Source organism: Streptomyces sp. 12E, assembly GCF_055633275.1.
This window is the reverse complement of record NZ_JBVNCJ010000001.1, coordinates 7,351,283-7,408,404: the sequence shown is the minus strand read 5'-3', so window position 1 is coordinate 7,408,404 and position 57,122 is coordinate 7,351,283. Positions and strand designations below refer to the sequence as shown.

The following is a 57,122-nucleotide window of genomic DNA, read 5'->3' as shown; positions in this document are numbered from 1 at the left end:
CGCACAGTTCCTTGTCGGAGGTTTCCATGCCACTGCTCTTTTTCACAGAACGGTTTTTGCGAGTGAGCGGGAGCGAGAGTAACGATTCCCGCGAAGCATCGGCAATGTTCGGTCCGGTGAACACCGGAAAGCTGTTCACGGAACGGCCTTGTCGGCCCGGAACATCCGGCCGGAATGGTTCTCGGGGGTTCCGGGGAAAGCCGCGCACACGGACGGTGTTACGCGTCCGACGGCCGACAGGAAATACGGCCGTCCGGTGGAAGGGGGGCTACGGCCGTGAAGCTTCCCCTTGATCGTGGACACCTGGAGACTGGGATCTTGAGGTTCCAGAGGAAGTAGCACCAGGTGGGAAGCAAGTACACAAAGCGGTACACCGAGGAGTTCAAGCGGGACGCGATCGCGCTCGTCGACTCCTCGGGCAAGACGGTCACCGCCGTCGCCCGGGAACTCGGCATCAGCTCGGAGTCCCTGCGCGGCTGGTACCGCAAGGCCAAGGCCGACCGGGGCGAGGGCGAGTCCGGTGAGCTGACCAGTGCCGAGCGCGAGGAGCTCAAGCGGCTGCGCAAGGAGGTCCGCGAACAGCAGCAGACGATCGAGATCCTGAAAAAAGCGACGGCCTTCTTCGTGAAGGAGAACGACCGGTGAGCGAGCTGTACCGGTTGATCCATGCGGAGAAGGCGACGTACCCGATCGGCCTGCTGTGCCGGGTGCTGAAAGTCGCCCGCTCCTCCTACTACGCATGGTGCGAGGGCGAGGCGGCCCGCCGTGCCCGGCAAGCCGCCGACGATGCGCTCGCGCACGAGATCACCGTGGTGCACATCGCCTCTCGCCACACCTACGGTGTCCCGCGCATCCACGCCGAACTACGCCGCCTGGGACGGCAGGTGAACCGCAAGCGCATCGCCCGTGTGATGCGTGAGCGCGACATCCGTGGTGTCACCCGGCGCAGACGGCGTTCGCTGACCCGGCCCGACAAGAAGGCGACGCCGGCCCCGGACCTGATCGGCCGCGACTTCCACGCCGAGCGGCCCGGCATCAAGCTGGTCGGCGACATCACCTACCTGCCCACCGCCGAAGGCTGGCTCTACCTCGCCTGCTGGCTGGACCTGGCCATCCGCGAGGTCGTCGGCTACGCCATGGCCGACCACCACCGCGCCGAGCTCGTCGTCGACGCTCTCAACATGGCCCACGGCCGCGGCGGCCTGGAGCCGGGCTGCGTGGTCCACAGCGATCGCGGCAGCGAATACACATCGGCCCAATTCCGCGACCGAATACGTGAGTTGGGACTGCGAGGCAGCTGCGGGCGGACCGGATCGTGCTTCGGCAACGCCGCCGCGGAGAGTTTCTGGGCCCTACTCAAAGAGGAGATCGGCACCCGCACCTGGCCCGACCGGGCCACTGCCCGAGCCGAGGTCTTCTCCTTCATCGAGACCTTCTACAACCGCCGCCGCCTGCGCAAGCACCGGACTTTCGGCTATCTCACCCCGGCCGAGACCAGGCAGCGGCAGCAGCACACCCTCGCGGCATAACGATCACGTGTCCGGAATCACGGGGAAACTTCAGTTGTCTACGTCGCCTTCGTCGTGGACACCTTCTCCCGCCGGATCGTCGGCTGGTCCGCGGCCACCGTGAAGGAGACGGTCTTCGTGCTGGACGCCCTGGAGATGTCGATCTGGCAACGCGATCGCGACCAACACCCAATTCAACCGGGTGAATTGATACATCATTCGGATGCCGGGTCGCAGTACACGAGTTTCCGGCTCGCCGGCCACCTGGAGGCCGCCGGCATCGCCGCCTCTATCGGATCGGTGGGCGACGCTTGCGACAACGCCCTGATGGAGAGCACGATCGGCCTGTTCAAGACCGAGTTGATCAAGCCCAGGCGGCCGTGGAAGACGCTGTCCGACGTCGAGCTCGCCACCGCCGAGCACCTGGAGATCTTCCATAACCGCCAGCGCAGGCACTCGGCCCTGGAGATGCTCACTCCGGTCGAGTACGAACTACGTGCAGCACCTGTAGCGTAAAACCAAGCGACACGACTCCATCAAACTCAGGACACTCCGAGATCTCTACCGAACCCGGAACAGTTCAGTCGGTGTCGTACTGGCAGCGGTAGCCGGTGACCGGGGGAAGCCAGGTGGCGGGACCTGGTCCGCCTTCGACCGGTTCGACGCCGCCGACACCGCGATCAGCGCCCGCGCGTCCCCGAGGTCGTTGATGTAGGCCTTGTGCTCAGCTGCGGTCCAGTTGTAGGCGCCGGAGTCCCAGGCCTCGGCAAGCGGGGCCAGATGGTGGTCGATGTCCAGGCTGCGGATGCCGTTGAGGTAGCGGTCGTCGTAGGGCGAGTCCCGCTCCCCGCCGGCCAGTGTGCACCGCGCCTCCTGGAGCTGTGCGACGACCGCTTCGGCCTTCAAGACCTCCTGTCGGGTGTTGCAGCCGTCTTTGTCGGCGTCGGTTCAGTGCCGGCACTTGGAGCGCTCATAGCCGGTGCGGTCCTCGACCCACACCGGCAGCTGGTCGAGCGCGTCGCGCACGGGCAACGTCACCATCTCCCCGGTGCGGGTCGCCGCGGGGCTGCCGCCAGCCGGAGCACCCGGACGATAAAATATCCTTTACTGGGATGAAATGGGTGAAAATGGCACTACAGGACAACGGCGCTGAGGGTCGGCCCGAGGGCACGCCCGAGCCGTACACCACGACGACCATCGCCGTCGCCATCGCCGACGAGCGGGGTGTGATCACGGGGTGGAGCGAGGAAGCCCGGAGCCTGCTCGGTTACGCACCTGGGGAGGCCGTCTCACGCCCCGCGACCGATCTTCTCGTCTCGCACCTTCCCCCGTCAGCCCTGCGTCGTCTGGCGGAACAGGAGCCGTGGTACGGCGTCCTCCCGGCTCGGCACCGGGACGGCCGGACGGTGGACATGACGGTCAGGGCCTGTCCGTGCCCGGACGGGAACGGACAGGCCCAATGGGTCCTCACGGCCTCGGTTCCGAATGCCCCGAGCCTGCCTGAGGACAAGGGCCCCCTGCTGGGGGAACTCGCCCTGTCCCAGCTCCCAGTCGCCGTGGCGTTCTACGACCAGGACAACCGGGCGGTGGGAGCCAACGACGTGATAGCCCGGATAGTGGGCCTGCCCGAGGAGCAGATACGAGGGCGCCGCCTCAGGGACTTCCTGCCCAGTCCGGCATACGACGAATTCACAGAGCTCCAAGATCGGGTGGTGCGCACCGGGGAGCCCGTGCACGTGGTCCGGCACCTCCGAGCACCCGGCGAGTCACGGGGGCGTTTCTGGTCGGTGTTCCTCTCTCCGTTGAAGAACCACCTCGGCCAGGTGCAGGGATCGTCCGTCGTGCTTCTCGACATCACCGAGCAGTACCTGGCCCGCCAGCGGCTGCTGCTGGTCAATGAGGCCGGCAACCGCATCGGCAGCACCCTGGACGTCACTCGTACCGCGCAGGAACTGACCGACGTGGTCGTCCCCCGGCTCGCGGACTACGCATCCGTCGATCTGCTGGAGTTCATCCATCGCGGCGAGGAGCCGCCCGACGGTCCGCCGCGTGGCCCGGTCACCATGCGCCGGACCGCACGGCAGGCAGGCACCGATGCCCTCCTCGACATCATGCTCCGGCTGGGGAGCACGGTGGCGTACCCAGCGTCCGCGCCCACGGCCGAGTGTCTGGCCACCGGCCGTTCCGCGGTGTACGAGGTGAACGACGCCTCCATGGCCCGATGGACGGCCCAGGACCCCGAGCGGGCCACCCGGCTCCTCCGGTCCGGGGCGCTCTCGGTGATGGTGGTGCCGATGCGCGCTCGTGGTGTCACTCTCGGCTCGGTCTTCCTGGGCCGCACCCGACACCCGGAGGCGTTCGCGCAGGACGACGTCCTGCTGGCCGAGGAGATCACGGCCAGGGCCGCGGTGTGCATCGACAACGCCCGTCGCTACACCCGTGAGCGCATTACGGCCATGACCCTGCAGCGCAGTCTGCTGCCCATGACACTGCCCTGCCAGCCGGCAGTCGAGGCCGCCTCCCGCTACCTGCCCGCCGGAGGCCGGGCCGGCGTGGGCGGTGACTGGTTCGACGTCATCCCGCTCTCCGGCGCCCGGGTCGCCCTGGTGGTCGGCGATGTCGTCGGCCACGGGGTCCAGGCCTCCGCCACCATGGGGCGGCTGCGTACGGCCGTGCGGACCCTGGCCGACATCGACCTGCCGCCCGACGAGCTGCTCACCCACCTCGACGACGTCGTCATCCGCCTGTCCTGCGAGGCCGCGGCCGACGCCGACATCGCCGGAGACATCGGCGCCACCTGTCTCTACGCGGTCTACGACCCCGTCTCCTGCCGCTGCTGCCTGGCCCGTGCCGGCCACCCGCCGCCCGTCGTGGTGACCCCGGACGGCGAAGCGGTCTTCCTCGACCTCCCCGCGAGCCCACCACTCGGCTTGGGAGGCCTGCCCTTCGAGGCATGCGAGGTCGAGCTGCCCGAGGGCAGCCTCCTCGCCCTGTACACCGACGGCCTCATCGAAGCCCGCGGCCATGAGATCGACGAGAGGCTCGGTGTGCTGCGCCAAACCCTCACCCGGCCCACGCAGGTGTTGGACACGCTCTGCGACGACGTGCTCGCAACGCTGCTGCCCGTCCCTCCCGATGACGACATCGCCCTGCTCCTCGCCCGCACCCGCGCCCTGGGAGCCGGCCAGGTCGCCACCTGGAGTCTGCCCCCGGAGCCCGTCGTCGTCGCCCAGGCACGCAAACAGGCCACCGACCAGCTGACGGCCTGGGGGCTGGACGAGTCCGCCTTCGTCACCGAGCTGGTGGTCAGCGAGCTGGTCACCAACGCCATCCGCTACGGCCGGCCCCCCATCCAGCTGCGGCTGATCCACGACGGCAGCCTCATCTGCGAGGTCTCCGACGCCAGCAGCACCTCCCCGCACCTGCGCCGCGCCCGCACCTTCGACGAGGGCGGACGCGGACTGCTCCTCGTCGCCCAGTTCGCCTGGCACTGGGGCACCCGCCACGCCACACAGGGCAAGACGATCTGGGCCGAGATACCTCTGACAGCCTGACACGAGATCCCCGCAACCAAAACCGGCGCCTGCAAAGCGCCCACCGCCACCACGTCAAGTACCTGCACCCAGGCCGGGACGGGCACCGCCCAGCGCCACGCCCCGCAGCCGGCGGACACCCAGCAGGCCCTGTCACCAGGGCGCGGGACCGTACCCGCCACCTCACACGTCCCTCCCCGCGGCATCCGGGGCTGACGCATCCGCTCACGCTCGGCCTCGCACGCAATGACAGCTCGCCGGTCTCACTGCGCTGCTCGGTGCACCTTCACCACCGCGCCTACCCCCGGCCGCTCCCCTGCCGACGCGTCAGACGGCATGCCTGCAACCTTGCCTGACTTCACAACAACTTCACCATCCCGCCATACAGTGATCACAGGTTCGGTGTGCTCCGGCACGCGCCATCCGCACCACTGAGGGGGGATTCCTCATGCGCATCCGCAGCACCCTGACCGCCGCCGCGGCCGTGGCCGCCGTCGCCGCACTCGGCCTCGTCGCGGCCGTGCCGGCCCAGGCCGCCGAGTACTCCTCGGCGCTGAAGATCAAGGGTGTCCAGTACGACGCCCCGGGCCGGGACTCCAACAAGTGCTCCGGTGGCAACACCAAGGACGAGTACCTGACGATCAAGAACTACTCGAAGACGGCGAACGTGAACCTGAAGGGCTACAAGGTTAAGGACGCCGCCGGCAACACCTTCACCAAGAGCCACACCCTGCAGCCCGGCGACTACATCAAGCTGCGCGGCGGCCGCGGCACCGACTCCGACGCCAAGAACGTCGTCTACCGCCAGAACTGCAACTTCATCTGGAACAACGACAAGGACACCATCTACTTCTACAAGCCGGGCGGCGCCCGCGCGGACGTGCACTCCTACACCAAGAAGGCCAACGACCGCGACGGCAACGGCTACATCACCTACCACGGCTGACCCGTCCCTCCCCGGTACGAGCAGGCCGGCCAGCACAGACCGCACCGCCCCATGTTTCTGCCCCAACGGCGCGGGTCAGGCCGCACACCACCGGAGAACGGGCACCTGACTGCCGGTCACCGGCGGCCCTACGGCCGTCAGACGCCAGGATCGTCCCCTTCCCAGGGCAGCGATCCGATACCGAACTGCGAGGAGCCCCGCCCCTGCAGCAGGGACGGGGCTCCTTATGTGGAGCGCCAGGCAGGCCTTGCACCTGCATCTCCTCACGGGAAGCGAGGCATCTTTCCTTAGTGGGTGGTTCGTAAGTCTTTGGGTGGATCTGTTGTCACCTCATGGTGTGGCTGCGGGGCGGAATCTGCCGGTCCGCGCTTGTTGATCTGGTGATGTGGGCGGGTGAGTGAACGCAAGCCGTACCCGAGTGACTTATCGGACGAGCAGTGGTCGTTGATCGAGCCGGTGATCACGGCGTGGAAGGACCGGCACCGTTCGGTCAGCGGCCACCAGGGCGCCTACGACATGCGGGAGATCGTGAACGCGATCCTCTACCAGGGGCGGACCGGCTGCCAGTGGGCCTATCTCCCGCACGATCTGCCGCAGAAGAGTGCGACGTACTACTACTTCGCCGCCTGGCGGGACGACGGGACCGACCAGGTCATTCATGAACTCCTGCGCTGCCAGGTGCGCGAACGCGCCCGGCGATTAGAGGACCCGACCCTGGTGGTCCTGGACACCCAGAGTGTCCATGTGGCCGCCGGGGTCCCCGCCGCCACGAGCGGCCACGATCCGGCCAAGCGGGTGTCCGGCCGCAAGCGCGGCCTTGCCGTGGACGTTCTCGGCCTGGTCATCGCGGTCGTCGTCCTCGCCGCGAACACCCACGACAACGCCGCGGGCATCGTCCTGCTGAACCAGGTCGCCGAGCACGTCGGCGGAAGCGTCCGCAAAGCCCTGGTCGACCAGGGCTTCAAGAACCAGGTCGTCATGCACGGCGCCGGCCTGGGAATCGATGTCGAGATCGTCCAACGCGACCCGCAGGTCAAGGGGTTCGTGCCGCAGCCGAAGCGGTGGAGGGTCGAGCAGACCTACGGGATCTTGATACTGCACCGGCGCCTGGTCCGCGACTACGAGCACCGCTCATCCTCCTCCGTCTCCCGCGTCTACTGGGCGATGACCCATGTGATGACCCGCCGCCTCACCGGCGCGAACACCCCCACCTGGCGCGATGCGCAGGCGATGGCAGCGTGAACCTCCAGCCCCTGCTCGACGCCCTGGACCTCCAGGAAGACGCCGCCCGGGCCCTGGCCGACGACCTCCGCGCACAGATCGACGACCTTCAGACCCGGCTGCGGGAGGCCGAGACGCACCTGGAGCACCTCGCGATCACCCGCAAGACCATCACCAGCCTCGCCGACCGGCTCCCCGCATCCCCACCGGACCTGCCCGAGCATCCGGACTACCCGCGCATCCTCGCCCTCTTCAACGGGGCGACCGGACCGCTGCGGGCCAAGGACGTCTGCGAAGCCCTCGGCCACGCACTGCTGCCGAAGAACGTCGAAGGCACCCGCGCAAAGCTGAAACGCCTGGTCAAGCTCGGCATCCTCACCGAGGTAGACGTCGGCAGCTTCACCAGGAAGCAGTAGCGGCCGAGCACCGCGGCCAGCGACCCTGCTCCTGATCAGCTGGAAATGGACACCAACGCACGCTTCCCTCTCACGCGCCACCGATAGCCTGCGTCATCATGACGCGCGCATGGATCTTGCCGATACTGTTCCTGGTCTGCGGCTCGCTCGTTGCGACCGCGTGGGCGGTCAGGGGGTTTCCCGGCGCCGCCGTTCCCCTGCTACTGCTGATGTTTGTCCTGCTCGCGGGGCTGAACTCACCGTTGGCGTTCCCCCGGTCGATCAGCGCGATGGAGGCCCAGCGCCGCAGCGCGGTCGACGGCCGACCGATCGTCTACTGGAGGGCCGGCTGCAAGTACTGCCTGCGCCTGCGGATCCGGTTGGGCCGCAGCGCCAACCGGCTGCACTGGGTCGACATCTGGCGCGACCCGGCTGGGGCGACGGCGGTGAGGGCAGCCAATGACGACGCCGAGACTGTGCCGACCGTCATGGTGGCGGGCCAGCCGCATGTCAACCCCGATCCCGAATGGGTGCGTGCACAACTCTCTCCCACCACATGAGCGGCCCCGCCCCTGCCTCACACAGAAACGGACATCAGCTCACGAACCGCTCTCTCAGAAGCCGTATCTCAACCGATCTTGGAACGTATGGATCGAACGGAGTTCCTGGTCGGGTGATCTTCCGGCGGTACGCGCATGAAGGCAGGGCCTCCTGGTAGCTCGGGGGTGCGATCCCATTCCGAGCGGTTCCCGGAGGCCCTGTTGTCGTTGTTGTACGCGCCCGAGCCCGTTGACTTCAACTCACTCGCCGTAGCGTGCGATTGCCTCGCGCATGTGTACGGCAACGCGGCCGATCATCCCGATCGGGTTCGCCGGTATCCGTCGGACATGACGGACGCGGAGTGGGCGGCCATCCGGCCGTTGTTGCCGGTGCCGGCCTGGCTTCAGGGGCGGGGAGGACGGCCCGAGGGCTACTGCCACCGGCAGCTGCTGGACGCGATCCGTTACCTGGTCGCGGGCGGGATCTCCTGGCGGGCGATGCCCGCGGACTTCCCCGGCTGGGCCCGGGTCTACGCCTTCTTCCGCCGCTGGCGCGAGCACGGGCTGATCGCCGAGTTCCACGACCGGCTGCGCGGGAAGGTCCGTGAGCGCGAGGGCCGTGAGGCCGAGCCCACGGCGGGGATCATCGTCGCGCAGTCGGTGCGGGCCGCCGCGACGGTGCCGGCCGCCTCCCGCGGCTACGACGGCGGGAAGAAGGTGCCGGGCCGCAAGCGGCACATCGTGACCGATACCCTCGGTCTGCTCCTGGCCGTCGCGGTCACGGCCGCGAACATCGGCGTCCGGGACGCTGCCGCGGGCCTGCTGACCCGGCTGTGCCGCCTGCACCGCGACATCACCCTTGTCTGGGCCGACGGCGGCTACACCGGCTCCCTCGTCGGCTGGTGCCGGGACAAGCTCGCTCTGACCTTGGAGATCGTCAAGCGCACCGACGACATGACAGGGTTCGTGGTGCTGCCGAGGCGGTGGGTGGCCGAGCGCACGTTCGCATGGCTGATGAACTCCCGCCGTCTGGCCCGGGACTACGAGACCCTGCCCGCCACCAGCGAGGCGATGATCCGGTGGTCGATGGTCACACGGATGAGCCGGCGTCTGGCCCGGCCCCGGGCCGCCGGCCGGCACTGAATGCCCCCGACGCCTCCAGGCGGAGCCACCCGCGCTCCGCCAGGCGGCGGGCTTTCGACCGCAGCCCCTCGACCTTCGCCGGCGTCGCTCCGAGGCCCAGCTCCACCGCGCTCTCCTTGGCCCGAAGCGGCCCGTGGCCCATGGACCGCTGCTGTTCCAGCACGCCCACAATCCGCTGATAGTCCGGTGCCAAAGCCGTCACCGGCAGCCCTTCCCGCCAGGGCGGCACCGTCGAGCCCGGCACCGGGGCGAACGCCGGCGCCGCTTCCTCCTCCGCCCCGGTCGTGGTCACGGCAGTGGTCTCGGCCGCGGAGACTGCCAGGGCCTCAACCAGTTCCTCCCGTGCGATGACCCGCCGGTCCAGCTCGATCTCCGCGGCCTCCAACACCTCAGCCAACCGCGCGACTTCCTCCCGCAAGCCCTCCACCCGCACGCGGGCAGCCGCCTCTCGCTCCCCCAGCATTCCCAGCACCGACGCCACCGCGCACCCCTCGACCATGAAACGGACACAAGACATCGCGATGCCTCCCTCAACCCGAGCGAAACCATGCCTGACCAGCAGGAATCAAGGGATCACGTTCGGTTGAGATACGGCTTCTGACGCCTTCACGCTGCCGGTGCATGGGCTGGCTGCGCAGGCCGCTTATCTGTTGGCTGGGTCGCGCCCGGATCAACTCCCCTTCTGCCGGCCATCGGTAGTTTGACCCACGGCTGGAAGGCGCGCCTGTCAGGTCAGCTCCGAGCGGTTCTCACTCAGGAACTCTCGGGCGCCGCGGAGGCGGGTGTTCAGCTTCTGCTGGGTGGCGCGGCTGTCGAGTCGTACGTCGAGCCCGCCGGGCAGTCCCGTACCGGAGCGGCGTGCGGAGGGCAGCCGGGCGGGGTCGAGTCCGTCGCGACGGGCGATGAGCTCGCCCAGCTCGTAGCGGCTGAGGGCGTCCGGGCCGGCGAGGTGGAAGATGCCGGCGGCGTCAGAGCGGATGATCTCCCACAGGGCGGCGGCCAGGTCTATGACGTGGACTGGACAGCGGATGTCGTCGGTGAACAAGGCGCCCTGCCGGGTGCCGTCGGCCAGCGCATGTACCAGCTGCTCGTGCTCGGACCGCCCGTTGCCGATGATCAGCGAGGTACGGGCGACGGCCGCATCGGGGCACAGGAGACGTACGGCGGTCTCTGCAGCGGCCTTCGCGGCCCCGTACGGGGTGAGCGGGTCCGGAAGGCAGGACTCCTCGTACCGGACGCGGCTTGTGCCGGAGAAGACGGCGTCGCTGGAGACGTGCACCAAACGGATGCCGCGTCCGGCCGTGGCCTGGGCGAGTCGGACGCCGCCTTCGGCGGTGACCGCCCAGTCCGCTCCGCCGCTCGTCGCGTTGATCACCACGGCCGGAGCCACCGTGTTGAAGACCTCCTCCAGACGGAGGGGGTCGCGGAGGTCGAGGTGATGCCATGCTGCTCCGTCGTAGTTACCGGGGCAGGAGTGGAACGTGGCGGCCGGGCGGCGACCCGCGGATACCGCCTGGCGTACCAGCTCGGCCCCCAGAAAACCGCTGCCGCCGATGATCAGCACAGTCATGCCGCCTCACGCTACGGGCGACTGATGCCGCCCGGAGCCACTTCTGCAGAGTCCATTGATCCCCCTTGGTCGGCCAGCCCGGCCGAGGCGGGAGACGGGGGCAATCCATGGCCCAGGGGTGCAAGTAGAGGTCTGGAAGACCGCACACGAACGGGTTTCCGTCCGACTGATCGGCCGGCCTGTCGACAGCGCGTTCAACCAGTCTCCCGACGTGCTGCGGGTGACACTGACGGGTATGCCCGACCGATCGACGCTCCACCAGGTCCCCTATTACTCACAGTGGGAATCACCCGGTCCCGTCGGAGTTCATCGCCGGGACGAGACCGGTCCGTGACAACCCCCTGTGGCAGAAGTCCGGCTCCGCCGACCCTGACGAGTACGCGTCCTGGGCCGACCGCACCTGCGGCATCGCCTGGCTGCGCACGGCCTCGATGAGCGGGAGAACGCGGGGTATCCGGGAGGCGACGACGCTGTCCCGACTCACCTTTGAGGAGGTCTGCGCTGTGCTCTCGCTCAAGCGCTTACTCGACCGCAGTCTGACCGCGCAGGCGACCCTGGTCTTCCTGCTGGGACTGGGCATCACGGCCCTGTTCCGCAGGGGCGAGCACCCTGCTGTCTGGGTGTTCCAGAGCACTCTCTACACCGGGGTCGCCGTCGTGGTCCTGGCCGTCCAGCGCCGCCGGGCCGCCCGAGCCGTGGGCACCGATGTGGGCGGACTCGCCGATCTGAGCCGGAAGATCCGGCACCATGAGGTGCCGCAGGCCCCCGAGGAGCAGGCGGCCATGCGCCGGCTGGTCGCCGAGCAGCTCGGTCAGATGGAGCGGGCGGGCAAGTGGCTGCCGTACTGGCTCGGCGCCATGGGCCTCGTCGCGGTCGGCATGTTCGTCCTGGGGGCCGTCAGCGGGTCCCAGGTCTTCTCCCTTCTCTTCGCGGCCGGCGTGGTCGCGCTGTGCTCCTGGGTCCTGTGGATGCGCCGCCGCTCCCTGGACCGCCTCCGCTGGATGCGCCAGGCCCTGCGACGGGAGTGAGCGGCCAGGGAGGGCAGGGACGGTGGGCAGGTACCCAAAATCGGCGGTCTTCTGAAGCGGTGAACTCGCGTGGCGGGGAGATCGGCGGGGCAACGCGTGAGGACACGGCCCAAAAGGGTGACGATGGGTTCGGTCGGTCAGTTGCGACAGCTCAGGGCCGTGTATGCGGGCGGTGTGGTGGCCTGGGCCTTCTGCCTGTTACTGGATCTGGTCCAGGGCGAGGGATCGACGCGGCAGACGGCGCTGCTGGAACGCGACCACCACCTCGTCCGCAGCGGGCAGGTGATCCTCGCGGGCCAAGGCTTTGCCGGGCGGGAGTTCGAGGCGTTCCTCACCGAGCGCCTGGGCGTCCATCTGGTGCGGCCGGACCGCAAGGACGAGCCGGTCCGGCACGGCCGGCCGGCACGTGTCCGCCAGTGGATCGAGGCCGTGTTCGAGACCCTCAAAGGCCAGCTCAGCCTGGAACAACACGGTGGCAGAACCCCGGCCGGAGTCTTCGCCCGCACCGGACAAAGACTCCTCGCCCTCGCCGCCGGCATCGGGCACAACTGGACCACCGGCGCCAAGATCAAATGGTCCCTGATCGCCTATGACCACTGAGAACATCGGACTCATTCATCCGGAGGCTGGTCAGGATCTGCGGGCCAAGGTTCTTGATCATGGTGTTGGTCCAGCGCATCTGCCGCAGGGTCTGCGGGTGGCAGTGCGCGGTGAGGGTGAAAAGCCGGTCGTCCCGGGTGGCTTGGGCGGCCTGGGCGAGCATCTCCCAGTACAGGGAGTTCTCGGTGGCTCCCAAGTGCAGGTCACGCAGATCGCGCAGCAGGAGCAGACCGGGCTCGGGCCGGCGTCCCACGGCCTGAGCCGCCTTCTCACGGAGCATCGTCAGGACGCCCGTGCCGGAGGTGTCGGGAGCCTCGTCGAGGTTCAGGCCATAGTGGCGGCCCGTGTCGGCCAGTCGTTGGACGTGTTCACGGGACCAGAGGGCCAGATCGGTGGCGACGTGGTGGATCTCGTGCTCGGTGCGGTGGCGCTCCGCCACCGCGGTCAGGTGCTCGGCGAGGTGCTTCTCGCCGTGGTGCAGCGCGCGCAGGACCAGCGTGACGCCGTTCACCGGGTGCCCTCCTCACGGCCGTGCCACGTGGCCTCGTCGGACTGCGTGACCTGCGCGGTAGGGCCGCCCTGCGTCGGGGGGACGCCGGCCTTGCCGGTCCCGGACGGTGCGGAGGCGGTGGTGGTCGGCGCGGGGGCGGCCCGGCCGTCGCCGCGTTCGACGAGGGTGAGGGCCGCAGCGGCGGTCTTGAACAGCGGCTGCTTGGAGGCCGGATCCCAGTCGGTGATGGTCGTCTCGTTGGCGGCGCGCCCGGGTGTGTTCTCGTCCGGACCGTGGCCGGCCGGGGTGTCCCAGTAGCCGTAGTGGAACGGCACGAACAGCAGTCCCGGCCGGATGTCCGTGACACGGACCCGTCCTCGCAGAGAACCGCGCGGGGTGGAAACCTCCACCAGGTCGCCCTCGTTCAGACCCCGCCCGGCCGCGTCGGCCACGGACACCTCCACCCAGACGTCGGGGGCGGCGGTGTTCAGCTGCGGGGCGCGCCCGGTTTTGGTGCGGGTGTGGAAGTGGTAGATCGTCCGGCCGGTGGTCAGCTGGAACGGATGCTTCTCGTCGGGCATCTCGTGGAGCGGCAGGTAGTCGGCCGCCTTGATCATGGCCTTGCCGTCCGGGTTGAGGGAGCGGTACTCCACCACGCTGTCCGAGGCGCCGGTGACGAGGTCCTTGCCGTAGTTCTCGCACACGTCGGGGTGGGCCCAGCTGACGCCGTCGGTGTAGAGGCGTTCCGTCCCCTGCGGAGCGTGCTCGTTGCACGGCCACTGGATGCCGGAAGGGCCGCGCAGCTTGCCGTAGGTGAGGCCGGTGTAGTCACATGGCCGGCCCGCGCTGCACCGCTTCCACGCCTCGAAGGCCGACTCCGGGTCGTGCCAGTGGACCAGCGGGCCGCCGTCCTTGTCGCGGAAGTCCATGCGGGCGGCGTAGTCGAGGAAGATGTCCAGGTCCGGCTTCGCCCCACCCGGTGGGTCGACGGCCTTCTCGGACAGGTGCACGGTGCGGTCGGCGTTGGTGAACGTGCCGGTCTTCTCGCCCCATGTCGCGGCGGGCAGCACCACGTCGGCCAGTTGGGCGGTCTCGGTCAGGAACAGGTCCTGCACCACGACGAACAGCCGCTCCTGGGACAGGATCGAGCGGATGCGGGACAGCTCCGGCAGGGAGACGGCGGGGTTGGTGCCACTGATCCACAGCATGCGGATCGAGCCCTGCTCGGCGTAGCGGAACATCTGCATCGCGTGGGTGGGCGGCGCGTAGTGCGGGATCCGCTCCGGCTCGACGTTCCACACCTTCGCCAGGTCCGTCACGTGCTGGTCGTTCTGCCAGTTCCGGAAGCCCGGCAGGTCACCGTTGGCGCCGCACTCACGGGTGTTCTGGGCGGTGGGCTGCCCGTTCATCTGCAGGATGCCCGCTCCCGGCCGGCCCAGCATCCCGAGGATCAGGTGGATGTTGTTGACCTGCACGGCGGCGGCGGTGGCTTGGTGGGACTGGTAGACGCCCTGCAGCACCGTCGACAGCAGACGGTCGGCCGAACCGAGGATCTCCGCCGCCTCCTCGATGCGTGCGGCCGGCACGTCACAGATTTCAGCGGCCCACGCTGGTGTGCACTCCTTGACCCGGGCCTCCAGCTCCTCGAAGCCGACGGTGTGAGCCGCGACGTAGTCGTGGTCGACCCGACCGGTGCGGATGGTCTCGTGCAGCAGCGCGTTGAGCAGCGCCACGTTCGTCCCGACGCGCGGGGCCAGGTGCACGGCGGCCCGGCGCGCCACCTGCGTCGGCCGGGGATCCACACAGACCAGGCGGGGCGGGTCGCCCCCTTCGAGCCGGTCGAGGATGCGCATCCACTGCACCGGCTGGGTCTCGGCCAGATTGTGTCCGAAGAGGGCGATGACGTCCGCGTGGTCGATGTCGTCGTAGCTGCCGGGCTGGCCGTCGCAGCCGAAGGACTCCTTGAGCGCCTCCGCGGCCGTCGAGGTGCACAACCTGGTGTTGCCGTCCAGGTGGTTCGTCCCGATTCCCGCCCGGGCCAGCACCGCCAGTGTGTAGTACTCCTCGAGGAACAGCTGACCGGATGTGTAGAAACCGATCGAGCCCGGGCCCCTTTCGTCCAGGAGTTCCCGGGACTGGGACACGATCCTGTCCATCGCGGTCGCCCAGTCGGTCTCGACCAGACGGCCGTCCTGGCGGACGAGGGGCCGACGCAGCCGGTCCGCGGAGGCGTTGGCCTGCCAGCCGAAGAGGTCCTTCGGCCCGAGACGGCCGTGGTTCACCCGGTCCTGCGCGCGGCCCCGGACGCCCACCATGCGGCCGTCCAGGACCGCGATGTCCATCGCGTCACCGTCGGAGTGCAGGATCGAGGCGGCCCGCACCCACTGCTGCACGTCGCCCGGTGTGACGCCCTCCGCGAGGCACGTGTCCACCCGCGCGGACCACGCCTCGTGCCGCCCGTACGGAGTACGACTGCCCCAGGGTCGCGCGATACGGTCCACCGAAACGTCCATGCTCCAGCTCCTCCCTCGCATCCGGCGCCGACCCTCCAGCCGCATCATCGGTACCCGGCACCATCCGTGTGTAACGCTGCACCACGGGGCTCTCGGCATTCCCTCCGGCTGCAACCGGAGGGGCGTCGGCCGCCGACCGGGGCCATCGCGGGGCGACCTTCCTGTCACCTGCCGGCCGAGATGTCGAGTGTCGCCATACCGAGTTGAGGCGTCTCCTGCTCCGGTGACATGTCGTCTGCGCCTCCGCGGTGCTGGGCAGTGCCACGGACATCAGCGCATCAGTCTGCCTCTGGACGCGGTGAGTTGCGGACGTCACGGTCAGCGGCACCCGCGACCAGGGAGCGGCGAACTCGGAACCTCGGACCCGGTTGTCCGAGCACGTCTTCGAGCAACCGTCGTCAGTCTCGCGCCACCACACGGAGCGTCCTGACCGAAGGGTCGGCCGCGTCCGGGATCAGGACCCCGTGCTCGACACCGCTGCGCAGGTAGTCCAACACCTCGTCGGTGATGACTTCACCGGGAGCGACGACAGGCACCCCCGGCGGGTAAGGGCTGATCGTCTCCGCGGCGATCCGTCCCGCCGCGCGCTCGACGGACACGTGCTCCACCGGGGCGAAGAACGCCTTCCGCGGCAGCATCGCCTGCTCCAGTTCCAGGGTCGAGGGCTCGGGCAGGCGCACCGGCGGCTGCTTCTCGATGGAGTCGGCCCCCTCGACGAGCGCGCGCAGGGCGTCCAGCAGGACCTTCTCGGTCTCGTCGTCGTCGGCGTGCGTGATGGACGCGCTGATCCGGCAGGTGTCGGAGCCGCCGACGTCCACCTGACGGTTCGCCCGCAGCCACTCGGCCGCCTGCATGCCGCTGATGCCCAGTTCCCGTACGTCGATCACCATCTTCAGCGGGTCGAACGCGGCGGCGAACCCTTCCTCGACGACCTCCCCGCCCATGGGCCGCAGGCCGGGCAGATCGCCGACGGCCGACCGGATGCGCTCCGCACGGTGCAGCGCGGCCTCCAGAAGATCGTGTCCGTGTTCGACCATCTGACGGCGCCAGCCGTCGAGGGTCGCGTAGACCAGGGAGGAGGCGCTGGTGGTGCCCAGCAGGTCCTCCCGCTGCTTGAGGACCTCCGGCGACACCCGGTCGTACTGGAGGTGGAAGACGGAGCTCTGCTCGATGGCCCCGCCCATCTTGTGGACGCTGGTGACCACCAGGTCGGCCTCGGCGTCCATGCCCCAGGCCGGCAGCCCGGGATGGAACGGAAGGTGGGCCCCCCACGCCTCGTCGACGATCAGCGGGACGTCGAACTCGTGGCAGACCCGGGCCACGCCCGCCACGTCCGCACAGGTGCCCCAGTCGGTGGGAGTGATGAGCAGCATGCCCTTGGCGTCCGGGTGCTCCTCAAGGCGGCGCCGGACGTCCTCGGGCTCCGGTGGGTGCGCCAGGTGTCGTTCGGTGTCGAACTTCGGGTGCACCCAGATCGGCTCCACACCGTTGACGACGACGGCCGCGATCACCGACTTGTGCGCGTTGCGGGACAGCAGCAGTTTCTCGCCGGGACCGGCCACGGCCAGCATGGCGGTCTTGACCGACAGGGAGCTGCCACAGGTGGAGAAGAACGCCTGTTCGGCCCCTACGGCGTCGGCCATCAGTTCCTGGGCCTGGCCGAGCACGCCCTGGGACTGGCGGCGGTCGTCCAGTCCGTTGAGGGACAGTACGTCCGACCGGAACACGTCGAGCCCGACGATGTCCGCCACCCGCGGGTCCACGCCTCGGCCCTGCTTGTGCCCCGGCGGGCCGAAGACCACGTCCCCACGAAGCCGGAACTCCTCGAGCGCCTCCAGCACGGGTACCCGCGAGTGATCCATCGTTCCTCCCAGTAGTCGTCCTCCGCCCGGCCGTTTCCGGCACGGCGACGTCGCTCTGCGTCGTCCGAGAGCGCACCGGACGTGTTGCACCGGTTCCCCGGTCGAAACCCGGAGGTGTTACGACGCCCGGTTGACGGCACCCGGTGGTGCACGACGCGAAGAGCGACGACCGCACCTTGATCCGAGGAGGCCAGGTGACCCGTACGCCTTCCGGCGGCGATGTGCATGCCGACGTCCACGACAGGCTGCGCGCGGAGGTAGCGAAACGGGCGGATCAGTTGTGGGAGGCCGCCCGCGAGTTGCACGCCCACCCCGAGCACGCCTTCTCCGAGCACCGGGCCGCGGCGCTGCTGACGGGCGCGCTGGAGAGCGCCGGTTTCGAGGTCGAGCGCGGGACGGCCGGAATGCCCACCGCGTTCACCGCCCGTTCGGGCCACGGGCGTCCCGCCGTGGCCCTGCTGCTGGAGTACGACGCCCTGCCGGGTCTCGGCCACGCCTGCGGGCACAACCTCATCGCGGCCGCCGGTCTGGGAGCGGCGCTCGCGCTGGACACGGTGCTGGACGCCTCGGCCGGACGCGTCATGGCGGTCGGGACGCCGGCCGAGGAGGGCGGGGGCGGAAAGGTCCTGGAGGTGGAGGCCGGCGTGTTCGACGACGTCGACGCCGCGCTGATGTTCCACCCGGGCGTGTACGACTGGACGCGGGCCCCGCTGACCGCGCAGGTGCAGTACCGGGTGGCCTTCCACGGCCGCGCCGCACACCCCACCGGCAACCCGACCGAGGGCGTCGACGCCCTCCTGGCGCTGGTCGAGCTGTTCAACGTCCTGACCGCCCTGGGCAGGCGTCTGCCGGCGGCCTCCCACATCCAGGGGATCGTCACCGACGGGGGCAAGGCCACCAACATCGTCCCGGAGTACGCGGAAGGACTGTTCGGCCTGCGCGCGGCGACGACCGAGGCGTTGGAGGACCTGACCGGGCGGTTGCGCGCCGCCGCCGAGGGCGTCGCCCACGCCACGGGCACCCGGGCCGAGGTGGAACGGGCCACGCTCCGCTACGAGCACTTCCGTGACAGCGGCCCGCTGTCCGAGACGTTCGCCGAGCACCTGTCCGGGGCGGGGATCGAGCTGACGCCGCCCGCACCGGGCGTCTACCTGGGATCGTCGGACATCGGCAACGTCAGTACACGCGTGCCCGCCATCCATCCCTTCGTCGCCATCATGGACGACGGGTCCGACCACACCCCCGAGTTCGCCGCGGCAGCCGCCTCCCCGCGGGCCCGCGACGTGCTCGTCGCCGTCACCGGCGCGCTGGCCTGCACGGCCGCGGACCTGCTCTTCAATGCGGACTTGCGCGAGGAGGCGTGGAGACTGCACCGGGAGGCGGGATGCTGAGCCGTGTCCGGGCGCGGCCATCGTCGGCGCCGGAGGCTGCGTCCGCCGGTGGTCTTGCCGCGGTGCGTTCACGGAACCACTTGCCGTTGCCGGGACCCGGCTGGTGGCTCCGCCGGGAAAAGCCGTGCCAGTGCCGACAGCGACTCATGGGCGGGGACAGGTCGGGCCGGGTTCTCCATTCACTGCCTTGCTGTCACGCTCAGACACCCTCCACGAGCCCGTCCCGCTCACTGCGGAGGCAAGCTCGCGCATCATGCCCCTTACCGCTCCCCTGCAGCCATGACGGAGGCGTGCCCTCCATCCCACAGCGCCCCGTGCCCACGTCGAGCGGCCTCTCGGACGCGGCCGCCAAGGATCTCGCGTCGTACCGGGAGGAATTCCGGCGACGTCTGCCGGAGTCGCTGGACGAGTTGCACGGCCCCACGCAGGGGTCGTGGAGCTGCCGCTGCACATGGCCTGGTCCGGGATGACGTCGTACGACCTGGGCAAGCCGCGCCAGCGCATGGGGCTGTACCGCACCGTCCTGCACGAGGGCCTGCGTGATGACCTGCCCCGCTATCTCGACCGGGACCTGCTCCTCCAACTGTGGCCGGTACTGCGCACCCTCGTCGGTCGCACCGTGCGCACCGTGTGGGAAGACGCCTTCCCTCAGCTCGCCTCCCGCACCCGAGCTGCCGCGTGACGGACGTGCCGGAGCTGCACACGCGGCTCCTGGCGGATGTGATCGCCCTCGGCTCCCCGTATCCCTGGTCCTCACCGGCGGGTACGCCGTGCGAGCACACCACCTCGTCAACCGCCCCAGCCAGGACCTCGACGTCGCCACCGAGAACCCGGCGCCCATGGCCGACATCGCCGCCACGCTCCGCGCCGGCCTGGAGGCCCGCGGCTGGAAGGGGCACGCGCTGGAGACCGCCCCGCTGTCCGCCCGCTTCACCGTGACCGACCCGGCCACGGGGCAGGAATGCGAAGTCGACATCCTCAAGGGGATCTTCTGGCGGCCGGTCGCCCAGAGCCCGTACGGGCCCGTCCTCGCGGAGGAGGACGTGATCGGCACCAAGGTCCGCGCCCTCGCCGACCGCGGGGCGCCCCGCGGCCTGATCGACGTGTTCGCGGCCTCACGCCGCTGGCCCAATGCCGAGCTCGAGGAGTTCGGCCGCCGCCACGCCCGCGGCCGCTTCGAGCACGAGGACCTGCAGGCGAACCTCACGGGCGCCGAGTGGACCGACGACGAAGCCTTCGCCGCCTACGGGCTCGATGACACCACCATCACCGCTCCCCGCACTTGGGCCGTGGAGAGGGCCGACGACCTCGCGGCCCGTCTCCTCGAAGAGGCCGATGATACGGACATCGACTGATCACGTCTGGACTTCAACCGCACCCTGCTCGAGGAGTGGACCCTGCGCTTGCCGGCAACCTCATCCGCCCTGGTCGGATCTGGTGCGTAAGGCCGTCGCGCGGTTGTCGATCAACGCGGCACGATGACCAGCCGTGCTGCTGCGGCTGACCTGCTCGAGCATGGCGAACGCGTTCGTCATGCTGCGTCTGCTGCCGATGAGCGATCGGGACAAGGACATGGAGATCTTCGCTCCGCGCCACCGACTGTCGGTGCTGGAGCACCAACTCGATGAGGACAAGGTGCGTTTCAGTCCGAGTGACCGAGCTTTCCCGGCGGCGCTGCTGTAGAGGCTGCCGCGGGACGTGCTGTGCAGGCTGCGGCTGCTGGGGCGGCAGGGCACGATGCTCCGTTGGCACCGCGACCTGGTCGCCCGCCGCCACGCCGCCGAATCCAGGCCGAAGCGCCCGGGGCCGGCCCCGCATCGTGCGCGCCTTGGTGCTGCGCCTGGCACGGGAGAATCCCGCGTGGCAGCGAGGTGCTGCCCCTGCTCTACCTGCACGGCCTGTCCTCCGGCGACTTCGTACCCGCCCTGGAGCAGTTCCTCGGCTCCTCCGCCGGGCTCTCCCCAGCGACGGTCACCCGGCTGACGGCACAGTGACAGGCCGACCACGCCGCCTTCATGGACCGCGACCACGCCGAGCAGGCGATCAAAACGTTCGCCAAGCTCTACGGCGCGAAGTTCCGCAAGGCGGTCAAGAAGATCACCGACGACCAGGACCAGTTGCTGGCGTTCTACGACTTCCCAGCCGAGCACTGGATCCACCTGCGGACCACCAACCCCATCGAGTCGACGTTGGCCACCGTCCGCCTGCAGACCAAGGTCACCAAGGGCGCCGGCTCCCGCGCCGCCGCCCTCGCGATGGTCTTCAAGCTGGTCGAGTCCGCCCAGAACCGGTGGCGCGCGGTGAACGCACCCCACCTCGTTGCACTCGTCCGGGCCGGCGCCCGCTTCGAACGCGGCCGACTCGTCGAACGCCCGGAGCCCCTCGCAACATGACCAGCCTCGACTGATCCACGGGGCCTGTCCGACAATCGCTCCCTGCCGGCTTCCTCGACAGACAGGTGGGCAATCGCGGGCGAATCGCGCCCACTCCTGACGCTCTTCATGGCCGCCGCCGACGGTTGCTTCCCGCCGGCCGACGGCCAGGTGACGGTGTTACCCCCTCTGCCCGGAGGACTCGAGTGCTCGGTCGCCTTCACCGGCCACGCCGTCATCACCACCGCCATGACCAGCCAGGCCGTACATGCCCAAGGAACGGATGGCTTCGGTGCGTCGCTCTCGCCGGACTTCCTGCGGCACCTGGCCGGCCCGAAGGGCTGGATCGGTGTCACCGACGCGACACTCACGGCGCGCGGCACAGGCGGCCCGCCGCGTCTGGCAGAGCTGACCGATGCAGATGCTCACTCACGTGTCCGCCATGCCCGGGAGCTGCGGACGAACGTCAAGGCCTACGGTGACGAACGCGGCCTCATCACCCTGGCCGACGGCCTCGCCGGTCGGCGCGAGCTGAGTATCGAGCTCCACAACGTCCAGGACGGCAGCCAAGGACACGGGCGGTCGCTCCTCGCCGATGCCCTTTCCCTGGTTCCGGAAGCCTCCCCGGTCTTCGCCGCCGTCTCCCCCGGCAACGCCCGCTCCCTGCGCGCCTTCCTCGCCTGCGGGTTCACACCCGTAGGCAGCGAGGTCCTGCTGCGTCCCGAGCGGGGATAGCCAGGCGTACCGCCATGGACAGAACCCCAAACCGCTCGTCTCTCCCAGCGATCCACAAGTATTGGCAATTGCTCCCGCGTGCGGCGGGGCGTCCCCGGGCTCCCCGAATCGGCGGGACCGCGTCGAGCAGGAGCAGGAGCTGGGTGACGTCGTGCCGGTTGCCGCCGGTGAGCGTGACGGCGAGCGGGGTTCCGTGCCGGTCGACGATCAGGTGGTGCTTGGAGCCGGGGCGGGCGCGGTCGACGGGTGAGGGTCCAGCGTGGTCCCCCCTTTTGAGGGCCCGGACGTGCGATCCGTCCACGGCACAGTCGTCCAGGTCCAAGCCGTTCGGCGCGGCGCAGCTCGGTCAGCAGGGCGGCGTGCAGGCGTGGCCAGACGCCGGCCTCGGTCCGATCCCGCAGTCGGCGCCAGGCCGTCATGCCGGAACAGCCCACAGTCTCCGCCGGGACGTCCCGCCAGGCGACACCCGTCCGCAGCACGAACAGGACGCCGGCGAGTGCTGTTCGGTCAGGAACACGCAACCGCCCCGGATACCGGTGGCGCCGCTCGGGAGCGGGCGGAAGCAACGGGGCCACCCGCTCCCACAGGCCGTCAGGAACAAGATCGGCACGCACCTCGGACACCCTGCCGACCAAGATCGCCGAGCACAAGACCCGCAGCTCAAGTCATTCTGAAACGATCAGTAAGTCAGTACCGGGGCAGTGCTGGGACCCGACCGGTGGCTCTCACAGCCGGGTGGCCGAAGGCTCGGGAGGCAGCGCCTCCAGAGCGTCGCGGAGCCCGGCCCGCGACGTGATCCCCAGCTTCGGGAACACATGGTAGAGATGCGACGACACGGTCCGCGGCGAAAGGAACAGACGCGACGCGATCTGCGGGTTCGACAGCCCCGTCGCCGCCAGCCTGGCGACCTCCAGCTCCTGCGGGGTGAGGGCCTCACCGGCCTTGCCCCGGCCGGTCCGCGTCATGCCGGTGGCGCGGAGCTCCGCCGCGGCCCGGGCCTCCCACGAACGGGCCCCGAGTTCCTCGAAGCGGCCGCGGGCGGCGGCCAGCCGCACCCGGGCCTCGCGGTTGAGCCCCTGACGGCGCAGCCTCTCGCCGTACGCCAGATGAGCACGGCCGACCTCGAAGGGCCACTGCTCGACGCCCGGCAGTGCGAGTGCCTCCTCGAAGCACCGGACCATGTCCTCGGCAGCCGATGTCATCGCCGTGACCGTGGCCGTGCTCAGCGCGAGCCGCGACGAGAGGTGGCCGACACCGGCGTCGCGCAGCGCGTCCGCGTGCCGTCGCGCCTCCGCGTGCCGCCCGGTGCGCACGGCGGCCTCGACGAGGTCCGGCGCGGACCACACGGCCTCGGGGTTGAACGGCGGCAGCACACCCGGGGCGCAGATCGCCGTGGCGTGCCGGAACGCCGTCTCGAAGTCGGCGGCGCCGAGGGCCGCCCGGGCCGCCGCCTGGTGAGCGCAGTTCTCCAGCCGCCGCAAGCCCCTGGGGCCCGACCACCCCCAGATGTCCTCGCAGTGCTCCCGGCACGCGTCGAGGGCGCCGCGCTGGGCCGCGGCCATCGCAGCGACGTAGTGCCCCACCTGGGCGAACAGGTGGTACCCCATCTCCTCGGACAGTGCGATGAGCTCGTCCGCGGCGCCGGCCGACGCCTGCCACCGGCCGGCGTGCAAGTCGTCCAGGGCGACGAACATCAGGGCCGGCATGCTCGATCCCACCGCGCCGCCGTCGCGTATGACCCGGGACACGGCCTCGCGACAGCCCGGAAGCCGGTCGAGGTACGAGGCGGTCAGGGCGGTGCGGATGACCACGTCGGCGTCGCTCTGGTCCCTCAGCCGCGCGATCTCCTCGTCCAGGCGGCGCAGCATGCCGTCGGTGACGGAGCCGAGGTCGTGGTGGACGCGCCCCAGCGACGCCGCGGCGGCGGGCGCCGCCTCGGGGAACCGGGCGAGCACGTCGGCCAGAGGCTGCCAGTGCTCGGGCCGGCCCGAGTACTGGCTGGCGAGGGTGAGGGTGAACAGCGCGGTCTCCAGCTCCTCATGCGGCGGTCCGGGCATCACCGGGGCCTGCTCGACCGCCTCCATCAGGAGTGCATGGGCCGTATCGGCGTCGCCTTCCGTGACGAGCACCAGGAAGCCGGCCGTCGCGGCCGCCGAGAGCGACCGGGCCGCGGGATTGCCCTCGACCTCGCGCATGATCTCGTGGCTGATCTCCAGATGGCCTGCGACCCAGGCGGCGGCATAGGCGGCCTGCGACAGGCGGCGCCTGCGGTCCGCTCGGTCGGGGCTCAGCTCGGCCGCGCGCCGCAATCTCGTTATCGCGCCGTCGGCGTCACCGCGCCGCAGGCTGCTCCGGGCCGCCGACTCCACGACGGCGGCGACCGCCTCGTCGGGCGCCGTCGTGGCTCTGGCGAGGTGATCACCGCGCCGCTCGGGCTGGTCGGCCAGCGCGTCGGCCAGCCGGCGGTGGGCGCCGCGCCGCTGTTCACCGGTGGAACCGTCGACCACCGCGGACCTGACCAGCGGATGCCTGAAGCGCACCGCGCGGCCGTTCTCCGTGACCATGACCAGGTGGTCACGCTCCGCGGGAGCGAGTTCCTCGAGACTGCCCGGCCCGCCGGCCGCCTCGAGGACGCCGATGTCGCCGGAGCCCTCGAGAGCCGCGAGCAGCAGTACCTCACGCGTTCCCCGCGGCAGTCGTCCGACGCGGGCGCCGTACAGAGCGCGGACATCCCGTCCCGGGCCGCTCGCCCGCCCCGTCCCTTGGCCGTGTCGATCGCCGGACACCCCGGTGGACCCGGCGAACTCGAGCAGAGCCAGGGGGTTTCCCTGCGCCTCGTGGGCCACGGTCGAAAGAACCCGGCGGGGGAGGTGGGCGAAGCGTCGGGACAGCAGTCGCAGGGCGTCCGCGTCACCCAGCGGTGCGACCTCGAGTTCCGGCAGACCGGTGGACCGGAAGGATTCGCCGGACTCCGCCCGCTGTGCTCCGAGCAGCCCGATGCGGTGGCCCCCCAGTCTTCTGGCGACGAAACCCACCGCGGCCCGGCTCGCCTGGTCGATGGCATGAAGGTCATCGACCACGAGGAGCAACGGCCGCTCCTTCGCGGCCTCGTCGAACAGGGACAGTGCCGCGTTCAGGACGGCGATCCGGCTCGGCGCGGGACCGGCGCCGAGACCGAGGGCGACCTCGAGGGCCTCCCGCATGGAACGCGGCAGACGACCGAGCTCGTCCGGCAGCGAGCCGACGAGCTGATGGAGCCCCGCGTAGCTGATGTCCGTCTCGTACTCGACACCGCTCCCGCGGACGACCCGCACTCCTTTCGCCACCGCCAGCTCGGCGGTCGCGTCCAGGAGTGCCGTCTTCCCCACGCCCGGATCACCGGTGAGCAGCAGGACGGCTCCGTCCGTCCCGGCCATGTCCAGGAACGCCGCAAGCTCGGCGAGCTCGCCCTCCCGGCCGACCAGCCCGGTCGGGCCGACGCCCGTGCCTGTCCCTGACTTCGCCCACATTCGCCGCGTCCCTCGTCCAGTCTCGCGAAGCAGTCGAAACACTAGCCACGCACTTGACCAGGAAGTATCGCACCCACCGGCAAACGGAGCCTGAAGCCGTCTGCTTCGCCGACACCCGCAGCTCCCAGACGAAGATCATGCAGAACACCCGTCGGGCGCCGCAGCCCCACCGCAACGCCAGCACCAAGGGCACGCGGATCTCTGTGCCGGTCTTCCTCCCGCCCGGCGAAGACCGGCCGGCACGGTCGCCTCCGCCAGCTACCGCCCCCTCGTCGCCGTCCTCCGAGGCCTGCGCAGTCATGATGAACGACTCGTCGAGCAGCTCGCCTCCCACGCCCACGCCAGCGGACAGCGCAAGATCCACGTCCGACGCGACGAAGACGGACGGATCATCGGCGGCGAGGACGACGGCGAAGACCAGGAACACGACGACGCCGACGCCGCTGCCGAGTCCGCCCTGCTCCACTTCTCCACCCCGCGCGGCCACAGCGAACAGACCACGGCCGACGACGAGACAGAACCGGTGGGCGTGCGGTCGCGTGGGTCACCGCGCCCCGCCGTGGGGACGTCGTCCAGGGCCAGCGGGTTCGCGGTGCCGAGCGGGTGCGTCCCCGTCGTCGGCGTGAACAACGTGTCGCCGTCATTGAGCAGGTGCACCGGGCGCACGGCGCGGGCGCCGCCGTACGCCGTGCCGGCCAGGTTCCCGCGGCGGCGAGGGTTTCCTCACAGAACTGGCACCGCGGCGCTTTCCTCGCCCATCCCGCGCTCCGGACTCGCCCCGAGCGCCGTCAGCGTCACTCCGGCTGCCACCGCCAGCGCCGCCACCAGACCCGCCGCGAGCACCGCCCAGTGCCCCAGGAACGTACAGACGACCACCAGCAGCGCTGTGGCCGGCAGCACCGACTGCTGAGCGATCCCCACCTTGTAGAAGCGCGAGTGCAGCGCCCACACCGTGAGCAGGAACAGCGCTGTCGGCAGCGTCACCGCCGCCGACGCCGACAGCGCCGAAAGGTGCGCCTTGCCCACCGCCTGCTCCACCGCCACCTCCAAGCCGGCCCCGATCGCGGCACCCGAGACGAAGATCAGGTAATGGCCGTAGCCCCAGAGGAAGGACTGCCGGTTGGACCGGAGGTGCCCGTGGATGGGGACCGCGAAGTAGACCCACCAGGCGGCGAAGATGATCAGTAGTCCGCCGGCGGCGATGGGCAGCAACTCACCCAGGGCCTCGTGCTCGTCGATCCCCGACTTCACGGCGACGGTGGCCGCCGCGATGGTCTCGCCGAGCACGATGAGCGTGAGCAGCCCGTACCGTTCGGCGATGTGGTGGGGGTGCCACGGCGTGGGGTGGGCCCGCTCCGCATACAGCGGTACGGCCATCTCCAGCAGCGTCATCACCAGGAAGAGCCACGGGCGGCCGGCCTCCGGCAGGGCCAGTAGTCCCAGCCAGCCGATCTGACACAGCCCGATGGCGTACCGCAGCGCCATCGTCCGCTCGGGGCCCTGGCTCGACCGTGCCACGCGCAGCCACTGCGCCGTCATGGCGAGCCGCATGATCACATAGCCCAGGATGACGACCGGGTACGCGTGTTCCTCGGAGGCCTGGGAGACGCCTGCCGTCAGGACGAGCACGCCGGCTATCTGGATCAGCGTGACGATCCGGTACAGCACGTCGTCGTTGTCGTAAGCCGAGGCGAACCAGGTGAAGTTCATCCACGCCCACCAGATGGCGAAAAAGATCATCAAGTAGTTGAGGATCCCCTCGCCCGTGTGTCCCTCGACCATGGCGTGCACCAACTGGGCGCCTGCCTGGGCTATGGCCACGATGAAGCACAGGTCGAAGAAGAGCTCCAGTGAGGAGACGCCGCGGTGGGTCTCGTCGCGGCCTCGTGCCGTGAGCCTGCGCAGTGGTCTGTGGTGTGCGGGCGCCGCGGAGGACACCGGCGGCGGATTCGGACTGCTTGTCATCTGGTGAGCCAAGCTCCGAAATGCCGCTGCAGTCGGGGATTGATCTGCCAGACCATCGCTGCTGCCGCCACCGGGACGAGTACAGCCAGTCGCACCGGCAGGTACAGATCCTCCAGAACAGGGTTCGTGGCCAGGCCCAGCAGGACGATGGTGGGGTAGATGGCGCACACGGTGAGGAGCCACAGCTTCCAACGCCGGACGGGGGCCGGAACGGTGGGGTCGAGCCGGGGTTCGGCGTTCGCGGACGCGTTCCGGCTCTGCTCCCGGAGCGTGTGCCGGCTGTCTGTCACTGCCGGTGGGCTTGGCAGTCCAGGACCGTCGGCACCGTAGGCGTGGGAAACAGTTCTCTCGTTCATGGACCACTCCAAATCGAAATGCTGCGTATCGTTTTGATTCCATCGGTTCCTGCGCGACCGGGGCGATGTTGGCGCTGCGTGAGGGGCTGCCCGCGCGTAACAGCGGCAGCAGTTGCCGGGTGAGCAGCACAGGGCTCAGATGGTTCACCGCCGGCCGCTGCTGGTGTCCGTCTGCCGGCATGCATCGGATGGTGCCGTTCCAGGTGAAGCCCACACCCGCGTTGCTGACCAGCACGTCGAGGCGATCGTGCCGTGCCGCCACTTCGGCCGCGGGTCGCTGGGGCTCGGCCGGAGCGGACAGGTCGGCGATGTATTGCTCGGCCCCGAAACGCTGCGTGATCGGCACCAGTCGCTGCGGGGCACGACCGTGCGGAAGCAACTGGTGCACGGCTTTCGCAAGCTCCTCAGCCAGAGCGAGACCACAACCGTTCGTCGCTCCGGTGATCAGAATCGACGCCTGGTGCAACCTTCCCGTGCAGGGAGACGGCCCGGTGCCCAGGTGGGCGCCGGGCCGGGTCCTGATCTGATCAGTGAGCGGAATGGGTGTGGTCCTGCTCCACGTACACCTTGAGGGCCTGGAACTCCTCGATCGCGCGCGGGCCGCACAGGTAGCCGTAACCGCTGCCCTTGACGCCGCCCTCCTCGAAGTCCTCGCTGATGGCTCCCCAGGTGTTGATCCATACAGTGCCGGTGCGGATGCGCCGGGCGATCCGGCGGGCCTTCATGGAGTCCGAGCTGAACACCGAGGCGGCCAGGCCGTAGATGGTGGCGTTCGCCTTGGCCACGGCGTCGTCCTCGTCGTCGAAGATCTCGAACGTCTGGACCGGGCCGAAGACCTCTTCCTGCACGATCCGGACGTCGGTGCGGTCCACCTCGATCAGGCTCGGCCGGTAGAACGCACCAGCGGCCAGCGGGCCGTCGGTGACCACACCGCCGCGCAGCAGTACCGTGCCGTACGAGGCGGCTTCCTCGACGATCGCGTCCACCCGCTGGGCGGACGCCCGGTCGATCACCGGGCCGAGCTGGGCCTTCTCGTCGTCGCCCGAGCCGAGCCGCACCTGTGCGAGCGCGTTGACAAGGCGAGTGCGCACCTGGTCGGCGATGTCCCGGTGCACCAGTACGCGGGAGCCGGTGCAGCAGAACTGCCCGTTCATCATCACCAGCGACTGCACCACGGTCGGGATCACCATGTCCAGATCGGCGTCGGGAAGGATCACCAGCGGAGCCTTGCCGCCCAGTTCCAGACCGAGCCGCTTGAGCGTGGCGGAGGCCGCGGCCGCGATACGGCGGCCGACCGGCGTGCTGCCGGTGTAGTTGATCACGTCGACCTTGTCCGAGGAGACCAGGAACGGGGCCCCGGTGTTGCCGGACTCGGTGAACACGCTGACCACGCCCGCCGGGATTTCCGGGACCGAGGCAAGGACCTGCGCGAACAGCTCATTGGTCAGTGCCGTCTGAGCCGGAAGTTTGACCACGACGGTGCAGCCGGCGGCCAGTGCCGGGCCCAGAGCCCGCACGGTCAGCATGACGGGGGAGTTCCAGGGAGAGATGATCCCGACGACACCGAGCGGCTCGGGCACCGAGTGGGTGTACTGGCCGGGTGCCGTCTCGGCGGCGCGCCCGGCGGTCTGGGTGCGTGCCGAGGCCGCCGCGTAGCGCAGCCATCCGGCCGCACCGCTGACCTCCCACGTGGTCTCACCCAGCAGCTTGCCGTTCTCCCGGGACAACATGGCCGCAATCTCGGGCACCCGGGCCTCGAGGGCGTCGGCCAGCCGGCTGAGCGCGGTCGCCCGGAGCGAGGGAGTGCGCGCCCATTCGGTGGTCTCGAACGCGGCGGCGGCTGCGTCCACGGCGGCCGAGGCCTCTGCCTCGCCACCGTCGTAGAAGGAGCCGACCACGGTGCCGTCGGCCGGGTTGATCGATTCCAGAACCGAGCCGGAGCCGGTCCACCGTCCGTTGATCCAGTGCTGCGCGATGGTGTTCATGGTCCGCTCCTCGTGGTCTCGCCCGGGTACCGGGCGGTTTCGCTGTCTCCACGAGAATGGCTCGGCCGCCGTGCCGACAGCCTCCGTCAGCTGACTGACATCCGGCCGACGGCTCGCTTACGTCAGTACCGGGGCAGTGCTGAGACCCGACCGGTAGCTCTCACAGCCGGGTGGCCGAAGGCTCTGGAGGCGCTGCCTCTGAACTCACGCTCGCCGCGTGATCAAAGACGCGTGTCCGCCATCACGGGGAAAACCCAGCTGCACTGGCTTGATCGCATCGCTCGCCCGCTGTCGGCTTCTCCTCACGGACAACCCGCAGACGCCCCTCCCCCGTCCTAGGTGACGCGAGGGGCGCCCGAAACCGACGGGACGTCTGCGCACGGGGTTTTGAGGAGAGGACCATTGTTCCGTGCCCGGCGAATATGTGTGACCGCCGTGGCGGTACTGGCGGCCTTGGCGGGCTCGCCCGGACCGGCACAAGCCGAACAATCGCACGAATCGGGTCCGTTGAGCGCGACGGACGACAATCCACTTCCCCCGGGGTGGCGGATCGCCGGGAAGGGCGGGGCGCGTGAGCTGGTCTGGCGTACGCCGAAGGCCGTGCCCATGGGGGATGCGCGGGTCGAGTTCCGTACCGGGGAGCGGCTGCTCGGGGCGCCGAAGCCGGCGAGGGACGGGAAGACCTTCCGGCTCGCCCTCGGCGGAACGCCGCCCGGACAGCTGACGGACCTTCGCGTGACGGCCGCGGGACGCCGACTGGACGTGGCGGCCGACGACACCCACAGGTCCGGCTCGCGCGTGGCACGGATGCCCGCGCAGGCACCGGCGAACAGCGTTGATCCGGGCAGACCCGGATCGTACCGCACGGTCACCGGGAAGTACGACCTCGACCCGGTGCGCCTGCCCGGGTTCGACACCCCGGTGGAGATGACCGCCGAGGTGGTGGCGCCGAAGGGCGCCACCGGCAGCCGGCCGCTCGCTCTGTTCCTGCACGGCCGCCACAACACCTGTTACAAGCCGGGCTCCGAGGACGACGTGACCGTCGACTGGCCCTGCGCGGACGGCTACAAGCCGATCCCGAGCCACCTGGGCTACCTGCGTGACCAGCGACTGCTGGCTTCCCAGGGCCATGTGACGGTGTCGATCTCGGCGAACGGCATCAACGCCCAGGACGGGCAGGCCGAGGACTACGGCACGCAGGCGCGTTCCTCACTGGTACGCGAGCACCTCGCCCGCTGGGCCGACTGGAGCGCCCATCGCTCCTCCGCCCCGGCCGCCGTGCGCGAGGCGGCGAAAGCGGACCTCTCCCGTGTCCTGCTCATCGGCCACTCACGCGGTGGCGAGGGCGTCAACCGGGCCGCCATGGACAGCCTCTACCCGCCGCCGGCCGCCGAGGACGGCCACCGGGGCCCGGCGCGCTGGAAGGTGCGCGGGACCGTGCTCATCGGGCCGACGCTCTTCGGCCAGAACCCGGTCGCCGACGTGCCGTCCGTGACACTGCTGCCGGGCTGCGACGGCGACGTGTCGGATCTCCAGGGCCAGAACTTCGTCGACGGGACGCGCGGGATCAGCCGGGGCACGGCCCTGCACAGCGCGGTCTACATGATCGGCGCCAACCACAACTACTTCAACAGCGAGTGGACCCCGGGTGAGGCCGTCGCACCGGCCTGGGACGACTTCGGGACCGGCCTGGAGCAGCCGGACCCGGTGTGCACGCCGGGTGCCGCGACCCGGCTGACCGCCGCCCAGCAGCACAAGGCGGGCGCCACGTACATCGCCGCCGCGGCCCGGCTCTTCGTCGCCGGGGACGATCGGGTGCGTCCGCTGCTCGACGGTTCCGGCAAGCGGGCCCCGTCCGCGGACCCGGCCCGGGTGCTGACCCACGCGGTCGGCGGCCGCCGCAGCGGTGGTTTCCTGCCGGACGACGGGGCGGAGGTGACCGGCGCCCGGCTGTGTTCGGCGATCGACCCCGACCCGGCAGTGGCCTGTCTGGACCCGGAGACCCCCGGATCGTCACCGCACTTCGTGCGGTGGCAGACAAAACAGGAGGCGGGCCGCAGCGCGGTGGACCTGCAGTGGTCCGCGCCGGGCACGGCCGCGCGCATCACTCCGGCCGAGCCGCTCTCCCTCCGCGACTCCCAGCAGCTCGCGCTCCGGGTCTTCGTACCGCCGAACACGACCGGCACGAAGTTCGACGTGTCCGTCACCGACTCCTCCGACCGTAGGGTGACGTTGGGCTCGGTCCGGGTGGACGGTCTCCCGGGCTCCGCGAACACCGCCTCCTACTGGGCTCAGGAGCTGCGCGTCCCGCTGTCGGCCGCGATCCGGGCCGGGCTCGATCTCAGACGTGTCAAGTCCCTCGAGCTGACGCCTCGTTCGCAGTCCGGACGGGCCTGGCTGATGGACGCCTGGGGCTGGGCGCCCGGCACTTCGGCGGTGAAGGCGGCCGCACTGCCGCGTGTCGACGTGGGCCGCACGATCGTCAAGGAGGGCGACTCGGGCATCCGTACCTACCGGGTCCCGGTCGAGATCTCCGGGCACGGCAGCGGGCAGGTCCGCGTGTACGTCCTCGACCCGGACAGCGACCGGGCCGAGAGCCGCCTCGTGACCGTGCGGCCCGGCAGCGACGTGATAGACGTGCCGGTCGAGGTGAAGGGCGACACGGCCTACGGCCACGACGTGGAGCACGACATCGCCGTCAAGGCCGTCCACAACGCCGTCGTCGGCAAGCACCGGGGCGGGCTCACCGTCGAGGACGACGACCCCGAGCCGGTGATCACCCTGTCGCCGGTCGCGGACCGGGTGACCGAGGGGGAGACGCTGACCTGGCGGCTGTCCGCGGATGCGCCCACGGAGGTGGACATCTGGCAGCCGGTGCGGGTGCTTCCGGTCACCGAGGGCGCCGAGCTGTCCACCAAGGACGTGGACCCGCAATGGCTCATGGACTGGTCCGGTGACGTGCCCGACCCCGAGCGGCCGCTGTCCGACGCGAGCCTGTGGGTGTGGCTGAAGATCCCGCCCGGGAGCACCAGCGCGGACTTCTTCGTGCCGATCGTGCGGGACCAGGTGGCCGAGCCGGCCGAGTCGATGCGCCTCGCGCCGACCGACTACGACGCCGAACCGCTGCCCGACGGGCCGGTGCTGACGGGGACGGTGCTCGACAAGCCGTAAGCACGATGTACGAGGGATCGTGAACACCCTCTTGTGCGGGGTCCGGCCTGTCCGGGCCCCGCTCTTCACGAGGTCACGCGGCTCCCGACCGTCCCGTCCAGCCCCCGGCGCAACCTGCTGCCGAAGAACGTGAGTCGGCCGAGGTCTCGTCGTCGTGCGACCACGCAATACGCGAGAGCGGAACAGCGAGGGGAGTGCCGGCTTACGGCGCAAACCAGCGATATCGAGACGGCTGCCTGAACTTTTCCCGCGATGCCGGACACTCCCGCGCGTGGCGTAGGCCTGCCCGAGCTTCCCGCGCCACCGCCGCGCCGTCTCCCAGGGGACCGTCACGCCATGCTCGAGCATCAGCTCCTCGACCTCGCGGAAGCTGAGCGGGGAGCGGAAGTACAGCCACACGCAGGGGGAGATCACCTCGACCGGGTACCGGTGCCCCCTGTACGACAGCGACGTACTCCTCACGGATGGCCCCCTCCCTCATGATCAACCCGAAGAACATCCCACCCGGTCAGCCAACGTGACATGTGCCGAAGCACGACAGTTGTCACCGCCGACGGCGCTGACCTGTGCCTTCGGGATGCGCTCGCCTCCTCGCTGCCGGAGCCGTCCTTGCTCACATAACTGGTCCAGCAGTCGGCACACTCAAGCCGCAGCTGTTCCGTCGCGGCTTGAGTGCGTCACGGCCGCCCGGCGCGAGGTAACGCGGCCCCTGCCGAAAACCTCGTCCGCCCTGGTGAAAGACGGTGGGCGGGGATGCGCGGGTGCTCGAGGGGGTGCTCTCGCGTACCTGGTGGTTGTACCGACATGATGGTCGGTCGTGCTGCTGCGACTGGCTTGCCTGACCATGACCCAAGCGTTCGCCATGGTCCGCCTGTTACCAGTGAGCGACCGGGACAAGGACGCGGAGATTCTCGCCCTGCGCCATCAGGTCACGGTGCTTCAGCGTCAACTCGGCAAAGGCAGGGTGCGGTTCACTCCGGGCGATCGAGCGTTCTTGGCGGCGATGCCGCACCGGCTGCCGTCGGAGGTGCTGCGCAGGGTGAGGTTGCTGGTGCGTCCGGATACGGTGCTGCGCCGGCACCGCGATCTGGTGGCGCGCCGCCACGCTGCCGCTTCCCGGCCGAAGCGCTCGGGAAGGCCGCGGACCGTGCGCTCCGTCCGGCTCTTGGTGTTGCGGCTTGCGCGGGAAATCCTGGTCGGGGGTACCGCCGCCTCCACGGCGAACTCCTCGCCCTTGGAATCAAGGCGGCCTCCTCAACCGTCTGGGAGATCCTCCAGAAGGCTGGGATCGACCCGGCACCGGGCCGTGCTTCCAGCACATGGGCGGACTTCCTGCGCTCCCAGGCCGGCGCCCTGCCGGCGTGCGACTTCCTGCAGACGGTCACACTGTGCGGGGCGCGCCTGTACGTGTTCGCGGTGATCGAACATGCCAGCCGCCGGATCCGGGTCCTCGGCGCCACTGCGCCCCCACCGCATCCTGGGTGACGCACGTCGCGAAGAATCTCGTCATGGACCTCGAAGACGCCGGCTGCCGGGTCAGGTTCCTGATCCGGGACCGGGACGGGAAGTTTCCCGCCCTGTTCGACACCGTCCTCAACGATGCAGGGATCGAGGTAGTACTCAGCGGAGTACGGATGCCGCGCATGAACTCGATCATGGAACGGTGGGTGCAGACCTGCCGGCGCGAGTCGCTGGACCGCACCCTGATCCGGAACCAGCGACACCTGCTCCACGCGCTACGCGAGTTCGAAGACCTCTACCACTCCCACCGGCCCCATCAAGGCATCGCCAACGCCCGCCCGCCACGCCCCTTGCCGAGGCCGATCAGCGATCCGGAGCAGATCATCCACCTCGACATACGACGACGCCAACGACTCGGCGGCATCCTCCACCAGTATCGACATGCCGCCTGAACTGGGCGGATGAGCTTTTCGGCAGGCGCAGGTCCGCCAGGGCCCGTAGCGTTCGGGCAGATCCGGCCATGGCACACCGGTACGAGCCCGGAACAACACCCTGTTGATCACTCTGCGGTGATCGGCCCGCTGCCCGCCCGGCCTGCCGTTGGCGGGCAGTAACGACTCGATCTTCTGCCACTGCGCATCCGTGAGCTCATGCCGCCGCACCATGAGATGCACCTGCCCAGCCGGAGCACTGATCCACCCAGCCCAGCAAGAGCCATCAGGAACGACCTAGCGCAGGGTGAGATTGGTGCGCCAGTACGCGGCCACCAGCAGCACCCGGTCCTCCAAGGGCAGCGACCACGGCCGGCCCTTGCGGACCGGATCGGTGCCCTCGCGCCGCAGTGCGGTGATCAGCTTGTTGAACTGCCGTGGGCTCAGCCCGGTGAACGGACCTGTCCAGGAGGGCTCCGACGCCGTGATCACACCCGCCACGACAAGATCGTCTCACCTCTGACCAGCAGGTACGGGACAACCTCTAACGCCGGTATTTCCAGCGCTCGACAACGTAGGCCCTTCGCTCCTGGGTCAGACGCCGTCCTTGTGGCCGTTCGCGGCGAGCAGTTGCTCCATGCTCTTGTGGGCGGGGGCGGCTTTGGCGTTGCTCTCGTCGTGGAAGAGCCTGAGGTACTGGAAGAGGATCCGCACGCACGTGTCGCGCTTGTCGTACTCCGCGTTGTCGACGAGGTGGAAGTCCTCGGAGATCTCCAGCGTCCGCCCGTCCGGACCGGTGTAGAGGGGGTGCCAGATCATCCGGACGTTCGGGTTGAGCCGCTGGACCAGCCGCAGCTCCGGGACCTCCAGCCGGATGAGGATGCTGTCGGGATCGTAGGCCCGCACGAAGATGTGCACCGGGCCGGTGGCCAGCGACACGAACGCCTTGGACAGGATGCTCCACATCGGCCCGGTCAGCTTCCAGTCCGGATGCAGTTCCAGGACGTTCAGCACGCTGCCGATTCGGGTCTGCGCTAGCGGTGTGTGGCCCTTCGCATGCGCGTAGTCGTTGACCTCGATGCCGCCGGCCCACAGGGCCATGGTGGGCGTCTTTACCTCCAGGTGCTTGGTCATCAGCTTGACGAACTCCTGGTACCACGTGTTCATCGCACGGATCTCGCGCTGCTTCTGGCGGTCGCTCGTCCTCGCCGCTGCCTCGGCGTTCAGCGCGCCCTGTGAGTCGACCCCGCCGAGCAGCATTTGCCACGCGTCGTCGGCTTCGGCCTGGGGAATGCCCGCGGCCTCGGTCAGCTTCTGGTAGGTCTCCCACTCGGGGTGTTCCGTGGGCCTCGTGGCGTAGTGCTCTTTCAAGGCGCCGACCGGCTTGCGCTGCACCCAGCGGGTCACCGCCGCGTTCCCCGCCTGCTGCTGAAGAGCGGCCAGGCCCGTGGACGGCGCCCCACGCCAGGCAGCGGTCCGGGGCGCCGGCCGCGGCTCCTTCGCTCTCCGTAACTCGTGCACGCTCTTTCCCGCCCCTCCCGATCGACGTCACGGAGCCTAGAGCGGCGGCGGCGGTAGGGCGATGTACGAGAGGGCAGCCTTGAGGGCACATACTCCGGGACGATAAAATGCCCTGCTCATCCTGCCTGGCGGTGGGAGTGTGGTGGGGGCTCCGCGGGGGTGTCCTGCCCCGACGCTGCCGTACTCGCGGTTGGCGCGGTCGAGCCCGTCGTCCTGGTCTTCGCTGTTGCCTCGCTGCTGTGGTCCGCCAGTCGCGCGAAGGCCAACGCGCACACCGAGCGCCACCACTACCACGGCTCGGTCCGTCAAAACCTGACCAACCGGCCTGCCCTTATCACTCGTCCGGGGAAAACCCGCAGTTCGGTACGCACAAACCACTAGATTCCTCTCATTGCCCCCACCACGAGAGGAAACGAACCAGGCGGAGGGTTCCTCCTGGCGGGCGGTCACCGTCTCGCGGGCGTGATAGATGAGGTGCTGGAGGGCGTCGTCGGCGTCGAACAACCAGCCAAGGCCGTCTGACGGCCTTCCTTCAACCCGCCACCCTTCATGGGTGGCGGGACGCCGACCAGCCGGTTGTCACTGGCCGAGGGCACCGTTCTGTTCCAAGCCGTCCATGAACTGCTCGTGCACCCTCAGCTCACGCCCTCTGCCTGGGCTCGTCAGAACGATGGTCTTCGCCTCCGCGAGCGACGTGGGACCCGCCCCCAGCAGTTCACGCGTGATCACCACGGCATCAAGCACCTCGACCCGGCACTCACTCAGCAGCCGCTGCACGGCAGCCATCCCGCCGTCCCCGGCCAACAGCGGTCGGCACTCGTCGACGAGCGCTTCAAGGCGGGCCGTCCTCTCCGGGCTCCGTCCTCTGATCGCCATCGCGCTGTTCCTTTCCCCGCGGATCCGAACTCCTCCCCGATCATCCCGGACGCTCGGACATCGGACCGCCTTCATTTCTCGTGGACATCAGCGAGCCAGTGGATCACCAACTGCCTCCCGGACTGCTGAACAAACGCTGCTGCCTGATGTGAACGAAGCCAACCGGGGATCTGCCCGGTGTTGATCAGATGCTGGCGGCGCCAGCTGTAGATCGTCTGGTCGCTGACGCCCAGGAGTTGGGCTGCCTCGGCGACCTTGCGGCCGGATGCGACAAGGTCGAGGACCCGGCGGCGGAACTCGGGCGGATAGCTGCGGGACACGGTGGCCTCCGGATGCTGCTGAATCAGTCAGTTCTCCAGCAACCCGACTCCATCAGACCCGGGGCAGACCAGAGTCCCTACCGAACCCGGAGCGGTTCATCATGCTCGGCGACGTTGATGGCAAGGCCCCGGCGGGTTTTGCCGGATACCCAGTCGGTGACGTACTGACAGCGGTGACCGGCAGCCGGAGGCCTTTCTACAAGGGCGGGTGTCCGGTGAGGGCGCCGCCGGGGTCGTCGGCAAGAGCGAGGCGGGCGGTGATGCGTTTACCGACCGGTTCGCGCCGTGCTTCGAAACCCTGGGCGACGGCCATGACGATCTCCAGGCCGTGCTGGCCGACCCGGCCGGCGTCCGCGGCCCGGGCGACCGGCAGCACCGGATCGGAGTCCCACACCGACACCACTACCGTGTCGCCGGCGATGCGCAGGTCCATCAGCGCCGGGCCGGGAGCGTACTTACGAGCGTTGGTGACCAGTTCGCTGACCACCAACTGCGTCACGTCCATCGCGCGCCGGGAGACGGGCAGGCCGTATTCGGCCTGCACCCGCGTGAGGAAGCCGACGGCCAGGTGACGAGCCTGGGCAATACCGGCCCCGTCCCCGTCCAACGCGACCGTGGTCTGTATGACCTCTCCCCCCGGCGTAGCGCCGTCCCCGCCCACGGACACTGTTTCCATCCCCGCCGCCTTCACTACCCCGTTCACCACCCAACGCGCATACCCGCCCTTGCGCAGCACACGCCCTGCACTCCTCCCCCGGCTTCCTGCACCGTCGAGGGCGTCGCCCGCATCGTGCAGGGCGGCGCCGGAGGGCAAGGCTCGGTGTGCCAGTATCACTCATATGACCGAGAGGCATATGACAGGCGCACAACCCGCCGAGCAGACGCCGCACCCCGGCGGCGGGCTGTCGATCACCGCTGCCACCACCGACGGCGTACGCGTCCTGACGCTGGCCGGCGAGATCGACCACGACACCGGTAAGACGCTCCGTCAGGCCCTGGACCCCTCCCCCACCGGCCCGTCCCGCATCGTGGCCGACCTGCGGCAGGTCACCTTCATGGACTCCAGCGGCATCAACATCCTCCTCACAGCCCACCACGCCGCCACCGCAGCGGGAGGCTGGCTCCGGCTGGCCGCGCCCACCCCCGCCGTACTGCGCACCCTGCAGATCGTCGGCATCGACGAAATCATCGACTGCCACCCCACCCTGCACGACGCCCTCAACAGCTGACCGACGCCGCGTGGCTGCCGCCATACTCGTCCGTCCGTTGGCCGACCAGAGGGAAGAGGCACTGATTGAGCAGGTAACCATGGGCCGCGTGCACCTCGGCCACGTCGAATCCGGCCGCCTTCGCACGGACCGCGGCCTTGCGGAAGGCTTCGACGACGCTCTTGATGCCTTCGGTCCTGAGCTCCTCCGGAACCCGCGAGTCGAGGCCGAACAGGATCGCCGAAACGGCCACGGACGTGATGAGACCGACGGCGCCCTGCCGGCCGGCAGGGCGGTCCTGCGCCGGCAACCGGAAGGCCCGGTCCACTACGAGCCGGTCGAGTGGCCCGTACAGGCCGCACTGCCCTGGTGGTATTTCTGCCCCGGCAGCACGGGCCAGGCCACACGCCGCTGGAGAACGGACATCTGACACCGGCGCAGCCTATTGGCCCGCTCGGTCAGCGCGGCGGGGAAAAGCGCAGGCCTGCGGTGACGAGCTTGCGGACGGCGATCACGGCGGCGGCCGTCACGATGGCGTCCCAGTTCGGCTCACCCGCCAGCCGCAGCAGCCCTGCCGCGATGAGGAAGTCCAGCAGGACGGCCAGTGCGGGCATCAACCGCCTCGCCGCCGCGAACACCACCGCGGCGGCGATGAGCCCGAAGGCGGTGGCGGCGAGGGCGGCCAGGTGCAGGAGGGCAGTCACGCCGGTCCCGCCGGGGCACGAAAGCCGTCCGCCTCCTTGCGGCGCTCGCGCTCGATCTCGGCGCGCTCGTTGGCGATCTCCCGGCTGAGGAAGTAGTTCAGGGCGGTCCGGATCGCGGCGATCGCGGCGAGCTGCCCGATCTCCGTGAAGCTCGGCGCGATGGCGGTGCGCAGCACATCCCCGGCGAGCTGGAACTCCAGGCCCAGCGCCAGGAACCGGCCCAGGGAGAGCCGGATCCGGTTGAACTGGCGGCCCACGCCGCCACCGCGGACTCCTGCAAGGAGGAAGTGGCCGAACGCCCAGGCGGCCCCCACGAAGATGATCAGGGCCCCGGCCGCCTCCACCAGTCTCACCAGCAGGTCCACCACGTCCCGGAGCCTGGACTCGGGCAGTACTTCCACCGACAGGAAGATGTTCATGAGCGGCCGGGTACCCCCGCCCGGCCCGGTCGGCACGGCGGGCGGGCCAGGGAGTCGTACTGCACGTCAGGGACCTGCACGCTCGGCCGGCGCGACCGGTACTCGGCCGCCGAGGCCTGCACGGTCAGGACTGCGGCCGGTGATCACCTTCTACGAAGGCCGGAAACGGCAGGCGACGCCCTGCCCGTGAAGCAGAATGGGGCGCCGCTGCGTCCGGCGACGGCTGCCGGTCAGCCGTGGTAGGTGATGTAGCCGTCTTGGTGTAGGCGTGCACGTCCGCGCGGGCACCGGAGGGCTTATATAGGTCTGGATGCGCCCTGCGATGGGTACCGGTTCATGTCAGGCTCTGGGGGGCCGCTGCCTCTGGGGATTGTCAGTCGTAATCGGGAGACTGCGCAGTGTCAGCGCAGCCGGCGGCGGCAGCGGCTGGTTGGCCGTGTCGGCGCGGAACGACTGGAGCAGGTAGGCCACCAGGCGCCGGGACGCTGCACCATCATCCGGTAGGGCGGCCACCAGAGCGCAGTGCGCCAACAGGACCACGGCGAGGTCGGAAGGATGAAAGTCGGCCCGCAGTGCGCCCGACGCCTGTGCCCTGCGCACCAGGGTCGTGAAGTCCCGCTCGGCCCGTTGCCGGGCCTGCGCATGTTCCGAGGTGCTTTCCGGGAAGGCCGCGAGGAACGCGGCCGGGAACCCGCGTTCCTCCCGCTGCAGAGCGCAGACCGTCTCGACCAGCTGCTGGAAGCCCTGCCATGGGTCGGGGGCGGCCAGAGCCTCGGTGAGCGCCCGCACGCAGGTCTCCATCTGCTGCGCGAACGCACCCCGCACCAGGGCGTCCCGGGTCGGGAAATGCCGGTACAGCGTCGCCACTCCGACCCCGGCCCGACGGGCCACGGTGGCCATCGGGGCATCGATCCCGTGCTCCGCGAAGACCGCACGGGCGGCGACGAGGACGCGCTCCCGGTTGCGCCGGGCGTCCGCCCGCACCCCGTCCTGGGCTGTGATCCGAGAGGATTCCGCCATCACTGTCTCTCGCTTCCGGTCCAAACGGACGATTGCGTCCACTTGAGAGCTTACGGTCAATGCCAGACCCCTCCGGCGGCAAAGGCAGAACGATGAACGACCGCATGATGAAGGCAGTGCTCTACGACCGTTACGGCGGCCCCGAGGTGCTCTACACGAGCCACGTGCCGCGCCCCGAGCCGGCCCCCGGCGAAGTCCTTGTGCGGGTGCGCGCGTTCAGCGTCAACGGCGGCGAACTGGCAGCTCGTGCCGGCCGCCTCCGCTTCCTGAGCGGCCGGAGATTTCCCAAGCGCGTCGGCTTGGACTTCACCGGCGAGGTGGCCGCGCTGGGGGCCGGAGTCACACGGTTCGCGGCCGGGGACCGCGTATGGGGGGTCCTGGGCCGTACCTCCGGGTTCGGCAGCGCCGCCGAGTACGTGACCGTGCCCGCCGAGCGGGTCGGCCGGCTCCCCGACAGCCTTGACCTGGTGGACGCCGCCGCGCTGCCGGTAGCCACCACAGCCATCACCGCGCTTCGCGACAAAGCCCGGCTGCGCCCCGGCGAACGACTCCTCGTGCGGGGTGCGGCGGGCGGTGTCGGCAACGCCGCCGTCCAGCTCGGACGGGCGTACGGCGCCGGGGTCACGGCCCTGGCCCGCGCAGCCAACCACGACTTCGTCCGCGGACTCGGCGCGCACAGGGCCCTCGACCACCGGACCGCGCGGCCGGCGGAGCTGGGCCGCTTCGACGTGGTCCTGGACACCGTGGGGACCGACCTGCGGGCTTTCCGGCGGCTGCTGAATCCCGGCGGACGCATGGTCACCATCGCCTTCGACCCGAAACGGCCCGCTGTGTCGCTCGGCTACCTCGCGGCCAGCACGGTCCACGGACGCGGCCGGGTGCGCTTCTTCAGCGGCAACCCCACGCGGACGGACTTCGACGACCTCGCCCGCCATGTGGTCGAGGGCAAGCTGAACCCCGCGGTGGACACGGTCTTCCCCCTGGAGGAGACGCCAGCGGCACACCGGGCGCTGGAGGCGGGCGGCGTCCAGGGCAAGTACGTGGTCAAGGTCGCGTAGGACTCCTGTGAAGGTGCTGATCACAGCCGTTCGTCAACGGCAGCGATGAGGTCGGTCGTCCCGTAGTGGACCGCCGGCTTGTCGTAGCGCGCGTGGCGACGCGCGATGCCTCTTGAGAACGCCGCCCGCATCCCTCGTCGTACGGGGGCGGCACCACGCCCTCAGGGAAGGCCGAAGCACCATCGAGCGCGTCTGCACAGTCAGGCGGTCAGGCGGTCAGGCTGCGGGAAGTCAGCACGCATGCCCCGCCGTACCCGGTCCGGGTGACACTGCTCGGGGTGGAGGATCTCGGCGGAACGTTGTGCCGGGTATGAGGCCGGTCAACGACGCGCATGTGGCGGAGCCGGGCTCGCGGTAGTGGAGGTCGCGGCCGCCGATAACGAGACCGCGTTCGCCTTCCAGGAGCTGCGCCCACCCACGCAAGACGCTCGGCTGGGAAACCCCAGCCGAGCGTCTGTCTAAACTGCTCGCCACCACACGTCAGTGATCACGTGTTGCGACGACCCCTGGAATTCGCCTTCGACCCGGGCCCTGTCGGTGAACGGGCCCTTCGGCCCTCGCTCTGCTGTCCTCGCCCTACCGGACCGTGAGGTAGGCGCGGTCGATCGTCTGGACCAGGGTGTTGCCGTCACGGTCGGTCAGCTTGGCACGCAGCGAGACGGTGCCCGGCTTCGCGGGGTGGTTCAGCGACAGGTGGGTGCCGTTGACGGCTCTGGCCCTGGTCCAGGTCCTGCCGTCGTCATAGGACACCTCGAACTCCAGCTTCTTGGCTGTCCGAGCGGTGGCCGCGCCCTCCACGGTGAAGGGCACCTGGAACCTCTCGCCGGCCTTCGCCGTACTGGTCAGTGACAGCTCGGGGGAGAAGCGGACCACGGACAGCGGCAGCCGGGCCCAACTGTCCCCGGACACGCCGGCCGACCTGAACGTCCACTGTGCCCGCACGCGGGTGCTCACCGGGAGCAGCTCGGGGTCCCGGGAGGCGTCGACACTCAGTTCGTACCGGCCGTCCCCGGCGGGGACGGTGTACTCGGCGATGTCCAGCGGATCGCCCTCGGCGGGGATCTCTTCGCCGTCGGCGCGGAGCGAACTCTCCAGCTCCGTGTAGCCGCTGCTGCTCTCATGCCCGTCGCTGTCGCCGAACATGGGCAGATGCGCCTTGATCGTGTTCCCGCTCCGCGCGATCCCGGGACGCCCCCACCGCGGTTCACCCTCGCCCGGAGGCAGGAGCGGACCGAAGACACCGACGTTGAACCGCGCGGTGTAGCTCTTCTTCGGCTGGTACGCCGTGAACCTTCCCAGCTGCGAGTTCCCCGACTCCCACTGGTGTACGGAGTAGGACCACTTGACGCCGTTGCCGAGGACGTATTCAGAGGTCCGCAGCGGCAATTGGCGCTGGGTGGGGGTGCTGAAGTCGGCCGCGAACTCGCCGATGGGTGTCAGGGGCGTCACCGCGACCTGCGCGGTTGACTCAGGGCCGGGCCTGCCGGCCGCGAAGTCGATCTCGGCCAGCTGCTCGCGCCGGACGTCGGCGGTGAAGCCGCCGAGCGAACCCGTACGGTTCCACGCGAGGCGGTAGTTCACTGCGCGCCCGTCGGCCGGCTGACGTGTCCAGAAACCGCTGTACTGGGCGTATGCCGCGTCCTTCGGCGCCTCCGGGCCGATGTGACCGACCTTGAAGCTCTGGAAATCGGGGAAGTCGAAGATGGACGGCATAAAGCCCAGGGGCTGCCCGTCGGAGCGGGTGTAGCCCGGGATGAGCTGGGCGTGGTGGTTCTCGGCTCCCGCGTCGGGGACGGTGATGCGCGTGGGCTTGGCCTCCCGGGCGTCCATGACGACCGTGGTGTCCTTGGTCAGCTGCAGGGCCGGGGCCAGGAGGAGGGAGTCGGGGGCGGCGGACTCGCCGCCGGCGTTGAGGATCCCGGTGAGCGCATAACCGCCCTTGGGCAGGCGCACCGTGATCTCGCCGTCCGTCGCGTCGGCGAACTCCTGGTAGTAGTCGCGGTCCCGGCCATGGATCGTCGTGAAACCCTTGCCGGTCGGCTTGCCGTCGTCGTCCAGGTGCTTGATGGTCAGGTCGTACGACTCGGTCTCGCGCTCCACGCCGAAGGCGGTGCGCACCTGAATCCGGCCGTCGGCCGAGGCTGCGGTCACCGAGCCGCCGTACGAGCCGTAGGCCTCGCCGCCGACGCGCGTATCGGCGGTCACCGTGGTGCTCGCCGCACCGCCCGCCGCAACGGTGAGCTGCCGCGACGACATCTCGAACATGCCCTCGGGGGCGGGCCCGCCGTCCATCCCGAGCGCCTCGATCGCCAGGTCCAGGACGACCGGCTCGGTGCCGAGATTGCGGTACGTGATCTCCTTCGTCACCGGCTGGTCATCGGTGTGAGGCCACTTCGGGCGGCCGAAGCCGATCGGCCCCTGCTCGACGACGACGGTCTGCCCGATCGCCCGGGCCACATCGGTGCGGCCGGTGCCCTGCTGGTACGCGCTGTACGGGCCGGGCTCAGCGGAAGCGGTGAGCGCCGCCTTGATCCGCTCGCCGGTCCAGTCCGGGTGCTGCTGCGCCAGGATGGCGGCGGCGCCCGCGACATGGGGAGTGGCCATCGACGTGCCGCTCTGGGTGGCGTAACCGGGCGTCCCCGAGGGGAACACCTGCTCCATGCCGCTCGCGGTGGAGGCGGCAGCCGTGATGTCGACGCCCGGTGCGGTCAGGTCCGGCTTGACTCCTCCGTCACCGACTCGCGGGCCGCGGCTGGAGAAGTCGGCGAGCTCGTCGGCCTTGTCGACCGCGCCGACCGTCAGCGCGGACTCGGCGCTGCCGGGCGATTCGACGGTGCTCTCGCCGTCCTCGCCCGCGTTGCCCGCGGAGATGACGAACAGCGTGTCCGTCTCGGCGGAGAGACGGTTGACCGTCTCCTCCAGCGGGTCGATGCCCTGGGTGTCGGTGCCGCCCAGACTGAGGTTGACGACCTGGGCGCCCTCGGCGACCGCCCACTCCATGCCCGCGATGATGCCGGAATCCCAGCCGCCGCCGCTGTCGTCCAGGACCTTGCCGTCCAGGATGCGCGCGCCCGGCGCGACGCCCTTGTACCGGCCCTGCGACCTGGCACCCGTACCGGCCACCGTCGAGGCCACATGGGTGCCGTGGCCGACTCGGTCGACGCTGTCCTCGGCGTCGGAGAAGTTCCGTTCGGCGATCTCCTGGCCCGCCAGGTCGGGGTGCGTCTCGTCGACGCCGGTGTCCAGCACGGCGACCTTGACGCCCGTGCCGTCGAACCCGGCGCCCCAGGCCGTCGGCGCGCCCGTCTGGGCCACGCTCTTGTCCAGGCTGGCCTGGCGCTTGCCGTCCAGCCAGACTTTCACCGCCTTCTTCACCGCCGGTGATCCGGACAGCCGCGCCGTGCCCTGTCCGCCGTCCCCGCCGTCGGTGAAGGTGTCCCAGAACGCGGAGTGGCCGTGCTTGTCGGCCCGTAGCGCCACGCCGTTGACGCTGGTCAGTTCCTGGCCGGCCTTGGCCCGTGCGTCGCGGAAGGCGCTCGCGGGGGGTGTCTCGTCCCCGGCGTAGGTGACGATCAGCGGCAGGTCGGACCGGCTCGCGTCGTCGTACCCGTACGCGACGAGTTGCGTCACGTCGAACAGCCGCCGGTCGAGCTTTCCCTGGGCGACAGCCGGCGCCGCGTCGCCCGGTATGACGAAGCTGTGCCCGTCGACCTTCCGGACCGAGAACGACGCGCCCTCGCGCCCCTTGGCCCTCTCGATCCCGGCGACAGAGCCGTCCGCGGCGATCGACACCTTGTCGCCGGTGATCAGCGTCACCGTTTTGGCGCTCTTCGCCCCCGTAACGGACAGGGTCCTCCCTGAGCCTGCCGGAGCGTCAGGGGTCAGGGCGACGGCCTGGCCCACCCCCGGCATCCCGGTCGCGGTGACTACGGCGGCCATGGCGAGAGCCCCCAGCGGGGCGGCCGCACGTATTCGTCTGCCGGGAGGTAAGGACATATTCATGCCATCTCTTTCGTCGGGGGATGAAGGAATGAAGGGCTGGAGCGCACAGGCCCGCCCCACGATGACTCCGGGGTTGGAACGTCACGCCGTCCCACTGTCGGCCTGGACAGGCCGGCAGTGGGTCCGCCGCCGGAGGCAGACCGCCCGGGCCGCGGGACCGGGATGCCGAAGACCTCGCGTGCTGAGCGATCACGGTCGTTGAGGCTAGGTCCGCCGTGTGACCGGACCCGGCTCGGACGATAACGGAACCGCATCGGCCGATCCGAGGATGTGTCCGGGGACCGCCACTTGGCCGACGGCAGGCGACCGCGGCCACGTCGGCCAAAGATGCGCCTGCCGCGCCGACGGACGATCTCACCGACCGCGCATTCCCGTCCGTCGTGCCCACTGCACACCGTGGCGGTAGTCGGCGTGAGCAGGCCCTCGCGCGCCGTGTGGCCCTGCCGTCACCGCCGCACCCGGTTGGCGACGGCCCGCAACGTGCGCGGGCCGCGTCGGTCCAGCCACCGCCGTTCTCCACGCGGAAGCCGTTGGCCGCGGGCGCGGTGGGGCGGTTGTCCTGGTCGACGAGGGTAACCAGATGGGCGGCGGTCCGGTGCCGCCTGTGCCGCTCGAGAAGTCATCGCTGCCGGTCAAGCGATACAGCGGTACTCGCTGATCACGCCGCCGAGGATCTGGGTCCGCGGCGCTCGGCGGGCGTTGAGGTCGTGCACGGTGGCACCGGGCCGTTCCTTGGCATCAGACGGTAGTTGCTGGCGGGCTTGGTGAGGCCGGTGGGCGTTGCAGTGCCGCCGGTAGGCGGCCAGGACCTGGCGGGCGTGGGCCTCGTTCACGATCAGGACGTGGTCGGGCATCTCGCGCCGGATGCCGCCGATGATCCTCTCGCAGTGGGCGTTCGTCCGAGGAACCCGCGGGGCATTCAAGATCACCTCCGGCTCCTCGGCCTCGAAGACCGTGTCGAACGCCGCACCGCACCTGCCATCGCGCTCACGCAGCAGGAACCGCACGGACTCCCTGCGCATGCCCAGCTCGGCGGCGAGATTCCGCGCCTGGGCGTTGTCAACTTGGTCGGCGGGCTCGGTCCCTGGGGCGATTCTCGGGTTGTTGGGCACCGGGAGGGGACGCCATGGCGCCGTCGTACAAGGGGTTCCGGTACCCGGCGGAGATCATCGCGCACTGCGTGTGGTTGTACCACCGCTTCCCGCTCAGCTCTCGCGAGGTCAAGGAGCTCATGCTCGTCCGCGGCGTGGTCGTCTCCCATGAGACGGTCCGGCAGTGGTGCGCGAAGTGTGGGCCCGAATATGCCCGTGAACTGCGGCGTCGGCGTCCCCGGCCCGGCGACAAGTGGCATCTGGACGAGGTCTTCATCACCATCAACGGGGAACGGCGATACTCGTGGCGGGCGGTCGACCAGGACGGCAGCGTGCTCGACCTCCTCGTCCAGTCCCGCCGGAACACGGCCGCGGCCAGGCGCTTCTTCCGCACACTCCTCAAGAAGACCGGTGTGGTGCCCCGGGTAATCATCGCCGACAAGCTCCGCTCCTACGGCGCCGCTCACCGCGAGGTGATGCCCTCGGTGGAGCACCGCTCCCACACGGACCTCAACAACCGGGCGGAGAACAGCCACCAACCAACGAGACAGCGCGAACGGGCGATGAAAGGGCTTCCGCTCCACTGGCGCGGCCCAGCGGTTCCTGTCGGCGTTCAGCGGGATCTCACCCCACTTCCGTTCCCGCCGCCACCTGATGACCGCCACCGACCACCACACCGAAATGCACCACCGCTTCACCGTCTGGAACCACATCACCGGGGCCGTCGGCCTGCTCACCGCACCCTGAACACGGAGCCGAACCCGGCCCCATCACGCCCTGACACACCACCACCCGACACCTCACCCGACAAGTTGACAACGCCGTCCAGAAGAACGGACCTCGTGCGACTGGCGGCTCGGCCATGATCGGCGCATGGACTTCGAAGGGGTCAGCACGCTCGTCGCTGCCGGAGTCGCCGTCACCGGCATCCTGACGGCGCTCGCCGTGGGCAGGGGCAGCTACGCGGCCCATCACGTGCGGCGGACGCGCCGGCATCGCGCAGGCCGAAGCCAGCTATCGAGCCGCGCTCGGCGCGGTGAGGGCGAGCGACACTCCACGCGTCCTCGTCGCACTGCCTCCGACCATCCGCTCGCCCTAATGACGCAGTCCCGGACGGGATCGGCGAGGGCGGCAGAGGGCCGTCTGCCGCCTGGGGCACGACAGGCCGGGCCGATCCGATGTGACCTGTCCGACCGGGCCGTAAACGACTTGTCCATCCCCAGGGCGGCCGGAAAGGATGACCGGGCAAGATCATGGATTGCGAGGTCCCATGCACGTCACCGTTCCCACTCCGGCAGGCACGATCCGCGGACAGTGGAAGGGCCAGGTGGCGGCGTTCCTGGGGATCCCCTACGCGGCCCCGCCGTTCGGCCCACGGCGCTTTATGCCACCCGAGCCGCCGCAGCCGTGGGCCGGGGTGCGTGACGCTCTCGTCCCTGGGCCCGCCGCGCCGCAGCCCGGCTACCACCCGGCGATGGCCGCCCTGCTGGAAGAAGCCGTGAGCACCGGTGAGGACTGTCTGAACCTCAACGTGTGGACGCCGGCCCCGGGCCTTACCGGAGGTCGGCTTCCGGTCATGGTGTGGATCCACGGTGGCGCCTTCCGCAACGGCTCCGCCTCACTGCCCTCTTACGACGGCACGCGGCTCGCCGCGGACGGCGCCGTCTGCGTCACCCTCAACTACCGGCTCGGTGCGGAGGGTTTCCTGCTCTTCCCCGACGGCACCGCGAACCTCGGTCTGCTGGACCAGATCGCCGCGCTGGAATGGGTTCGCGACAACATCGCCCAGTTCGGCGGCGACCCGGACAACGTCACCGTCTTCGGCCAGTCCGCCGGGGCCATCGGCATCACCACGCTCATGGCCATGCCGCAGGCCCGGGGCCTGTTCCGGCGGGCGATCACGCAGAGCGGAGCCGGCCACCACAGCCACCCCGAGGACATCGCCCGCCGGATCACCGAGCGGCTGGCCGCCCTCGCCGGGACGGAGCCGACGCGCGAGGGCCTGGCCGTCGTACCGCCCGAGCGGCTCGTCGCCGCCAACGCCGCCCTGGGCCAGGAGATCGCCCGGGCCACCGATCCCGCCCAGTGGGGCGAGTCGGCGGGCGGCGGCACCACCGTGCTGCCCGTCGTGGACGGAACCACCCTGCCGCAGCGCCCGGTCGACGCGATCGCCGGCGGAGCCGGTCGCGACATCGACCTGCTCACCGGCACCACCAGCGACGAGTTCCGGCTCTTCCTGGTCCCGTCGGGGATGGGACCGAGGATCACGGACGAGGTGCTGACCGGGTTCCTCGCCGGGTTCGGGCTCGCCCCCGAGCGGGCCCGCGCGGTCTACTCCGCAAAGCACCCCGACGCGACCCCGGGCGACCTGCTGTCCGCGGCCATGAGCGACCACGCCTACCGCATTCCCGCGCTCCGGGTGGCCGAGTCCCGCGCCGCGCACGGGGCGGACACCTATGTGTACGAGTTCGCCCGCCCCTCCCCCGCGCTCGACGGTGCCCTCGGCGCCTGCCACATGGCCGAGGTCGGATACGTCTTCGGCAACCTGGACTCTCCGCTCACCGGCCCCGGCGCCCCGCCGGAACTGTCCGGCCTGATGCGCCGGGCCTGGCTCTCCTTCGCCCGTACGGGAAGGCCCGCGGCCACACCCGCCGGCGCCCTGCCGCACTGGCCCGCGTACGGCGGACGCCGTTTCGTCATGCGTCTGGGCGACGGCGCGCCCGTCCTACTCGACGACCCCGCGCCGGACGAACGCCGGCTCTGGACCGGCCTGCGCGACGCCGCCCCGGCGCCCGCCTGACCGGCCGACGCCCTCGCCGCCCTGGACGATCCCCGAGCTGGAGCAGACCATGTCCGTCACCACCCCGCCCACGCGGCCCATCACGCACGACGACGTACCCGCGTGCGTGGAGGTGCTGACCCGCGCGTTCGCGGACTATCCGTTCACCCGGCACGTCGTTGCCGCCGACGACCACGAGCGGCGCGTCCGCCGTCTTCAGGAGCTGTTCCTGGCGCGCGTCGCGCTGCGCCACGGCCGTTCCTGGGTCACCGACGACCGTCTGGCGGTGGCCGCCTGGACGACTCCCGAGCAGGACCCCTCTCCGGCCTTCGCCGAAATCGGCTCCCTGCTCCCGGAGCTGGCGGGCGACCGCGCCGCGGCGTACGAGGCCGCCGAGGAGGCGCTCGCGCCCCACCGCCCCACGCACCCGGTGTGGTTCCTCGCCACCGTCGGGGTGGCCCCGGAGGCCCAGGGGCGGGGCCGCGGCGCGGCGGTGCTGCGGCCGGGTCTGGAGGCCGCCGAGGCGGCGGGTTTCCCGGCCTTCCTGGAAACCTCCGACGCGCGCAACGTGCGGTTCTACGAACGCCTCGGCTTCACCGTGACCGCCGAGGTCCCGCTCCCCGACGGCGGCCCGCTCACCTGGGGCATGACCCGGTCGCCGGGGCGCTGAGCAAGCGGGCCCCACCGCTCCCCCGGCGGGCGCGAACCTCGCCGCCCTGACGCCGGCGGCCGCGCCCGCCTCCTGCACAAACTCGCCGGACAAACCCCACAACCAACCGCCACCGGACACTGGCCCCCCTCACCGAAACCCTCCGCCAGCACCGCCTCCTCCCGCCCACCACCATCGCCCCCTCAAAGGAACATGAAGGCAAGCCAGCAGGCCAGCACGTCATGAGCAGCCCTCACAACGCAAAGGGACGAGGGCGGCCAGGAGCCGACCGGCAGGCGTCAACCGATCTCTCACGCCAACGCCTCACGACACACAAGATCAGACGGTGTCCGGCTGCGGTCATGGACCGGCCGCGACATCACCGCATCCGGACGGACCTCGCGATGACCGCCATGCACCTGCCGGCCGGGGCTCAGACGCCGCCACCGGGTGCCGAGCTCCCGGCGGTGCCGGCGAAGCTTGGCGGACAAGAAGCGCAGGGCAGAGCTGGACACGTCGTTGCCGGACGGGCAGACAAGCACACGAAGCCTGTGGTGGAGACGGATTTCTTGGTCGAAAACCCACCTGCCAGGGGCTTCATCTGCCTGCCAGCCAAACTGACGTGCTCATCCGCCAGGTTGGAGAGGGCCCACTCGCGGCACAACGATCACGTGTCCGAGATCACGGAGAAACTTCAGCGCGCAAGAGCGCCTCCTCGCGCAGGAGTTCCTGTTCGATGACCAGCTCGGAGAGGACTCTTCGCACGTCGTCGGTGTCCGGCAATCGGCTCTCCTCAGGGGCCGAGAAAACCTTCTGGTGGGAGGCGGCTCGGACAGAAGGTGGCACCGGGGCGGGACCGCTCGCGTCCCGAACCCGTGCGGCGGGCGCCACGGCCGGAACCGGATAGTCGGCCTGCCCCTCCTCCATCGGTCCGCGTCCGGTGACCGGCCGCGGCGGCCTCAGACGATGGTGAGCGTCGTCACTCCGGTCGCGCCCGTGACACCGGTGGACAGACACTGCAGCAGTCCCGGCTGCGGAAGGACGATGACCTGGGTCGCCGAGCGGCCCTGGAAGCGGCCCTGGACGACGGTCCCGGTGAGCGTGGTGACCACCTGCCCGGCAACCGCGGTACTGCTGCCTTCGGCCTCGATGACGCTGGTGTCGCCGGTGCTCCACGTGAAGGTCCGAGGGCCTTGGAATCCGCCGAGGAGGTCGTTGCACCCCGCGTGAAGGGTGAACCGCTCCCCGTACGCACCGCTTGTCACCTCACCCGCGCCGTCGACGCACGACCCAAGACGCCCGTCGGTGGTGACGTCGACGTCCCGCGGTTGGAAGGTGATCCCCGGCCTGTAGGCGACGGACTCGGTTCCCTGGCACTGCAGTACCGCGAGTGGTTCCGCGCGGGCGGGCCCGGCGGCCAGTGCGCCGGCACAGAGTACGGTGACGACGGTTGCCAGGACTGCCGAGCGTGCTCGTGATCTTATGACGGACATGAGACGACCTCCTTCGGGGTGAACGGCGTGATAGGGGTGATGCCCGGCACGCCTGTTCGTGAGACGAGCGCGCAGGAGCAGTGAGGGGGTACGCGAAGCCCCGCGCGCTCCCCCGTGAAGACCGCGCGCTGAGCGACGCCCCCGCGCGTTCGGTTCGCCCCTTGCCGCCCGGGACGCGGGTATGAGTCAGTGGGCCGTGCGCGCGGCGAGCGGGACGCGGGTTTCCGCGCGTTTCTCCCCGCGGGTGGTCTTCGCGGCCCCTTGGAGCACCGCGTCGGCTTCGGATCGGGAGGATGATGCATCCACAGGAGAGCGGCACACTTGCGGTACCGGGCGCCAGGCTTCATTTCGAAGTGCGCGGGGAGGGATCGCCAGTGCTGCTCATCGCGGGCGGCAACTCCGACGCGGCCGTCTTCAAACGCCTGGCCGACGTCCTGGCCGTGGACCACCGCGTCATCACATACGACCCGCGCGGCAATTCGCGCAGCCTCCTCGACGGTCCGCCGACGGACCAGCGGGTCGAGGAGTACACCGACGACGCGTACCGCCTGCTCGACCACCTCACCGGACCCGGTGAATCCGCGTACGTTTTCGGAAGTTGCTCGGGCGGGCTCGTCGCACTCGAACTCGCCGTCCGCAGCCAGGACCGGGTCCGTTTGACGGTCGCCCACGAACCGCCCGCGATGGGACTGCTGCCGGATGCCGAGGAGTATCTGGCGTTCTTCGACGACGTCCATGAGACGTTCCGCCGCGAAGGCGTGGCGGCGGCCCTACGCAAGCTCCAGCTCGTGTTCGGCGACGGGCCGGCGCCGACGCTGCCCGAGGCCCACGACAACACCGCGTTCTTCCTGGCTCACACCCTCAGGCCGGTCGCGCGCTTCGTGCCCGACCTCGGCAAGCTGGTGACGATGGCGGACCGTATCGTCGTCGCAGGCGGTCGCGACTCGCGCACCCACGCCGTCCACCGGCCCGCGGTCGTCCTGGCGGAGCGGCTCGGCTGTGAACGGAAGCTGTTCCCCGGCGGCCACGTCGGCTACGCGAGATACCCGGCCGAGTTCGCCAGGCGACTCGTCGGGCTGTTCACCGCGCCGTCCGGCGCGGCGATTCCGTTCCGCACCGGTGCGGGAGGCTGACATGCGCATCGTGATGGGGGCGCAGAACTGTGGCTTCGGTCCAGCCTCCGAACTCGTCGCGGTCTCCCGGCTGCTCTCCCACCACGAGCGGGTGTTCGTCGGCAGCGGTGTGGCGGCGACGTTCACGCGTCGCAACCCGGACGCCTTCGACGCCATCCTCGAGATCGACGCGACGCGCGGGAGGGCCGGGGCGGAGTTGATCGACGACCTGTTGGAGACCGGCGACCAGGTGATCTCGGTCATGGACGCTGACCTCGCCCTGCGGTCCGTCATCGCGCGGCGTCCGGTGGTCATGGTGGACAGCCTGTTCGGATTCTGGCGGCTCGGACGGCCGTTGGCCCAAATCCGCGACCTGTGCGCGACCCTGCCACGTTCCTCCTACGTCGCGGCAGACCGGCACTTGGCCGCGCTCTCCCCGCATGAGCGCGTCGTCGCGGCCCATCTGCTCGCCACGCACAGCGTGGTGCAGAACTTCCCGGGCGTTCCCGAGCGCCTGGCCGAGTTCGCCGCTCTGGGCGCCGGGTCCGCGATCCACCTGACCGGCCCGATCATCGACCTCGAAGGGCTGGGGAACACCCCGCTCAACGCCGAACCGAAGTACGACTTGCTGATCAACGTCGGCGGGTTCAAGAACTTCCTCCTGGACTTCGACGTCAACAACGACTACCTGCGGCTGCTTCACCACTGGATCCCCGACCTGATGCGGGACTGGCCCCGGTTTTCGCACGTCCTGATCTGCGGCGGCCCTTTCGACGGGCACCGCGAGCGGAGTGTCTCGGTGGCCGGCCGGCGGGCCGACTGCCGTCTCCTGCCGCAGCGCGACCTGCTGCGGGCGGTGGCGAGCACGCCCGGCTACCTGCTCGCCCCCGGGCTCACGGCACTCCACGAGTCGTTGGTCCTCGGCCGGTTGCCGCTGGGGATCCACGAGCAGCACTACGCGCACGTCTACACCCTGCGCAGTCTCGACGGCACGCTCTTCGGCCGGAACGCCGGCCGGTTCGCGGACGTCCTGCCGCACCACCGGTTGCCCGAGGACGACTTCACCGGGACGGCGGCCCTCGTGGAGATCGCCGGCTGCGTGCAGGAGGACGAGGAGCTCTACACCGTATTTCGCAGAACGTTCAACGAGCGGATCGAGCACTATGTCTCGCTCACCCCGGCGCAGCGGCGGCACGGCGTCGAGGAACTACGCCGGCTGCTCGGCGGTAAGCCGGTCCACGAGGTACTGGCCAAGATCCTTCCTCCTCGGGGCAGCGAGTGACCGGCCGACGGCGCCCAGCCCGGCGGTTGGCCTTCCCGACACCTGGAGACGGATTGCATGCCTCTGAAGAACCCGCCCGCGCCGACTACTTCGCTCTCAGGAACCGACTGCTCGGCCCCCTGCGCAACCGGTTCCTGACCACGGACCAGTTGTGCGAGGCGGGCCGCCTCATGTGCGGCCGCCCCGAGTCCCTGTCCCTCTACGGCATCCCCGCCCCCGAGATGGCCGCCCGGGAGATTCGCATCCTGGGCCGCACCGCCGTCGAGTGCACCAAGGACCCTCACCCCGTAGCCATCGCCGGCGTCGTCGCCGACATCGAGGCCATCACCCCCGGGGCCGACGGCGAGGCGATGGTCGTCGATCTGTTCTGCGGTTCCGGAAACATCGGTCACCACCTCGGCCGCTGCCTGGGCCGCCCCGTATACGCCTCCGAACTCGACCCGGTCGTCTACGAGGCCGGCCGGGGCAATCTGGACCGTATCGGCTCTACCGTCCGTCTCCGTCATGCGGACTACCGTGACCTGCTCGGCGCGCTTCCCGCCCGCAGCGAGCGTGACGTCTACATCGTGGAGCCCTCCTGGGGCCGGGCCTTCACCTCGGAAGGTCTCGACCTGACACGTACCTCTCCCCCGGTCCCCGAGATCATCGGGCACATCCAGCGGTCCCGCGACCACGTGCCGTGCCTGGTGGTGGTCGAGACCAGTGACCGTGTTGTCCGCGGCTCCCTCGACACCTGGTGCGGGAACGCGGTCCACCTGCGCACACTCGTCCCCAAACCGTTTCCACCCCATCGCACCGGCTCACGTTTCCACTTCTACCGCCTCAGTGAGAGTCGGCCCCGAGCCGTGCGGGTCATGGGGGACAACGGTCCGAACGCCCGGCAGCCGCGGGCACAGGCCGCTGAGGCGGGCGACAGCGAGCATCGCTAAGCTTGTTCTTTAACCTTTGCGAGCTTTGATCCGGTTTCGCTCGGTGATGCTTTCGGGGCGTCTGGTGGTCTTGCCGACGTCGTAGCGGGTGGCGGGACGACGGTTCTTCGAGCCAAGTGGCCTATCTGGCGCGGGTGTTGATGGTTTGGGTGCACGAGCGGGGCAGTGCAGGTGCGGGCGGAGGTTTCGAGACCCCCGGCGGACGCGGGCCGGGGTAAGCCGAGCCGGCTCGGCCGGTTTCTCCCAGGGGCGGCGGAGATCGGCGGCGGCTTCCCTGGTGAGCCGCAGCTGGGTGTGAGCGGCGATCATGAGCCACGTCCACCGGTCCGCAGCCTCCGGGTTCCGGAGCTTCGGACGCGTCCAGCCGAGCGTCTGCTTGATCATGCGGAAGGTGTGCTCAAGGTCGAACCTGCGCAGGAACGCCTGCCAGCGCAGGTCGACGTCCTCGCTGGTCATCCCGGTCTTCGAGGACCACAGCCAGACCGGTAGCGGGTCCTGGCCGCCGGGCAGGTGGTCGGCCTCCAGGCGGATCAGCGTGCCTTCGAGGATCGGGAGCTCGCCTTCGTGGTCGATCCACGCGGAGCGGGTGGTGAGCCGGGGGTGGATGCGGTCCAGGCCATGACCTGGGCAGTGCCGTACCGGTCGGTGACCTGCGTCGTCGCCGCGTCCGACTCGCCCCAGGTCTCGGGCTTGGCGAAGCGGAATTCCTTGCCGTGCTTGGGCGGCCGACCGCCCTGCGGTGGCGAGATCCACGGCACGGGGACGGGCTTGCGCATCACCCGGTCCGGGCGCATCCGTCCCAGTACCTCAACCGGGAGGCCATCGAGGAGGTAGGCCATGCGCGGGGCGTCGTATCCGGCGTCGAAGACGACCAGGACGTCCGGGTCACCCACCCCCCACTGGCCGCCCTCGATCAGGTCGGTGACCACACGGCGGACCTGGGCGGCGGTGACCTCGGCGACATCGTCGTCCGGGCCGAGGCGGACCGCGTCGAGCAGCTGGCACCAGGAAGTGCGGCCGCTCTCCAGGGCGGCGACGAACGAGTACGGCCAGCCAGGAATGGACTGGTCGCTGGAGCGTCCGCTGCGTCCGTAGACATGACAGAACAGGCGGTCCGGGCTGCATGGGGCGTCCGGCCGCAGCCAGTTGGACACGTCGACCGCGAGGACGAGCCGCCCGTCGGCGGCCTTGGGCTGCGGCAGCACGGCCAGGGCCCGCCGCAGCCCGGTGGCGTCGACGCGGCCGCAGTTCAGCGCGTCGTACAACGCGCCATGACCGCGACGGTGCTCGGCCAGCAGCGTCAGCTCCACCGGCGAGGTGACCGGTCCGTCCTCGCAGAGCATTGCGTCGCACAGCTCGAGCAGCGTGTCGCCGCGCCGCGTCAGGCACGCATAGAAGTCCTCCCGGAAGTGTGATGTGAAGTCGAACGCGTCGTGCCGGGCGTCGTCATGCAGCAAGCTCACCTCTGCGGCCTTCGTATGAGCAGTGGTTCCGTGGCGGAACGCATGATCATGCGAAGGACGTCCGCCTGCCCTGCGAATCCCCAGATGAGTGACGTCGTACGACGCACTGTTCGAGCTCGGAGGTTTGAGGACAAGCTCAGGCCAGGGACTCGAAGTATGCCTTCTGCGGGGGGTAGTAGTCCTCGAAGTCAGGCCGTGGCTTGCCCGTGCGTGCGGCGGTGAGCATGTCCAGGTAGTACTCCCAGCCCGGGCCGGTCTGGCCGAGGTGCTCTGTGGAGGCGAGATGATGGACCAGCCGGAGTTCGGTGGTGCCGTCGCTCTCGGCCAGCAGCAGCTCCGTCGACCAGGATCCGGCCTCGTCCTCCATCGAGACGGCGAGTCGGCGCGGCGGTTCGCAGGCTTCGATTCGCAGTGGGCACCAGGGCGCCGAGTCCTCGAACACCATCTGCACTTCGATGGTGCGGCCGGCCGC

At 70.0% G+C, this 57,122-nt stretch carries 44 protein-coding genes and 15 pseudogenes (2 of these 59 running past the window's edge); 28 read left to right on the top strand and 31 right to left on the bottom strand.

Features of this window, described 5'->3' with window-relative positions:
* Positions 1–139: the 5' portion of a hypothetical protein gene (locus tag ACZ8ZB_RS34015; protein WP_470741380.1), read on the bottom strand. It extends 80 nt beyond the left edge of the window; 139 of the gene's 219 nt are visible here — the first part of the coding sequence; the start codon lies at positions 137–139; the stop codon falls past the left edge of the window.
* A 206-nt stretch (positions 140–345) separates the two neighbouring features.
* Between ACZ8ZB_RS34015 and ACZ8ZB_RS34010 the strand changes: the two genes are divergently transcribed.
* The 3 genes and pseudogenes from ACZ8ZB_RS34010 to ACZ8ZB_RS34000 form a co-directional block, all read left to right on the top strand.
* Positions 346–645: a transposase gene (locus ACZ8ZB_RS34010; RefSeq protein WP_470741379.1), complete on the top strand. Its 300-nt coding sequence runs from the start codon at positions 346–348 to the stop codon at positions 643–645.
* Entirely contained in the window at positions 642–1,529 is an 888-nt protein-coding gene (locus ACZ8ZB_RS34005; RefSeq protein WP_470741378.1) for an IS3 family transposase, read from the top strand. The genes ACZ8ZB_RS34010 and ACZ8ZB_RS34005 overlap by 4 nt, the downstream gene beginning before the upstream one ends.
* A 42-nt stretch (positions 1,530–1,571) precedes the next feature.
* Positions 1,572–2,024 (top strand): annotated as a pseudogene (locus tag ACZ8ZB_RS34000) (transposase); the annotation flags it as partial.
* A 45-nt stretch (positions 2,025–2,069) separates the two neighbouring features.
* Here the strand turns inward: ACZ8ZB_RS34000 and ACZ8ZB_RS33995 are convergent.
* On the bottom strand, positions 2,070–2,414 hold the full coding sequence (locus tag ACZ8ZB_RS33995) for a hypothetical protein (RefSeq protein WP_470741377.1): 345 nt from the start codon (positions 2,412–2,414) through the stop codon (positions 2,070–2,072).
* A gap of 221 nt (positions 2,415–2,635) precedes the next feature.
* On the opposite strand from ACZ8ZB_RS33995, the gene ACZ8ZB_RS33990 reads away from it, so the two are divergent.
* From ACZ8ZB_RS33990 to ACZ8ZB_RS33965, 6 genes are all read left to right on the top strand, one after another.
* The gene (locus ACZ8ZB_RS33990; RefSeq protein ID WP_470741376.1) at positions 2,636–5,062 is read left to right on the top strand and encodes a SpoIIE family protein phosphatase; all 2,427 of its coding nucleotides are present in this window, start codon (positions 2,636–2,638) and stop codon (positions 5,060–5,062) included.
* Between the two features lie 427 nt (positions 5,063–5,489).
* Positions 5,490–5,987, top strand: coding sequence for a lamin tail domain-containing protein (locus tag ACZ8ZB_RS33985; RefSeq protein ID WP_470741375.1), 498 nt, complete (start codon positions 5,490–5,492; stop codon positions 5,985–5,987).
* 393 nt (positions 5,988–6,380) lie between these two features.
* On the top strand, positions 6,381–7,229 hold the full coding sequence (locus ACZ8ZB_RS33980; protein ID WP_470741374.1) for an IS5 family transposase: 849 nt from the start codon (positions 6,381–6,383) through the stop codon (positions 7,227–7,229).
* Positions 7,226–7,624 carry a hypothetical protein gene (locus ACZ8ZB_RS33975; protein WP_351995370.1) on the top strand — a complete coding sequence of 133 codons (399 nt, stop codon included), beginning with the start codon at positions 7,226–7,228 and terminating at the stop codon, positions 7,622–7,624. Before ACZ8ZB_RS33980 ends, ACZ8ZB_RS33975 begins: the two co-directional genes overlap by 4 nt.
* A 98-nt stretch (positions 7,625–7,722) precedes the next feature.
* Positions 7,723–8,163: a thioredoxin domain-containing protein gene (locus tag ACZ8ZB_RS33970; RefSeq protein WP_470741373.1), complete on the top strand. Its 441-nt coding sequence runs from the start codon at positions 7,723–7,725 to the stop codon at positions 8,161–8,163.
* Between the two features lie 327 nt (positions 8,164–8,490).
* A complete protein-coding gene (locus ACZ8ZB_RS33965) occupies positions 8,491–9,285 on the top strand; it encodes an IS5 family transposase (protein WP_470741372.1) in 795 nt (264 codons plus the stop codon).
* Here ACZ8ZB_RS33965 and ACZ8ZB_RS33960 read toward each other — a convergent pair.
* The 3 genes from ACZ8ZB_RS33960 to ACZ8ZB_RS33950 all read right to left on the bottom strand — a co-directional run bounded on the left by ACZ8ZB_RS33960 (position 9,233) and on the right by ACZ8ZB_RS33950 (position 11,339).
* Positions 9,233–9,784, bottom strand: coding sequence for a hypothetical protein (locus ACZ8ZB_RS33960; RefSeq protein WP_470741654.1), 552 nt, complete (start codon positions 9,782–9,784; stop codon positions 9,233–9,235). The genes ACZ8ZB_RS33965 and ACZ8ZB_RS33960 overlap by 53 nt on opposite strands.
* 228 nt (positions 9,785–10,012) lie before the next feature.
* Complete coding sequence (locus ACZ8ZB_RS33955; protein ID WP_470741371.1) at positions 10,013–10,855, bottom strand: SDR family oxidoreductase; 843 nt, start codon at positions 10,853–10,855, stop codon at positions 10,013–10,015.
* A 286-nt stretch (positions 10,856–11,141) separates the two neighbouring features.
* The gene (locus ACZ8ZB_RS33950) at positions 11,142–11,339 is read right to left on the bottom strand and encodes a hypothetical protein (RefSeq protein ID WP_470741370.1); all 198 of its coding nucleotides are present in this window, start codon (positions 11,337–11,339) and stop codon (positions 11,142–11,144) included.
* Positions 11,340–11,358: 19 nt separating this feature from the next.
* Between ACZ8ZB_RS33950 and ACZ8ZB_RS33945 the strand changes: the two genes are divergently transcribed.
* The gene (locus ACZ8ZB_RS33945) at positions 11,359–11,883 is read left to right on the top strand and encodes a hypothetical protein (RefSeq protein ID WP_470741369.1); all 525 of its coding nucleotides are present in this window, start codon (positions 11,359–11,361) and stop codon (positions 11,881–11,883) included.
* Between the two features lie 216 nt (positions 11,884–12,099).
* A pseudogene (locus ACZ8ZB_RS33940) lies at positions 12,100–12,483 on the top strand (IS982 family transposase); the annotation flags it as partial.
* Here the strand turns inward: ACZ8ZB_RS33940 and ACZ8ZB_RS33935 are convergent.
* The 3 genes from ACZ8ZB_RS33935 to ACZ8ZB_RS33925 form a co-directional block, all read right to left on the bottom strand.
* Positions 12,452–12,994 carry a hypothetical protein gene (locus ACZ8ZB_RS33935; RefSeq protein ID WP_470741368.1) on the bottom strand — a complete coding sequence of 181 codons (543 nt, stop codon included), beginning with the start codon at positions 12,992–12,994 and terminating at the stop codon, positions 12,452–12,454. The pseudogene ACZ8ZB_RS33940 and the gene ACZ8ZB_RS33935 overlap by 32 nt on opposite strands.
* A complete protein-coding gene (locus ACZ8ZB_RS33930) occupies positions 12,991–15,486 on the bottom strand; it encodes a molybdopterin oxidoreductase family protein (RefSeq protein ID WP_470741367.1) in 2,496 nt (831 codons plus the stop codon). Before ACZ8ZB_RS33930 ends, ACZ8ZB_RS33935 begins: the two co-directional genes overlap by 4 nt.
* Before the next feature lie 398 nt (positions 15,487–15,884).
* On the bottom strand, positions 15,885–17,348 hold the full coding sequence (locus tag ACZ8ZB_RS33925) for an aminotransferase class I/II-fold pyridoxal phosphate-dependent enzyme (protein ID WP_470741366.1): 1,464 nt from the start codon (positions 17,346–17,348) through the stop codon (positions 15,885–15,887).
* A gap of 194 nt (positions 17,349–17,542) precedes the next feature.
* Between ACZ8ZB_RS33925 and ACZ8ZB_RS33920 the strand changes: the two genes are divergently transcribed.
* The 6 genes and pseudogenes from ACZ8ZB_RS33920 to ACZ8ZB_RS33895 all read left to right on the top strand — a co-directional run bounded on the left by ACZ8ZB_RS33920 (position 17,543) and on the right by ACZ8ZB_RS33895 (position 21,846).
* Positions 17,543–18,739 (top strand): amidohydrolase, encoded by a 1,197-nt coding sequence (locus tag ACZ8ZB_RS33920; protein WP_470741365.1) that lies wholly within the window; start codon positions 17,543–17,545, stop codon positions 18,737–18,739.
* A 314-nt stretch (positions 18,740–19,053) separates the two neighbouring features.
* Positions 19,054–19,421, top strand: a pseudogene (locus tag ACZ8ZB_RS33915) (hypothetical protein).
* Positions 19,418–20,094, top strand: a pseudogene (locus ACZ8ZB_RS33910) (nucleotidyl transferase AbiEii/AbiGii toxin family protein). The pseudogenes ACZ8ZB_RS33915 and ACZ8ZB_RS33910 overlap by 4 nt, the downstream one beginning before the upstream one ends.
* Positions 20,095–20,227: 133 nt before the next feature.
* Positions 20,228–20,422, top strand: coding sequence for a hypothetical protein (locus tag ACZ8ZB_RS33905; protein ID WP_470741364.1), 195 nt, complete (start codon positions 20,228–20,230; stop codon positions 20,420–20,422).
* Between the two features lie 155 nt (positions 20,423–20,577).
* A pseudogene (locus tag ACZ8ZB_RS33900) lies at positions 20,578–21,132 on the top strand (transposase); the annotation flags it as partial.
* 108 nt (positions 21,133–21,240) lie between these two features.
* On the top strand, positions 21,241–21,846 hold the full coding sequence (locus ACZ8ZB_RS33895; RefSeq protein ID WP_470741363.1) for a hypothetical protein: 606 nt from the start codon (positions 21,241–21,243) through the stop codon (positions 21,844–21,846).
* Between the two features lie 76 nt (positions 21,847–21,922).
* On the opposite strand, the pseudogene ACZ8ZB_RS33890 reads toward ACZ8ZB_RS33895, so the two are convergent.
* A pseudogene (locus ACZ8ZB_RS33890) lies at positions 21,923–22,460 on the bottom strand (IS5 family transposase); the annotation flags it as partial.
* A gap of 111 nt (positions 22,461–22,571) precedes the next feature.
* The gene (locus ACZ8ZB_RS33885) at positions 22,572–25,355 is read right to left on the bottom strand and encodes an ATP-binding protein (protein WP_470741362.1); all 2,784 of its coding nucleotides are present in this window, start codon (positions 25,353–25,355) and stop codon (positions 22,572–22,574) included.
* A gap of 92 nt (positions 25,356–25,447) precedes the next feature.
* On the opposite strand from ACZ8ZB_RS33885, the pseudogene ACZ8ZB_RS33880 reads away from it, so the two are divergent.
* A pseudogene (locus tag ACZ8ZB_RS33880) lies at positions 25,448–25,836 on the top strand (DEAD/DEAH box helicase); the annotation flags it as partial.
* 242 nt (positions 25,837–26,078) lie between these two features.
* On the opposite strand, the gene ACZ8ZB_RS33875 reads toward ACZ8ZB_RS33880, so the two are convergent.
* The 4 genes and pseudogenes from ACZ8ZB_RS33875 to ACZ8ZB_RS33860 form a co-directional block, all read right to left on the bottom strand.
* Positions 26,079–27,320 (bottom strand): low temperature requirement protein A, encoded by a 1,242-nt coding sequence (locus ACZ8ZB_RS33875; RefSeq protein WP_470741653.1) that lies wholly within the window; start codon positions 27,318–27,320, stop codon positions 26,079–26,081.
* Positions 27,317–27,610, bottom strand: coding sequence for a putative antibiotic biosynthesis monooxygenase (locus tag ACZ8ZB_RS33870; RefSeq protein WP_470741667.1), 294 nt, complete (start codon positions 27,608–27,610; stop codon positions 27,317–27,319). Before ACZ8ZB_RS33870 ends, ACZ8ZB_RS33875 begins: the two co-directional genes overlap by 4 nt.
* A 97-nt stretch (positions 27,611–27,707) precedes the next feature.
* A pseudogene (locus ACZ8ZB_RS33865) lies at positions 27,708–28,142 on the bottom strand (SDR family NAD(P)-dependent oxidoreductase); the annotation flags it as partial.
* A 61-nt stretch (positions 28,143–28,203) separates the two neighbouring features.
* Positions 28,204–29,661, bottom strand: coding sequence for an aldehyde dehydrogenase family protein (locus ACZ8ZB_RS33860; protein ID WP_470741361.1), 1,458 nt, complete (start codon positions 29,659–29,661; stop codon positions 28,204–28,206).
* Positions 29,662–30,063: 402 nt separating this feature from the next.
* Between ACZ8ZB_RS33860 and ACZ8ZB_RS33855 the strand changes: the two genes are divergently transcribed.
* Positions 30,064–32,832: an alpha/beta hydrolase gene (locus ACZ8ZB_RS33855; protein ID WP_470741360.1), complete on the top strand. Its 2,769-nt coding sequence runs from the start codon at positions 30,064–30,066 to the stop codon at positions 32,830–32,832.
* A 272-nt stretch (positions 32,833–33,104) separates the two neighbouring features.
* Here the strand turns inward: ACZ8ZB_RS33855 and ACZ8ZB_RS33850 are convergent.
* Positions 33,105–33,294 (bottom strand): annotated as a pseudogene (locus ACZ8ZB_RS33850) (IS6 family transposase); the annotation flags it as partial.
* Positions 33,295–33,649: 355 nt separating this feature from the next.
* Here ACZ8ZB_RS33850 and ACZ8ZB_RS33845 point away from each other — a divergent pair.
* Positions 33,650–34,745, top strand: a pseudogene (locus ACZ8ZB_RS33845) (integrase core domain-containing protein).
* A gap of 30 nt (positions 34,746–34,775) precedes the next feature.
* On the opposite strand, the pseudogene ACZ8ZB_RS33840 reads toward ACZ8ZB_RS33845, so the two are convergent.
* From ACZ8ZB_RS33840 to ACZ8ZB_RS33815, 6 genes and pseudogenes are all read right to left on the bottom strand, one after another.
* Positions 34,776–34,958, bottom strand: a pseudogene (locus ACZ8ZB_RS33840) (transposase); the annotation flags it as partial.
* Positions 34,959–35,024: 66 nt separating this feature from the next.
* Positions 35,025–35,225: pseudogene (locus ACZ8ZB_RS33835) on the bottom strand (helix-turn-helix domain-containing protein); the annotation flags it as partial.
* 93 nt (positions 35,226–35,318) lie between these two features.
* Positions 35,319–36,131 carry a hypothetical protein gene (locus ACZ8ZB_RS33830; protein WP_470741359.1) on the bottom strand — a complete coding sequence of 271 codons (813 nt, stop codon included), beginning with the start codon at positions 36,129–36,131 and terminating at the stop codon, positions 35,319–35,321.
* A gap of 693 nt (positions 36,132–36,824) precedes the next feature.
* Positions 36,825–37,121, bottom strand: coding sequence for a hypothetical protein (locus tag ACZ8ZB_RS33825; RefSeq protein WP_470741358.1), 297 nt, complete (start codon positions 37,119–37,121; stop codon positions 36,825–36,827).
* Positions 37,122–37,192: 71 nt separating this feature from the next.
* Complete coding sequence (locus tag ACZ8ZB_RS33820) at positions 37,193–37,441, bottom strand: transposase (protein WP_470741357.1); 249 nt, start codon at positions 37,439–37,441, stop codon at positions 37,193–37,195.
* Between the two features lie 196 nt (positions 37,442–37,637).
* Positions 37,638–38,117 carry an ATP-binding protein gene (locus ACZ8ZB_RS33815; RefSeq protein ID WP_470741652.1) on the bottom strand — a complete coding sequence of 160 codons (480 nt, stop codon included), beginning with the start codon at positions 38,115–38,117 and terminating at the stop codon, positions 37,638–37,640.
* A gap of 163 nt (positions 38,118–38,280) precedes the next feature.
* Between ACZ8ZB_RS33815 and ACZ8ZB_RS33810 the strand changes: the two genes are divergently transcribed.
* Positions 38,281–38,670, top strand: coding sequence for an STAS domain-containing protein (locus tag ACZ8ZB_RS33810; protein ID WP_470741356.1), 390 nt, complete (start codon positions 38,281–38,283; stop codon positions 38,668–38,670).
* Here ACZ8ZB_RS33810 and ACZ8ZB_RS33805 read toward each other — a convergent pair.
* The 4 genes from ACZ8ZB_RS33805 to ACZ8ZB_RS33790 form a co-directional block, all read right to left on the bottom strand.
* Complete coding sequence (locus ACZ8ZB_RS33805; RefSeq protein ID WP_470741355.1) at positions 38,660–38,902, bottom strand: oxidoreductase; 243 nt, start codon at positions 38,900–38,902, stop codon at positions 38,660–38,662. The genes ACZ8ZB_RS33810 and ACZ8ZB_RS33805 overlap by 11 nt on opposite strands.
* Before the next feature lie 205 nt (positions 38,903–39,107).
* The gene (locus ACZ8ZB_RS33800; protein ID WP_470741354.1) at positions 39,108–39,353 is read right to left on the bottom strand and encodes a hypothetical protein; all 246 of its coding nucleotides are present in this window, start codon (positions 39,351–39,353) and stop codon (positions 39,108–39,110) included.
* On the bottom strand, positions 39,350–39,772 hold the full coding sequence (locus ACZ8ZB_RS33795; RefSeq protein ID WP_470741353.1) for a DUF1622 domain-containing protein: 423 nt from the start codon (positions 39,770–39,772) through the stop codon (positions 39,350–39,352). Before ACZ8ZB_RS33795 ends, ACZ8ZB_RS33800 begins: the two co-directional genes overlap by 4 nt.
* A gap of 339 nt (positions 39,773–40,111) precedes the next feature.
* Entirely contained in the window at positions 40,112–40,792 is a 681-nt protein-coding gene (locus tag ACZ8ZB_RS33790) for a TetR/AcrR family transcriptional regulator (RefSeq protein ID WP_470741352.1), read from the bottom strand.
* Positions 40,793–40,884: 92 nt separating this feature from the next.
* Between ACZ8ZB_RS33790 and ACZ8ZB_RS33785 the strand changes: the two genes are divergently transcribed.
* Positions 40,885–41,850: an NAD(P)-dependent alcohol dehydrogenase gene (locus tag ACZ8ZB_RS33785; protein WP_470741351.1), complete on the top strand. Its 966-nt coding sequence runs from the start codon at positions 40,885–40,887 to the stop codon at positions 41,848–41,850.
* A 576-nt stretch (positions 41,851–42,426) separates the two neighbouring features.
* Here the strand turns inward: ACZ8ZB_RS33785 and ACZ8ZB_RS33780 are convergent.
* Together ACZ8ZB_RS33780 and ACZ8ZB_RS33775 are read right to left on the bottom strand one after the other, a co-directional pair.
* A complete protein-coding gene (locus tag ACZ8ZB_RS33780) occupies positions 42,427–45,666 on the bottom strand; it encodes a S8 family serine peptidase (protein ID WP_470741350.1) in 3,240 nt (1,079 codons plus the stop codon).
* Between the two features lie 818 nt (positions 45,667–46,484).
* Positions 46,485–46,964: an integrase core domain-containing protein gene (locus tag ACZ8ZB_RS33775; RefSeq protein WP_470741349.1), complete on the bottom strand. Its 480-nt coding sequence runs from the start codon at positions 46,962–46,964 to the stop codon at positions 46,485–46,487.
* A gap of 14 nt (positions 46,965–46,978) precedes the next feature.
* Here ACZ8ZB_RS33775 and ACZ8ZB_RS33770 point away from each other — a divergent pair.
* The 3 genes and pseudogenes from ACZ8ZB_RS33770 (at position 46,979) to ACZ8ZB_RS33760 (ending at position 50,392) form a co-directional block, all read left to right on the top strand.
* Positions 46,979–47,690 (top strand): annotated as a pseudogene (locus ACZ8ZB_RS33770) (IS6 family transposase).
* A 523-nt stretch (positions 47,691–48,213) separates the two neighbouring features.
* On the top strand, positions 48,214–49,743 hold the full coding sequence (locus ACZ8ZB_RS33765; protein ID WP_470741348.1) for a carboxylesterase/lipase family protein: 1,530 nt from the start codon (positions 48,214–48,216) through the stop codon (positions 49,741–49,743).
* A gap of 49 nt (positions 49,744–49,792) precedes the next feature.
* Entirely contained in the window at positions 49,793–50,392 is a 600-nt protein-coding gene (locus ACZ8ZB_RS33760; RefSeq protein WP_398792237.1) for a GNAT family N-acetyltransferase, read from the top strand.
* A gap of 398 nt (positions 50,393–50,790) precedes the next feature.
* Here the strand turns inward: ACZ8ZB_RS33760 and ACZ8ZB_RS33755 are convergent.
* Both ACZ8ZB_RS33755 and ACZ8ZB_RS33750 read right to left on the bottom strand, forming a co-directional pair.
* A pseudogene (locus ACZ8ZB_RS33755) lies at positions 50,791–50,913 on the bottom strand (IS5/IS1182 family transposase); the annotation flags it as partial.
* Positions 50,914–51,330: 417 nt separating this feature from the next.
* Positions 51,331–51,636, bottom strand: coding sequence for a hypothetical protein (locus tag ACZ8ZB_RS33750; RefSeq protein ID WP_470741347.1), 306 nt, complete (start codon positions 51,634–51,636; stop codon positions 51,331–51,333).
* 602 nt (positions 51,637–52,238) lie between these two features.
* On the opposite strand from ACZ8ZB_RS33750, the gene ACZ8ZB_RS33745 reads away from it, so the two are divergent.
* From ACZ8ZB_RS33745 to ACZ8ZB_RS33735, 3 genes are read left to right on the top strand one after another with little or no spacing between them, the layout of a single operon-like run.
* Positions 52,239–52,997 carry an alpha/beta fold hydrolase gene (locus tag ACZ8ZB_RS33745; RefSeq protein WP_470741346.1) on the top strand — a complete coding sequence of 253 codons (759 nt, stop codon included), beginning with the start codon at positions 52,239–52,241 and terminating at the stop codon, positions 52,995–52,997.
* A 1-nt stretch (position 52,998) separates the two neighbouring features.
* Positions 52,999–54,258 (top strand): hypothetical protein, encoded by a 1,260-nt coding sequence (locus tag ACZ8ZB_RS33740; RefSeq protein WP_470741345.1) that lies wholly within the window; start codon positions 52,999–53,001, stop codon positions 54,256–54,258.
* Positions 54,259–54,311: 53 nt separating this feature from the next.
* Positions 54,312–55,187, top strand: a complete 876-nt coding sequence (locus tag ACZ8ZB_RS33735) for a class I SAM-dependent methyltransferase (protein ID WP_470741344.1) — start codon at positions 54,312–54,314, stop codon at positions 55,185–55,187.
* A 9-nt stretch (positions 55,188–55,196) separates the two neighbouring features.
* Here the strand turns inward: ACZ8ZB_RS33735 and ACZ8ZB_RS33730 are convergent.
* Together ACZ8ZB_RS33730 and ACZ8ZB_RS33725 are read right to left on the bottom strand one after the other, a co-directional pair.
* A pseudogene (locus ACZ8ZB_RS33730) lies at positions 55,197–56,650 on the bottom strand (NF041680 family putative transposase).
* 136 nt (positions 56,651–56,786) lie between these two features.
* Positions 56,787–57,122, bottom strand: partial view of an SRPBCC family protein gene (locus tag ACZ8ZB_RS33725; RefSeq protein ID WP_470741343.1) — the 3' portion only. 156 nt of this gene lie beyond the right edge of the window; 336 of the gene's 492 nt are visible here — the last part of the coding sequence; its start codon lies beyond the right edge, outside the window; the stop codon is at positions 56,787–56,789.

Coding starts and splice junctions, on each gene's coding strand:
- ACZ8ZB_RS33955 (WP_470741371.1), bottom strand. CDS start 10,855: ATGACTGTGCTGATCATCGGCGGCAGCGGTTTTCTGGGGGCCGAGCTG.
- ACZ8ZB_RS33990 (WP_470741376.1), top strand. CDS start 2,636: ATGGCACTACAGGACAACGGCGCTGAGGGTCGGCCCGAGGGCACGCCC.
- ACZ8ZB_RS33875 (WP_470741653.1), bottom strand. CDS start 27,320: ATGACAAGCAGTCCGAATCCGCCGCCGGTGTCCTCCGCGGCGCCCGCA.
- ACZ8ZB_RS33790 (WP_470741352.1), bottom strand. CDS start 40,792: ATGGCGGAATCCTCTCGGATCACAGCCCAGGACGGGGTGCGGGCGGAC.
- ACZ8ZB_RS33925 (WP_470741366.1), bottom strand. CDS start 17,348: ATGGATCACTCGCGGGTACCCGTGCTGGAGGCGCTCGAGGAGTTCCGG.
- ACZ8ZB_RS33960 (WP_470741654.1), bottom strand. CDS start 9,784: ATGGTCGAGGGGTGCGCGGTGGCGTCGGTGCTGGGAATGCTGGGGGAG.
- ACZ8ZB_RS33740 (WP_470741345.1), top strand. CDS start 52,999: ATGCGCATCGTGATGGGGGCGCAGAACTGTGGCTTCGGTCCAGCCTCC.
- ACZ8ZB_RS33760 (WP_398792237.1), top strand. CDS start 49,793: ATGTCCGTCACCACCCCGCCCACGCGGCCCATCACGCACGACGACGTA.
- ACZ8ZB_RS33785 (WP_470741351.1), top strand. CDS start 40,885: ATGAACGACCGCATGATGAAGGCAGTGCTCTACGACCGTTACGGCGGC.
- ACZ8ZB_RS33965 (WP_470741372.1), top strand. CDS start 8,491: ATGACGGACGCGGAGTGGGCGGCCATCCGGCCGTTGTTGCCGGTGCCG.
- ACZ8ZB_RS33885 (WP_470741362.1), bottom strand. CDS start 25,355: ATGTGGGCGAAGTCAGGGACAGGCACGGGCGTCGGCCCGACCGGGCTG.
- ACZ8ZB_RS33985 (WP_470741375.1), top strand. CDS start 5,490: ATGCGCATCCGCAGCACCCTGACCGCCGCCGCGGCCGTGGCCGCCGTC.
- ACZ8ZB_RS33860 (WP_470741361.1), bottom strand. CDS start 29,661: ATGAACACCATCGCGCAGCACTGGATCAACGGACGGTGGACCGGCTCC.
- ACZ8ZB_RS33930 (WP_470741367.1), bottom strand. CDS start 15,486: ATGGACGTTTCGGTGGACCGTATCGCGCGACCCTGGGGCAGTCGTACT.
- ACZ8ZB_RS33895 (WP_470741363.1), top strand. CDS start 21,241: ATGGCCGCCGCCGACGGTTGCTTCCCGCCGGCCGACGGCCAGGTGACG.
- ACZ8ZB_RS33810 (WP_470741356.1), top strand. CDS start 38,281: ATGACCGAGAGGCATATGACAGGCGCACAACCCGCCGAGCAGACGCCG.
- ACZ8ZB_RS33795 (WP_470741353.1), bottom strand. CDS start 39,772: ATGAACATCTTCCTGTCGGTGGAAGTACTGCCCGAGTCCAGGCTCCGG.
- ACZ8ZB_RS33825 (WP_470741358.1), bottom strand. CDS start 37,121: ATGGCGATCAGAGGACGGAGCCCGGAGAGGACGGCCCGCCTTGAAGCG.
- ACZ8ZB_RS33765 (WP_470741348.1), top strand. CDS start 48,214: ATGCACGTCACCGTTCCCACTCCGGCAGGCACGATCCGCGGACAGTGG.
- ACZ8ZB_RS33970 (WP_470741373.1), top strand. CDS start 7,723: ATGACGCGCGCATGGATCTTGCCGATACTGTTCCTGGTCTGCGGCTCG.
- ACZ8ZB_RS33815 (WP_470741652.1), bottom strand. CDS start 38,117: ATGGAAACAGTGTCCGTGGGCGGGGACGGCGCTACGCCGGGGGGAGAG.